The 57,318-nt window shown below is 53.0% G+C and carries 57 protein-coding genes, 2 tRNA genes and 1 other annotated feature (1 of these 60 only partly in view); of the genes, 38 read left to right on the forward strand and 21 right to left on the reverse strand.

Annotated features, from left to right (window positions below):
* Together KQJ18_RS02120 and KQJ18_RS02125 are read right to left on the reverse strand one after the other, a co-directional pair.
* On the reverse strand, positions 1-458 hold a 458-nt coding region (locus tag KQJ18_RS02120), incomplete at its 3' end, for a threonine/serine exporter (RefSeq protein WP_216421333.1).
* Positions 449-1,225: a threonine/serine exporter ThrE family protein gene (locus tag KQJ18_RS02125; RefSeq protein ID WP_085048363.1), complete on the reverse strand. Its 777-nt coding sequence runs from the start codon at positions 1,223-1,225 to the stop codon at positions 449-451. The genes KQJ18_RS02120 and KQJ18_RS02125, both read right to left, overlap by 10 nt.
* Positions 1,226-1,677: 452 nt before the next feature.
* Here KQJ18_RS02125 and KQJ18_RS02130 point away from each other — a divergent pair, with 452 nt between their 5' ends.
* Together KQJ18_RS02130 and bglJ are read left to right on the forward strand one after the other, a co-directional pair.
* Positions 1,678-2,403 carry a response regulator transcription factor gene (locus KQJ18_RS02130; RefSeq protein WP_150344626.1) on the forward strand — a complete coding sequence of 242 codons (726 nt, stop codon included), beginning with the start codon at positions 1,678-1,680 and terminating at the stop codon, positions 2,401-2,403.
* On the forward strand, positions 2,364-3,041 hold the full coding sequence (gene bglJ, locus KQJ18_RS02135; protein WP_051594501.1) for a DNA-binding transcriptional activator BglJ: 678 nt from the start codon (positions 2,364-2,366) through the stop codon (positions 3,039-3,041). The genes KQJ18_RS02130 and bglJ overlap by 40 nt, the downstream gene beginning before the upstream one ends.
* A gap of 57 nt (positions 3,042-3,098) precedes the next feature.
* On the opposite strand, the gene KQJ18_RS02140 is transcribed toward bglJ, so the two are convergent.
* Positions 3,099-3,557, reverse strand: coding sequence for a YbaK/EbsC family protein (locus KQJ18_RS02140; protein ID WP_038636987.1), 459 nt, complete (start codon positions 3,555-3,557; stop codon positions 3,099-3,101).
* A gap of 234 nt (positions 3,558-3,791) precedes the next feature.
* On the opposite strand from KQJ18_RS02140, the gene KQJ18_RS02145 reads away from it, so the two are divergent.
* Together KQJ18_RS02145 and KQJ18_RS02150 are read left to right on the forward strand one after the other, a co-directional pair.
* On the forward strand, positions 3,792-3,932 hold the full coding sequence (locus tag KQJ18_RS02145) for a hypothetical protein (RefSeq protein ID WP_170973693.1): 141 nt from the start codon (positions 3,792-3,794) through the stop codon (positions 3,930-3,932).
* On the forward strand, positions 3,922-5,265 hold the full coding sequence (locus KQJ18_RS02150; RefSeq protein ID WP_150344627.1) for a PTS sugar transporter subunit IIC: 1,344 nt from the start codon (positions 3,922-3,924) through the stop codon (positions 5,263-5,265). Before KQJ18_RS02145 ends, KQJ18_RS02150 begins: the two co-directional genes overlap by 11 nt.
* A 29-nt stretch (positions 5,266-5,294) precedes the next feature.
* Here the strand turns inward: KQJ18_RS02150 and fhuF are convergent, their stop codons facing one another.
* On the reverse strand, positions 5,295-6,083 hold the full coding sequence (gene fhuF / locus KQJ18_RS02155) for a siderophore-iron reductase FhuF (protein WP_038636988.1): 789 nt from the start codon (positions 6,081-6,083) through the stop codon (positions 5,295-5,297).
* Between the two features lie 108 nt (positions 6,084-6,191).
* On the reverse strand, positions 6,192-7,268 hold the full coding sequence (locus KQJ18_RS02160) for a GGDEF domain-containing protein (protein WP_038636989.1): 1,077 nt from the start codon (positions 7,266-7,268) through the stop codon (positions 6,192-6,194).
* A gap of 251 nt (positions 7,269-7,519) precedes the next feature.
* Between KQJ18_RS02160 and KQJ18_RS02165 the strand changes: the two genes are divergently transcribed.
* On the forward strand, positions 7,520-7,756 hold the full coding sequence (locus tag KQJ18_RS02165; RefSeq protein ID WP_074458506.1) for a DUF1435 domain-containing protein: 237 nt from the start codon (positions 7,520-7,522) through the stop codon (positions 7,754-7,756).
* A 36-nt stretch (positions 7,757-7,792) separates the two neighbouring features.
* Here the strand turns inward: KQJ18_RS02165 and KQJ18_RS02170 are convergent.
* The 3 genes from KQJ18_RS02170 to rsmC form a co-directional block, all read right to left on the reverse strand.
* Positions 7,793-7,878 (reverse strand) — tRNA-Leu (locus tag KQJ18_RS02170).
* Positions 7,879-7,910: 32 nt separating this feature from the next.
* Positions 7,911-7,997 (reverse strand) — tRNA-Leu (locus KQJ18_RS02175).
* A gap of 222 nt (positions 7,998-8,219) precedes the next feature.
* On the reverse strand, positions 8,220-9,251 hold the full coding sequence (gene rsmC, locus KQJ18_RS02180; RefSeq protein ID WP_038636991.1) for a 16S rRNA (guanine(1207)-N(2))-methyltransferase RsmC: 1,032 nt from the start codon (positions 9,249-9,251) through the stop codon (positions 8,220-8,222).
* Between the two features lie 103 nt (positions 9,252-9,354).
* Here rsmC and holD point away from each other — a divergent pair, with 103 nt between their 5' ends.
* The 8 genes from holD (at position 9,355) to KQJ18_RS02220 (ending at position 15,741) form a co-directional block, all read left to right on the forward strand.
* Positions 9,355-9,768 (forward strand): DNA polymerase III subunit psi, encoded by a 414-nt coding sequence (holD, locus tag KQJ18_RS02185; protein WP_038636992.1) that lies wholly within the window; start codon positions 9,355-9,357, stop codon positions 9,766-9,768.
* Entirely contained in the window at positions 9,737-10,183 is a 447-nt protein-coding gene (rimI, locus tag KQJ18_RS02190) for a ribosomal protein S18-alanine N-acetyltransferase (protein ID WP_150344628.1), read from the forward strand. The genes holD and rimI overlap by 32 nt, the downstream gene beginning before the upstream one ends.
* A 14-nt stretch (positions 10,184-10,197) precedes the next feature.
* Positions 10,198-10,878, forward strand: a complete 681-nt coding sequence (yjjG, locus tag KQJ18_RS02195; protein ID WP_008786125.1) for a pyrimidine 5'-nucleotidase — start codon at positions 10,198-10,200, stop codon at positions 10,876-10,878.
* Between the two features lie 92 nt (positions 10,879-10,970).
* Positions 10,971-12,560 (forward strand): peptide chain release factor 3, encoded by a 1,590-nt coding sequence (gene prfC, locus KQJ18_RS02200; RefSeq protein ID WP_006686587.1) that lies wholly within the window; start codon positions 10,971-10,973, stop codon positions 12,558-12,560.
* A gap of 306 nt (positions 12,561-12,866) precedes the next feature.
* A complete protein-coding gene (osmY, locus tag KQJ18_RS02205) occupies positions 12,867-13,484 on the forward strand; it encodes a molecular chaperone OsmY (protein WP_038636996.1) in 618 nt (205 codons plus the stop codon).
* A gap of 127 nt (positions 13,485-13,611) precedes the next feature.
* Entirely contained in the window at positions 13,612-13,773 is a 162-nt protein-coding gene (locus KQJ18_RS02210; RefSeq protein WP_003019081.1) for a DUF1328 family protein, read from the forward strand.
* A 121-nt stretch (positions 13,774-13,894) separates the two neighbouring features.
* Positions 13,895-14,968 carry a patatin family protein gene (locus KQJ18_RS02215; protein WP_085048357.1) on the forward strand — a complete coding sequence of 358 codons (1,074 nt, stop codon included), beginning with the start codon at positions 13,895-13,897 and terminating at the stop codon, positions 14,966-14,968.
* Positions 14,965-15,741 (forward strand): metal-dependent hydrolase, encoded by a 777-nt coding sequence (locus tag KQJ18_RS02220; RefSeq protein WP_216421335.1) that lies wholly within the window; start codon positions 14,965-14,967, stop codon positions 15,739-15,741. The genes KQJ18_RS02215 and KQJ18_RS02220 overlap by 4 nt, the downstream gene beginning before the upstream one ends.
* A 65-nt stretch (positions 15,742-15,806) precedes the next feature.
* Here the strand turns inward: KQJ18_RS02220 and KQJ18_RS02225 are convergent, their stop codons facing one another.
* Both KQJ18_RS02225 and KQJ18_RS02230 read right to left on the reverse strand, forming a co-directional pair.
* A complete protein-coding gene (locus KQJ18_RS02225) occupies positions 15,807-16,670 on the reverse strand; it encodes a YjjW family glycine radical enzyme activase (protein WP_204578887.1) in 864 nt (287 codons plus the stop codon).
* Positions 16,642-18,192: a YjjI family glycine radical enzyme gene (locus tag KQJ18_RS02230; protein ID WP_150344632.1), complete on the reverse strand. Its 1,551-nt coding sequence runs from the start codon at positions 18,190-18,192 to the stop codon at positions 16,642-16,644. Before KQJ18_RS02230 ends, KQJ18_RS02225 begins: the two co-directional genes overlap by 29 nt.
* 261 nt (positions 18,193-18,453) lie before the next feature.
* On the opposite strand from KQJ18_RS02230, the gene deoC reads away from it, so the two are divergent.
* The 4 genes from deoC (at position 18,454) to deoD (ending at position 22,768) form a co-directional block, all read left to right on the forward strand.
* Complete coding sequence (gene deoC / locus KQJ18_RS02235; protein WP_165406788.1) at positions 18,454-19,233, forward strand: deoxyribose-phosphate aldolase; 780 nt, start codon at positions 18,454-18,456, stop codon at positions 19,231-19,233.
* A 107-nt stretch (positions 19,234-19,340) separates the two neighbouring features.
* On the forward strand, positions 19,341-20,663 hold the full coding sequence (gene deoA, locus KQJ18_RS02240) for a thymidine phosphorylase (RefSeq protein ID WP_150344633.1): 1,323 nt from the start codon (positions 19,341-19,343) through the stop codon (positions 20,661-20,663).
* A 51-nt stretch (positions 20,664-20,714) separates the two neighbouring features.
* Entirely contained in the window at positions 20,715-21,938 is a 1,224-nt protein-coding gene (deoB, locus tag KQJ18_RS02245; RefSeq protein WP_042312511.1) for a phosphopentomutase, read from the forward strand.
* Positions 21,939-22,048: 110 nt separating this feature from the next.
* Entirely contained in the window at positions 22,049-22,768 is a 720-nt protein-coding gene (gene deoD / locus KQJ18_RS02250) for a purine-nucleoside phosphorylase (RefSeq protein ID WP_000224864.1), read from the forward strand.
* A gap of 86 nt (positions 22,769-22,854) precedes the next feature.
* Here deoD and lplA read toward each other — a convergent pair whose 3' ends face one another.
* Entirely contained in the window at positions 22,855-23,871 is a 1,017-nt protein-coding gene (gene lplA / locus KQJ18_RS02255; protein ID WP_148043756.1) for a lipoate--protein ligase LplA, read from the reverse strand.
* A 15-nt stretch (positions 23,872-23,886) separates the two neighbouring features.
* Complete coding sequence (locus KQJ18_RS02260) at positions 23,887-24,522, reverse strand: YtjB family periplasmic protein (RefSeq protein WP_038637011.1); 636 nt, start codon at positions 24,520-24,522, stop codon at positions 23,887-23,889.
* A gap of 116 nt (positions 24,523-24,638) precedes the next feature.
* On the opposite strand from KQJ18_RS02260, the gene serB reads away from it, so the two are divergent.
* The 3 genes from serB to nadR all read left to right on the forward strand — a co-directional run bounded on the left by serB (position 24,639) and on the right by nadR (position 28,423).
* Positions 24,639-25,607 (forward strand): phosphoserine phosphatase, encoded by a 969-nt coding sequence (gene serB / locus KQJ18_RS02265; protein ID WP_038637014.1) that lies wholly within the window; start codon positions 24,639-24,641, stop codon positions 25,605-25,607.
* Between the two features lie 60 nt (positions 25,608-25,667).
* On the forward strand, positions 25,668-27,050 hold the full coding sequence (gene radA, locus KQJ18_RS02270) for a DNA repair protein RadA (protein ID WP_003829944.1): 1,383 nt from the start codon (positions 25,668-25,670) through the stop codon (positions 27,048-27,050).
* A gap of 140 nt (positions 27,051-27,190) precedes the next feature.
* Positions 27,191-28,423: a multifunctional transcriptional regulator/nicotinamide-nucleotide adenylyltransferase/ribosylnicotinamide kinase NadR gene (gene nadR, locus KQJ18_RS02275; RefSeq protein ID WP_038637017.1), complete on the forward strand. Its 1,233-nt coding sequence runs from the start codon at positions 27,191-27,193 to the stop codon at positions 28,421-28,423.
* Positions 28,424-28,504: 81 nt separating this feature from the next.
* Here the strand turns inward: nadR and ettA are convergent, their stop codons facing one another.
* Positions 28,505-30,172, reverse strand: a complete 1,668-nt coding sequence (gene ettA, locus KQJ18_RS02280; protein WP_038637020.1) for an energy-dependent translational throttle protein EttA — start codon at positions 30,170-30,172, stop codon at positions 28,505-28,507.
* 207 nt (positions 30,173-30,379) lie between these two features.
* Here ettA and sltY point away from each other — a divergent pair, with 207 nt between their 5' ends.
* Positions 30,380-32,317, forward strand: a complete 1,938-nt coding sequence (sltY, locus tag KQJ18_RS02285; RefSeq protein ID WP_216421336.1) for a murein transglycosylase — start codon at positions 30,380-30,382, stop codon at positions 32,315-32,317.
* An 89-nt stretch (positions 32,318-32,406) separates the two neighbouring features.
* A complete protein-coding gene (trpR, locus tag KQJ18_RS02290; RefSeq protein WP_003837292.1) occupies positions 32,407-32,733 on the forward strand; it encodes a trp operon repressor in 327 nt (108 codons plus the stop codon).
* Positions 32,734-32,788: 55 nt separating this feature from the next.
* Here trpR and yjjX read toward each other — a convergent pair whose 3' ends face one another.
* Positions 32,789-33,304, reverse strand: a complete 516-nt coding sequence (gene yjjX / locus KQJ18_RS02295; protein ID WP_137346815.1) for an inosine/xanthosine triphosphatase — start codon at positions 33,302-33,304, stop codon at positions 32,789-32,791.
* Positions 33,305-33,356: 52 nt separating this feature from the next.
* Here yjjX and gpmB point away from each other — a divergent pair, with 52 nt between their 5' ends.
* On the forward strand, positions 33,357-34,004 hold the full coding sequence (gene gpmB, locus KQJ18_RS02300) for a 2,3-diphosphoglycerate-dependent phosphoglycerate mutase GpmB (RefSeq protein ID WP_069324097.1): 648 nt from the start codon (positions 33,357-33,359) through the stop codon (positions 34,002-34,004).
* Here the strand turns inward: gpmB and robA are convergent.
* Positions 34,001-34,870 carry an MDR efflux pump AcrAB transcriptional activator RobA gene (gene robA, locus KQJ18_RS02305; RefSeq protein WP_061382877.1) on the reverse strand — a complete coding sequence of 290 codons (870 nt, stop codon included), beginning with the start codon at positions 34,868-34,870 and terminating at the stop codon, positions 34,001-34,003. The two genes, gpmB and robA, sit on opposite strands and share 4 nt — an antisense overlap.
* A 211-nt stretch (positions 34,871-35,081) precedes the next feature.
* On the opposite strand from robA, the gene creA reads away from it, so the two are divergent.
* Genes creA through creD form a run of 4 tightly spaced genes read left to right on the forward strand, consistent with a single transcriptional unit; the run spans position 35,082 to position 39,100 of the window.
* Positions 35,082-35,555 (forward strand): protein CreA, encoded by a 474-nt coding sequence (creA, locus tag KQJ18_RS02310; RefSeq protein ID WP_038637033.1) that lies wholly within the window; start codon positions 35,082-35,084, stop codon positions 35,553-35,555.
* Between the two features lie 12 nt (positions 35,556-35,567).
* Positions 35,568-36,257, forward strand: a complete 690-nt coding sequence (gene creB, locus KQJ18_RS02315; RefSeq protein WP_085048350.1) for a two-component system response regulator CreB — start codon at positions 35,568-35,570, stop codon at positions 36,255-36,257.
* Positions 36,257-37,681, forward strand: a complete 1,425-nt coding sequence (creC, locus tag KQJ18_RS02320; RefSeq protein ID WP_216421337.1) for a two-component system sensor histidine kinase CreC — start codon at positions 36,257-36,259, stop codon at positions 37,679-37,681. The genes creB and creC overlap by 1 nt, the downstream gene beginning before the upstream one ends.
* Before the next feature lie 57 nt (positions 37,682-37,738).
* Entirely contained in the window at positions 37,739-39,100 is a 1,362-nt protein-coding gene (gene creD, locus KQJ18_RS02325) for a cell envelope integrity protein CreD (RefSeq protein WP_216421338.1), read from the forward strand.
* A gap of 60 nt (positions 39,101-39,160) precedes the next feature.
* Here the strand turns inward: creD and arcA are convergent, their stop codons facing one another.
* Positions 39,161-39,877 (reverse strand): two-component system response regulator ArcA, encoded by a 717-nt coding sequence (gene arcA, locus KQJ18_RS02330; RefSeq protein ID WP_001194359.1) that lies wholly within the window; start codon positions 39,875-39,877, stop codon positions 39,161-39,163.
* Between the two features lie 95 nt (positions 39,878-39,972).
* Here arcA and yjjY point away from each other — a divergent pair, with 95 nt between their 5' ends.
* From yjjY to thrC, 6 genes are all read left to right on the forward strand, one after another.
* On the forward strand, positions 39,973-40,113 hold the full coding sequence (yjjY, locus tag KQJ18_RS02335) for a protein YjjY (protein ID WP_042998021.1): 141 nt from the start codon (positions 39,973-39,975) through the stop codon (positions 40,111-40,113).
* A 398-nt stretch (positions 40,114-40,511) separates the two neighbouring features.
* Positions 40,512-41,198: a tRNA/rRNA methyltransferase gene (locus tag KQJ18_RS02340; protein ID WP_137351363.1), complete on the forward strand. Its 687-nt coding sequence runs from the start codon at positions 40,512-40,514 to the stop codon at positions 41,196-41,198.
* A 206-nt stretch (positions 41,199-41,404) separates the two neighbouring features.
* Positions 41,405-41,531, forward strand: a sequence feature (Thr leader region).
* Positions 41,410-41,475 (forward strand): thr operon leader peptide, encoded by a 66-nt coding sequence (gene thrL / locus KQJ18_RS02345; RefSeq protein WP_032337689.1) that lies wholly within the window; start codon positions 41,410-41,412, stop codon positions 41,473-41,475. Its footprint overlaps the feature before it by 66 nt.
* Before the next feature lie 23 nt (positions 41,532-41,554).
* On the forward strand, positions 41,555-44,017 hold the full coding sequence (thrA, locus tag KQJ18_RS02350; protein ID WP_216421339.1) for a bifunctional aspartate kinase/homoserine dehydrogenase I: 2,463 nt from the start codon (positions 41,555-41,557) through the stop codon (positions 44,015-44,017).
* A 1-nt stretch (position 44,018) separates the two neighbouring features.
* On the forward strand, positions 44,019-44,948 hold the full coding sequence (gene thrB / locus KQJ18_RS02355) for a homoserine kinase (RefSeq protein ID WP_038637046.1): 930 nt from the start codon (positions 44,019-44,021) through the stop codon (positions 44,946-44,948).
* A 3-nt stretch (positions 44,949-44,951) separates the two neighbouring features.
* Positions 44,952-46,238, forward strand: a complete 1,287-nt coding sequence (gene thrC / locus KQJ18_RS02360) for a threonine synthase (protein ID WP_038637048.1) — start codon at positions 44,952-44,954, stop codon at positions 46,236-46,238.
* An 84-nt stretch (positions 46,239-46,322) separates the two neighbouring features.
* Here the strand turns inward: thrC and yaaA are convergent, their stop codons facing one another.
* The gene (gene yaaA / locus KQJ18_RS02365) at positions 46,323-47,096 is read right to left on the reverse strand and encodes a peroxide stress protein YaaA (RefSeq protein ID WP_042312480.1); all 774 of its coding nucleotides are present in this window, start codon (positions 47,094-47,096) and stop codon (positions 46,323-46,325) included.
* A gap of 77 nt (positions 47,097-47,173) precedes the next feature.
* The gene (locus KQJ18_RS02370) at positions 47,174-48,604 is read right to left on the reverse strand and encodes a sodium:alanine symporter family protein (protein WP_085048344.1); all 1,431 of its coding nucleotides are present in this window, start codon (positions 48,602-48,604) and stop codon (positions 47,174-47,176) included.
* A 274-nt stretch (positions 48,605-48,878) separates the two neighbouring features.
* On the opposite strand from KQJ18_RS02370, the gene tal reads away from it, so the two are divergent.
* From tal to KQJ18_RS02385, 3 genes are all read left to right on the forward strand, one after another.
* On the forward strand, positions 48,879-49,832 hold the full coding sequence (gene tal, locus KQJ18_RS02375) for a transaldolase (RefSeq protein ID WP_005124064.1): 954 nt from the start codon (positions 48,879-48,881) through the stop codon (positions 49,830-49,832).
* A 110-nt stretch (positions 49,833-49,942) separates the two neighbouring features.
* Positions 49,943-50,530, forward strand: a complete 588-nt coding sequence (gene mog, locus KQJ18_RS02380; protein ID WP_216421342.1) for a molybdopterin adenylyltransferase — start codon at positions 49,943-49,945, stop codon at positions 50,528-50,530.
* Positions 50,531-50,654: 124 nt separating this feature from the next.
* Positions 50,655-51,962: an MFS transporter gene (locus tag KQJ18_RS02385; RefSeq protein WP_087857633.1), complete on the forward strand. Its 1,308-nt coding sequence runs from the start codon at positions 50,655-50,657 to the stop codon at positions 51,960-51,962.
* A gap of 34 nt (positions 51,963-51,996) precedes the next feature.
* Here the strand turns inward: KQJ18_RS02385 and satP are convergent, their stop codons facing one another.
* The 3 genes from satP to KQJ18_RS02400 form a co-directional block, all read right to left on the reverse strand.
* Complete coding sequence (gene satP, locus KQJ18_RS02390; protein ID WP_006686623.1) at positions 51,997-52,563, reverse strand: acetate uptake transporter; 567 nt, start codon at positions 52,561-52,563, stop codon at positions 51,997-51,999.
* Between the two features lie 148 nt (positions 52,564-52,711).
* A complete protein-coding gene (msyB, locus tag KQJ18_RS02395) occupies positions 52,712-53,425 on the reverse strand; it encodes an acidic protein MsyB (protein ID WP_038637060.1) in 714 nt (237 codons plus the stop codon).
* 32 nt (positions 53,426-53,457) lie between these two features.
* Complete coding sequence (locus KQJ18_RS02400) at positions 53,458-53,862, reverse strand: DUF2541 family protein (RefSeq protein WP_085048343.1); 405 nt, start codon at positions 53,860-53,862, stop codon at positions 53,458-53,460.
* Between the two features lie 384 nt (positions 53,863-54,246).
* Here KQJ18_RS02400 and dnaK point away from each other — a divergent pair, with 384 nt between their 5' ends.
* Both dnaK and dnaJ read left to right on the forward strand, forming a co-directional pair.
* Positions 54,247-56,169: a molecular chaperone DnaK gene (gene dnaK / locus KQJ18_RS02405; protein ID WP_038637064.1), complete on the forward strand. Its 1,923-nt coding sequence runs from the start codon at positions 54,247-54,249 to the stop codon at positions 56,167-56,169.
* Between the two features lie 87 nt (positions 56,170-56,256).
* Positions 56,257-57,318: the 5' portion of a molecular chaperone DnaJ gene (gene dnaJ / locus KQJ18_RS02410; protein WP_032940353.1), read on the forward strand. 72 nt of this gene lie beyond the right edge of the window; the window shows 1,062 of its 1,134 coding nt (coding positions 1-1,062); it begins with the start codon at positions 56,257-56,259; its stop codon lies beyond the right edge, outside the window.

Here is a 57,318-nt window from a genome sequence, read left to right on the forward strand (position 1 = left end):
TTGCGATACAGCCATAAGCCTGGTACGGATAAGCCGATAGAGAGCGCGCCGACAATCGATGAAGCTTTCAGGAAATTGGTCAATAGGGTGATCATCAGCGCTTCGCTATAGCCGAAATGGCCAATTTTTACCGCGGAGATCATGGCGGTGTAGGCGGAGATCCCAGGAAACATCGGGATCACAGCCGCAACGGTGAAGACCTTAGGATGCGCCAGATACCAGCGCGACCACTGGATCCCAATGCAGCCAATCAGCAGCGACGCCATGAAGGTTGACCATTCAATATTAAACCCTGCGCTCATCATCACCATTCGTGAACCGTGGCCCAGCGCGCCGAGTAACGCACACCAGGGAAGCGCGCGGTGCGGGACGTTAAACACCATGGCAAAGCCCAGAGCCGGGATCGCCGACAGGATCATGTCCTGTATCAGCGCCAGAATGAAATCGATCACGCCCATCCGCGCAGCCCCCATAAGGTCATCGACATAACCACCCCAATGCAGGTTGCCAACGTCAGGAGACTGGCAATGGCCCAGCGAGCCAGCCCGGTATTAATGTGCCCCTTAAACATATCCGCGACAGAGTTGATCAACGGAAAACCCGGAACCAGCAGCAGCACGCTGGCAGCCATGGCGATGGTTGGGGTGTGATTAAAGGTCGGCAGCGTCAGCAACAGGCCGGATATTGTGGTCGCCACAAAGGCGGTGATACAAAAGTTGATTTGCGGGTGCAAATGCCGTGACGCCAGAATCTGGCGGATATACATCGCCACCATGCTGGCGAAAAAGGTGATCACCGCGCCGTCCCATCCGCCGTTATTGAGTTTGCAAAAGCAGGCGCAGGACAAACCGACCATCAATGCGACCAGCCATCTTGGATAGCGTAGCGGCTTAATCTGGCTGAAGCGCTTCTCAACGCCTTTTATATCCAGTAGTTTGTGTTCCGCTAAAATAACGATGTGCTGCACTTCCGTCACGACGTGCATGTTAATGCCGCGATCATGATTTTTTCGGGTCGACGTCAGGCATTGTCCATCTTTAATGGTAGTCAGGACAATCGCATTGGAGGAGATGGCGCTTTCTACGCTATCCATGCCAAGCGCCAGGCCGAGGCGAGTGGATAGCTCGTCAACCAGCGCGCTTTCTGCACCATGCTGGAGTAAAAAAAGCCCACATTGTATACATAACCGTGTAACCGTTCGCTGTGACGACTGCTCTGTTTGCATGGTTCGCTCTGACTGAAAAGGATCTCATTGAATAGTGAATGTCTTCTTTTTATCATGAAGCATGAGCCAGTTGGCTCTGGCAAGATCAATCTTTGTGTTGAAAAAAGACGCAGGTCGTACTCGCTTACATGCCTTACCTGCTAATCAATAAAAACAGTATCACATGATAAGATAGTTTTATTTATCAGGATGGCAAATACGTAAGCAATTCTAACGTTCTATTTTAGTTCTTTTAATTGTACATAGAATGTATTTATGCGTAATTTTGTAATAACGGTTCAATAGTTTGACGCTATTGGGATTATAGCGCCATTATTTTAATGTTTGAATGAAATCCAAGGATAAACAATTCACCTCGTCTATTGTTTAGGGTTTTCCTGTTAATTAATACGTTTAATTTATCAGGGATCTTCTAATAAATGCGAATACGGACTGGTGAATGTGGAGGGGATATGTTGCCAGGACGCTGCAAAAACGCAATTATTATTAGCAAATTACCGATCGTACAAACTGGGCTTAAAGGTGTAATGCAAGAACAGTTTGCTGATTACGAATTGACTTACTGTCGTTCTGTTGAAGAACTAACATTGTTGCAGTTGCGGTGCGCTGATTTGGTGATTGCTGATTTATCAGCAGACTGCAATCATCCTCGCTCAGTTTGCGAACAATTTTATTCTTTATTATCTCAATACCGTGATATTCATTGGGTGTTTCTTGTATCTCGTGTTTTTTACCCTCTCGCCATCGAACTGCTGATGTGCCCGATCAGTTCGCTGTTATCTGATGCTGAGCCGATTGAAAGTTTAGTGAATGTAATTCACGCGGGAAATACCCGAGCTGAGAGGATAAGTAAATCTCTGATTTCCCCTCCCGTAATACCAGAGTTGGCTGACAATAGCGCCCGCTCAATTGCACTTACTCTCTCGGAGAGGAAAGTGCTGAGACTCCTGGGAAAAGGTTGGGGAATTAACCAGATTGCATCGTTACTTAAGAAAAGTAATAAAACAATCAGCGCCCAAAAGAACAGCGCCATGCGTCGCTTATCAATACATAGCAATGCAGAAATGTACGCATGGATAAATAGTTCTCAAGGATCGCGAGAACTGAATTTACCTTCAGTATATGGGGAGACCACGGAATGGAAAGCAGAAGCATTAAAAGAAACGTCGCACTTGTAGAAAAATGTGCGATGAGTCGCGTGGGTATTGAGAGTTTATTTAATACCATGCCGGATGACCAATACGCACTTCATCTCTTTTCGAACCAGCCTGCCTTTAGTCAGGCGATGTTAAAAATGTCATTTTCGGCAGTAATTTTTTCTCTTTCTGCTATCAGAACCGATCGCAGAGCAGGACTCGCCTATCTGACGGAGATGGCGATAAATTTCCCTCGCATCAGGCGTGTGGTGATTGCCGATGACGATGCTGAGGCACGTTTAATTGGCTCTCTGTCACCATTGCCGCTGGATGGGGTCGTTAGCAAAGCCTCTTCGTTAACTGTGCTGCAGGAAGCTTTGTTTACGTCGTTGAATTGCCCTACCCGGACAACCGAAAGCGCGAAAAACCATTGGTTTATCAATCAAAGCCGTGTGCTTAGCCCCACAGAACGAGAAATACTGCGTTTTATGTCAAATGGCTATTCGATGCCGCAGATTGCCGTTCAGCTTGAACGGAATATTAAAACCATTCGGGCGCATAAATTTAACGTAATGTCCAAGCTGGGCGTGAGCTCAGATGCGGGTTTACTGGATGCTGCCGATATCCTGCTGTATCTGCGTGCAGGCGAACCGACACCCATTCTTCAAGCGGCGTCGTGACGGTCAACGTAGACGTATTTTGTGTCGGGTTCAGTCACCGACCCGGGGCGTGAAACATCATTGGCACACATCAACCCAGGTGGCTGACGTTAGCTCAGCCATCCTTTCCGGCGTGATGCGAACCGCGCTGTGAATGGCTCCTGCCGCAGGCAGCACTTCAGCATAGTGCTTCAGAGAGACATCGCAATAAACCGATATCGGTGTTTCCAGCCCGAAAGGACAAACGCCGCCAACGGGGTGACCCGTCGCATTCACGACCTCATCACTACTCAACATACGGGCTTTGGCGCCGAATGTGCTCTTTAGCTTTTTATTATCCAGCCGGGCATCGCCTTTGGCGACGACCAGAATGATGTCGTTCTTCACTTTTAGCGAAAGTGTTTTCGCGATCTGACCAGGTTCGACGTTATGAGCTTTTGCTGCCAGCTCGACGGTTGCCGTGCTCTGATCTAATTCGATGATCTCAATATCTGGGGCGTGTTGCGCCAAAAATTGGCGTACTGATTGCAAACTCATTCTTCTCTCCAAATCGCCTACGGGCAGCTCATACAGCAGAAAACCGCATGGCGTAATTTGTCATAGGGGCAAGCTCGCTGTAAATATTTTATTGTAACAACATGGCAACATTGGCAGTTTTTCGATCATCTTCACAATCAAAGAAACCGGTTACAGTAACCGGTTGCAGAATGTTGAAATGACGATTAATACTGAAGTTGTCACTTCCTCTGTATCACATAATAAGAGCCATCTATGAAACTTAACTCAAAATGCAGTAGCGCTGGTGTTCTTCCCGGCACGGTTGCGAAAAAGTGTAATGAGCTTTGCGTGGTGGTGTTGATGCCTGCATGGCCGCAAGGTTTTGCGCAACGGGAGAGCGGCTATGTTTACTAATCATGCTGTGTTTAATGTGATTTTCCGCTTTGTTGAAAACTACGTCAGCCCTGTCGCCGGACGAATCTCTTCACAACGTCATGTGATGGCAATCCGTGATGGGTTTATTTCGGCTATGCCCTTTATGATCGTCGGTTCATTTCTGCTGGTTTTCGCCTACCCGCCATTTTCTCCTGATACCACATGGGGATTTGCCCGTGCATGGCTGGATATGGCAAAACAGTTTGAAGGCCAGATCCTCACACCGTTTGATATGACGATGGGGATCATGTCGGTCTACATCTGTGCGGCTATCGCTTATAACCTGGGTAAGCACTATGTGAAGTCGCATCAGTTAGATCCGTTTATGTGCGCAATGCTGTCCATCATGGCTTTTTTGCTGATTGCCGCGCCGAAAACCAAAGGCGCGATGCCCGTCGATAGCCTGGGTGGGACGGGGATTTTCACTGCTATCCTCGTGGCGATTTACTGTGTGGAAATGATGCGTTTCCTGAAGGCGTACAACATCGGCATCCGTTTACCCGATCAGGTGCCGCCAATGATCAAAAACTCCTTCGATCTGCTGATCCCGGTGCTGGTGGTGGTGCTAACGCTGTACCCTCTGAGCCTGGTGATACAGTCGCAGTTTGACATGCTAATTCCGCAGGCCATTATGGCCATCTTTAAACCACTGGTATCCGCTGCTGATTCTCTCCCGGCGATACTACTGGCCGTGCTGATTGGTCATCTACTGTGGTTTGCTGGGATCCATGGTGCGGCGATTGTGTCGGGGATGCTGCAAATGTTCTGGCTAACCAATCTCGGAATGAATCAGTCGGCGCTGGCACAGGGCGCGCCTTTGCCACATATCTTTATGGAAGCATTCTGGACGTTTTTCATCGTGGTTGGTGGGTCCGGCGCGACGATGGGGTTAGTGATTTGCTATCTGCGCAGCCGTTCGGCTCATTTACGCTCGATTGGGCGTTTGAGTGTGGTCCCCAGCATTTTTAATATTAACGAACCGGTGATTTTCGGTACGCCGATTGTCATGAATCCGGTGTTCTTTATCCCGTTTCTGCTGGCCCCGATGGTGAATGCGGTGCTGGCCTGGGCGGCGATGAAGCTGGATTTAATTGGACGGGTGATTTCCGTCGTTCCCTGGACGGCCCCGGCACCGGTTGGCGCGGCATGGGCGTTAGGCTGGGATTATCGCGCGGCCATCCTGGTCGTCCTGCTGGCGTTGGTGTCGGCGATCATCTATTTCCCATTCTTTAAGGTCTATGAAAAGCAGCTATTGGCGCAGGAAAAAGAAGAAGCACAGCGTATAGAAGAGGAAAACCAGCAGGTTGCATAAATTGTTGACGAGGGGCTACGGCTCCTCGCTTACTTCAGCGTACAGTCACCGCATTGCTGAACGTCGGGCAGGCGGTAACGCTGGCAGCAGGTTCTGCGCACCAGTAATCCTTCGCGTGGAACAACGGTACGCCACAACGGATTATCCTGACCGCAGGAGAGTTGTTTCTCAAAAAAGCAGGTTTGCCGCAGTGAGTTCAGCAGCTCTTCACCTAACAATGGCTTCATTTCCGTTAAATACCAGTGAATTAAATATCCGGTATTGCTCCAGATAAGCCTGGCGTTGATCTCGCCTGTTGCTTCCAGCGCCTGCACAACCGGCGTTAGTGCCGAGAGAATCAGCGTTTCCATGCGTTGTTGAGGCGACAGGGCTGTAGTCTGGTGATCCTGGTGGACGTCAATCCAGAAGCAGGCTGCACGGCCCGTTTCGTGAAACTCAACGCGCATGTGTTCAGGTGAGACGTCAATGGCCTCTTTTTGCGTTAGCAGGGCTACCATGAGTGGGGGCATCATCAGCCCGATATACCATTGCGCCCAGAGAGAAATCAGCGGCTTATTTTCGCGTGTCAGCGTGGGCTGGTTTCGATAGATATGGTCTGAATAAACGGCCAACAGCGAACTGAGCGTCGCTGGTTGCGTCCATTCATGTAGCGTCATCGCGCCCGGTACGGGGATTTCGTCAAGACGAATAAAGTCCAGCAGGTGCTCACGAGTTTGGGCTATCGTTTCGCGTACAGCAGCAGCCAGCGAGGGCATCTTTGCTGGAAGGTGGCTACGCCAGATGACATCTTCAACGATCGGTGCGGAACGATAAGCCATGGCAATATAAGGATGTTAATCGAAATGATAATGATTGCTAATCCTATAGTTGACGATGAACGATGGCAAGATCTTTGTCGCGATGACGGATGCCACCGCACAGATAGCTCAGAGTGAAGGGCGGTTTACCCTCAGCTCATCGCTGACCAGCGTGTTGTTACGCCCAAGATTTTTCGCCTCGTACAGGGCTTTATCCGCTCTGGCGATAGCGGCCTCAATATCCTGCTCTACCAGCGGCGCAATGCCGATACTGACGGTCACGTTGGTTGCCACGTTTTCGTTAAACATGTGGGGGATTTTAAGGTCGTACACTTTCTGACGAATACGCTCGGCGGCGGCCTGTGCCTGCTGCGGATCGATCGCGGTCAGCAAAACCATGAATTCTTCGCCGCCGAATCGCGCCACCACATCCCGGGATCGTACGGAATCACGAATGGCGGCTGAGACGCGGATCAGCGCCTGGTCGCCCATCATATGCCCGTAATGATCGTTATAGGCTTTGAAGTGGTCGATATCCAATAACAGCACGTAGTGTTTCGAGTTGCTCAGCGCCAACAGCGTATCGAGTCTGTGTTGCAGTCCCCGGCGGTTATACAAACCGGTAAGCGGGTCAAGCATGCTGAGTCCGTTGAGCGTTTCCCGTTCCTCAAGCAGTTTGTACATCAACTGCTGGGCGAAACCATCGTAGCGCTTTTGTATCACATGTTGGATGGCGATCCCGGCCATCGGTAACGCCATAAAATAGAAAATTCGTAAACTATGCTCGTTGCCGCTAAGCCATAAACAGACGGCGACGGAGGGGAGAGAATGAAGCGTAAACGCGATGATATTATTGGCGAAAGCAATAGATCCAATAAACAGCACGCTGAGCAGTGCGATTAACAGAAAATAATAGTCATTATGACCGAGTGTGGAATATTTCTGAAAAATATGGAATGCCCATAACAAGCCAAAGATTATTGAAATAAAAGGGAGATTAATTTTTTTATCCGTGTATTTCCCATGCCATATAAGCAGCAGCGTACTGGTGATCAGTATCAGCAGAGCCGGTACAGATAAGGCTTTGACGGCAAAAAGTGGGAAAAAAAGCGTAAACAGCGCGGAGACTGCGTTGAGAAGCAGAAACAAACGCAAAGAGAGTTGATATTTTTTAGTGCGCAGAGTTCGCCAGGATTGTACTGTCATAGTAAATATTGTTAGTTATCTGTAATATACGAAGATGTGTTGGTAAATAAAACAAATAACGAACGGGGTATCATTCGCTGAGGTCTTTATTTTTAGTTGAAGCGTTAACCGGCGAGCAATTTATCACCTTAGATTATTCATGTCATCAATCGTTAAGTAAAACTCATATAATTGATAGTGCCTCCCAGCTGACAAATGAGAAAATATATCATATGATATTGGTTATCATTATCAATGTCGTAGGTGGAACCATGTTGCAACGTACGCTGGGAAGTGGATGGGGAGTTCTGCTGCCGGGGATACTCATTGCCGGGATGGCATTTACCGACCTGTCGGTCAATGTATGGAAGGTAATGATTGTATTAGGATTACTATTGACTTCGCTCATGCTATACCACAAGCGCTTACGGCATTTTATTCTGTTACCTTCATGTGCAGCGCTGATTGGCGGCATTGTGCTGGTAATGATGAACTGGAATCAGGGATAAGCAAAACAGGGGAAAAAGAGAAGGAAATAAGATAATTGGTGCGAGGGGGGGGACTCGAACCCCCACATCCTAAGGACACTAACACCTGAAGCTAGCGCGTCTACCAATTCCGCCACCTTCGCACAGTCATCTTATTTTTTTGATATCGCCTCGTTGGTGCGAGGGGGGGGACTTGAACCCCCACGTCCGAAAGGACACTAACACCTGAAGCTAGCGCGTCTACCAATTCCGCCACCTTCGCATACCATCGACACTCAAAAAGTATCGTTACCACGGAGGCGAATTCTAGAGATTTTATGCAGGGCGTCAACAGTTAATTATCGAACTTAACGTGATTGCCGAAAAAAAAGGCGTTTCTACGGTTTTTGGCGTTTTATCCAGGCCGGATAAGCGATAGCGCTATCCGGCGTTGCTCAGTGTCACGTCTGGTGGCAGCGTAAATGCCTGATCCAGCCTTGATCAGTTAGGCTTTTTTCGCCTGACGCGTCATGATGGTGCGATAGACCTTGAAGCGTCCGGTCTGTGCGATAACTTCATGGAATCCGAATACCTCATCCAGCACCTTCGGATAGGGCAGGAAGGCGTTCGCCACGATACGCAGTTCACCGCCGCTGTTGAGATGACGCACCGCGCCGCGAATCAGCGTTTGCGCGGCATCGAGGCTGGTCTGCATCCCATCATGGAACGGTGGGTTGGAGATGATCATATCAAAGCGGCCCGTCACGTCAGAAAAAACGTTGCTGGCGATCACATCACCTTCAATACCGTTGGCGGCAAGCGTGGCGCGGCTGGCTTCAACAGCGGCCGCACTTACATCACACAGGGTTAAGCGGACTTTGGGCGAATGGCTGGCTAAAGCGACGGAGAGTACGCCCGCGCCACAACCGACATCCAGAACTTTACCTTTGGTATGCGGCGTCAGTGTGGAGAGCAGCAATTGGCTGCCAACATCCAGGCCGTCACGGCTGAATACGCCCGGCAGCGTTTTGATGGTCAGATTATCAACCTGATATTCATCCCAGTATTTTTCTGCATCAAAGACCGGCTGTTTTTCCAGACGACCGTGGTACAGGCCACAGCGACGCGCGCTGTCGACTTTATTCAGCGGTGCGTATTCGGCCAGCATCTGCTCTGCGCTACGTACGCCGCTGCGGTTCTCACCCACAACAAAAACATCGCTGCCCACCGGTAACAGCGACAAAATGTTCATCAGCTGGAACTGCGCTTCCGGCTTATTCTTCGGCCAGTAGTAGATTAGCGTATCGCTATCGGCAACGTCATCGGCCTTAGCGACGAGGCTGAAACGGACGTTGTCACCCATCTGGCGGTTCAGCACCTGCCAGTGGTGAAGTTGTTGAGTGTGCGCACGGCTGGCGGCGCTTTCGAAGTGGGCAGGCAGATCATCCTGCAAATCACCGGCAAACAGAATACGGCTTTGTTCGAAATCATCACTGTGGCGCAGCAAGACTTCACTTGCCGGGGTAAAAGCAGACATGGAGTGCTCCTTAAATTGTACAGCCGGGGATTATAGTTGTTTGATGGCACGGATTCGACAAATTTGCTATATTTGCGCCCCTGATAGACAGGAGTGTTTCGCTATGACATCCCGACGAGACTGGCAGTTACAGCAACTGGGCATTACGCAGTGGTCGCTGCGTCGTCCTGGCGCACTGCAGGGCGAAATCGCGATCTCCATTCCTGCGCATATCCGTTTAGTGATGGTTGCTGCACAGCTACCCGCGCTAACCGAACCGTTAATGAGCGATATTTTACGCGCAATAACCGTCAGCCCGGATCAGGTTTTACAATTGACGCCTGACCGTGTCGCCATGCTGCCGCAGGGCAGTCGCTGTAATAGTTGGCGGCTGGGAACCGAAGAGCCACTACTGCTGGAAGGCGCTCAGGTCGAGAGTCCTGCGTTTAATGAATTACGGGAAAACCCAGCGGCCCGCGCCGCGTTATGGCAACAAATCTGCGCATATGAACACGATTTCTTCCCTCGAACCGACTGATTTACCTGCAGCATTTCAGATTGAAAAACGCGCCCACGCTTTTCCGTGGAGTGAAAAAACATTTGCCAGCAACCTGGGCGATCGCTACCTCAATTTTCAGTTGAGGGTTGACGACGTGATGGCCGCCTTTGCGATTACGCAGGTGGTGCTGGATGAAGCTACGCTGTTCAATATCGCCGTCGATCCTGACTTTCAGCGCCAGGGCCTGGGGCGCGAGCTACTAGAGCACCTGATCGATGAGCTGGAAAAGCGCGGCATTTTGACGCTGTGGCTGGAAGTGCGCGCCTCAAATGCTGCCGCTATCGCGCTGTATGAAAGCCTGGGCTTTAACGAGGCGACGATCAGGCGCAATTATTATCCGACGGCCGATGGTCATGAAGACGCCATTATCATGGCATTGCCAATCAGCATGTAAGACAAGGTGTAATGATGAAAAAGTGGGACTGGATTTTCTTTGATGCCGACGAAACGCTGTTTACGTTTGACTCGTTTACCGGCTTACAGCGGATGTTTCTCGACTATAGCATTACCTTTACCGCTGAAGATTTTCAGGACTACCAGGCCGTGAATAAACCGCTATGGGTGGATTATCAAAACGGCGCGATTACGTCATTACAATTGCAGCATGCCCGTTTCCAGAGCTGGGCTGAACGCCTGAAGGTCGAACCAGGCCAGCTTAATGACGCATTTATCAATGCGATGGCTGAGATCTGCTCGCCGTTGCCAGGGGCGGTCTCTCTGCTCAATGCGATTCGTGATAAAACGAAAATTGGCATCATTACTAACGGCTTTACGGCGTTGCAGCAAATCCGCCTTGAGCGGACGGGGCTGCGCGACTATTTCGATCTGCTGGTGATTTCTGAGCAGGTTGGGGTGGCAAAACCCGATCCCCGTATTTTTGACCATGCGCTGGAGCAGGCGGGCAATCCTGACCGTTCCCGCGTGCTGATGGTGGGCGATACCGCAGAGTCCGATATTCTTGGCGGCATTAACGCCGGGCTATCCACCTGCTGGCTAAATACGCACCATCGCGAGCAGCCAGCAGGCATTCAGCCGACCTGGACGGTCGCGTCATTAAGCGAACTGGAGCAGCTCCTGTGTAAACACTGATTGCCTCCCCCCCATTGATGGGTAAAATAGCCGCAATTTTTCGTATTCAACTTGCACGGCCCGTTGCCGTGCTTACCTAAGAAGATTTGACTATGACGTTGTCTCCTTATTTGCAAGAGGTGGCCAAACGCCGCACTTTTGCCATTATTTCTCACCCGGATGCCGGTAAAACGACCATTACTGAAAAGGTGCTGTTATTCGGACAGGCGATTCAGACCGCCGGTACGGTAAAAGGCCGTGGCTCCAGCCAGCATGCGAAATCTGACTGGATGGAGATGGAAAAGCAGCGTGGTATCTCCATTACCACCTCTGTGATGCAATTTCCGTATCACGACTGCCTGGTGAATCTGCTGGACACCCCGGGGCACGAAGACTTCTCCGAAGATACTTACCGTACCCTGACGGCGGTGGACTGCTGTCTGATGGTTATCGACGCCGCGAAAGGCGTTGAGGATCGTACCCGCAAGCTGATGGAAGTTACCCGTCTGCGCGATACGCCGATCCTGACCTTTATGAACAAACTCGACCGTGATATCCGTGACCCGATGGAGCTGCTGGATGAAGTCGAGAACGAGCTGAAAATCGGCTGTGCGCCGATCACCTGGCCGATTGGCTGCGGGAAGCTGTTCAAGGGCGTTTATCACCTTTATAAAGACGAAACTTACCTGTACCAGACGGGTAAAGGCCACACCATTCAGGAAGTGCGCATTGTTAAGGGGCTGAATAACCCGGAACTCGATGCCGCCGTGGGCGAAGATCTGGCGCAGCAGTTGCGCGACGAGCTGGAGCTGGTGCAGGGCGCGTCTAACGAGTTCGACCATGATCTGTTCCTCGCGGGCGAAATCACCCCGGTCTTCTTCGGTACCGCGCTGGGTAACTTCGGCGTTGACCATATGCTGGACGGCTTAGTGGAGTGGGCGCCTGCGCCGATGCCGCGTAAAACTGATACCCGCACCGTGGAAGCCTCAGAAGAGAAGTTCACTGGCTTTGTGTTTAAAATCCAGGCCAACATGGATCCGAAACACCGTGACCGCGTGGCGTTCATGCGCGTGGTTTCCGGTAAGTACGAGAAAGGCATGAAAATGCGTCAGGTGCGCATTGGTAAAGACGTGGTGATCTCCGATGCGCTGACCTTCATGGCGGGTGACCGTTCTCATGTGGAAGAAGCGTATCCGGGCGATATTCTCGGTTTGCACAACCATGGCACTATTCAGATCGGCGATACCTTCACCCAGGGTGAAATGATGAAGTTCACTGGTATTCCGAACTTCGCGCCGGAGCTGTTCCGTCGTATTCGCCTGAAAGATCCTTTGAAGCAGAAACAGCTGCTGAAAGGGCTGGTTCAGCTGTCGGAAGAGGGGGCGGTGCAGGTCTTCCGTCCAATTGCTAATAACGATCTGATCGTGGGCGCTGTTGGTGTGCTGCAGTTCGACGTGGTGGTTTCGCGTCTGAAGAGCGAGTACAACGTTGAAGCGATTTATGAGTCGGTCAACGTGGCGACCGCGCGCTGGGTAGAATGTTCTGACGTGAAAAAATTCGAAGAATTTAAGCGTAAAAACGAAGTTCAGTTGGCGCTGGATGGCGGCGATAACCTCACCTATATCGCACCGACCATGGTTAACCTGAATCTCACCCAGGAACGTTACCCTGACGTTCAGTTCCGCAAAACGCGCGAACACTAATCGCCTTCCAGGGCACGGTATTCGCCGTGCCCTGCAACTTTCCCTGTCTTTTAAATCCCTTGCGGAATGTTCTTAAAACCTCTCGTTTTTCTGTTGTTTGCCTGTTTTTTAGTCAATCCGGACTGCGATCACGAAATCCTGAACTATATTTAACAATGTGATGACATAAATATCGGCGTTAAATGCTTTTTAGGCTGCCTGTTGCAGCTTCTATTGCTGATATTTATTCCACTTACAAGATTAGTTGCTGGTTAACGCCGTTTACGGCAGACCATCGCTTTTAGCAAAACATACAGGAATACATCGATGACAATGACAGGACTTAAGATTTCTAAAACGCTGCTGGCCGTGATGCTGACCTCCGCTGTTGCAACGGGTTCTGCTTTTGCAGAAAACGCCACGACGGATAAAGCGCAATCTGGTGTCGAAAGTGCGGGGCAGAAAGTCGATAGCTCTATGAACAAAGTCGGTAATTTCATGGATGACAGCACTATCACAGCAAAAGTAAAAGCTGCGCTGGTGGATCACGAAAGCATCAAGAGCACCGATATTTCTGTGAAAACAGACCAGAAAGTGGTGACGTTAAGCGGGTTTGTTGAAAGCCAGGCACAGGCTGAAGAAGCCGTGAAAGTGGCCAAAGGCGTTGAGGGCGTAACCTCAGTGAGCGACAAACTACACGTACGCGACAGCAAAAGCACATCCGTAAAAGGCTATGCGGGCGACACGGCAACCACCAGCGAAGTTAAAGCAAAACTGCTGGCTGATGACATTGTCCCTTCCCGTAAAGTGAAAGTAGAGACCACTGATGGAGTGGTTCAACTTTCCGGCACCGTTGACTCAAAAGCACAAAGCGATCGTGCTGAGAGCATCGCCAAAGCCGTTGATGGCGTGAAAAGCGTCAAAAACGACCTTAAAACTCAGTAATTCGACTTAATTCGTCCTCCTGACGTTTGTCGGGAGGCGTGTTGTGCACCACACTAAAAATATCGCCGATGAGCAGCCTGAGCGCTCATAACAAGCGGTGACATTAACTATGGTAAAGGAGAAGCGCATGTTTCGATGGGGCATCATATTTCTGGTTATCGCGTTAATTGCCGCCGCACTGGGTTTTGGTGGACTGGCTGGTACCGCTGCAGGCGCCGCGAAAATTGTTTTCGTGGTGGGGATCATTCTGTTTCTGGTCAGCCTGTTTACAGGGCGTAAACGACCCTAGTCAGTAAACCGTAAAGATAACTTGCTACCAAGCCAGTCCAGTGGACTGGCTTTTACGGTTTTAGCGTCAGGCAATTTGCGTTACTTTGTTGTTCCAGTACAAAAAAAACAGGAAGGCAGAGGTGGGGCAGAGAATACCCGTCACGCTCGGTAATATTGCGCCGTTATCGTTACGTCCGTTTCAACCAGGCAGTATGGCGCTGGTGTGTGAGGGTGGGGGACAAAGAGGAATCTTTACCGCTGGCGTACTGGATGAGTTCATGCGTGCGCAGTTCAATCCCTTTGACCTTTACTACGGGACGTCCGCCGGGGCGCAAAACCTTTCAGCCTATCTGTGTAACCAGCCCGGTTACGGTCGTAAAGTCATTATGCGTTACACCACCCGCCGTGAGTTTTTTGACCCAGTGCGCTTTGTGCGCGGGGGAAACTTAATCGATCTCGACTGGCTGGTGGATTCGACCTCATCCCAGATGCCGCTGGCGATGGATAACGCCGAGCGCCTGTTTGCCTCAGGGAAAGCGTTTTATATGTGCGCCTGCCGGGGTGATGATTATACGCCTGGTTATTTTTCGCCAAACCGGCAAAACTGGCTCGATCTCATTCGCGCCTCCAGCGCTATTCCGGGATTCTACCGCACTGGCGTTGCGTTGGACGGTGTGAACTATCTGGACGGGGGAGTCAGCGATGCCATACCCGTACAGGAAGCGGCGAAGCATGGCGCAAAAACGCTGGTGGTGATCCGCACTGTGCCTTCGCAAATGTACTACACCCCGCAGTGGTTCAAACGTATGGAGCGCTGGCTGGGCGAAAGCAGTCTGCAACCGTTGCTGAATTTGGTCCAGCACCATGAAGCCAGCTATCGCGCGATCCAGAATTTTATTGAAAAGCCGCCGGGTAAGCTGCGAATCTTTGAGATCTATCCGCCTAAACCGCTCCACAGCATGGCGCTGGGCAGCCGTATTCCGGCGCTGCGAGAAGACTATAAGACCGGGCGTTTGTGTGGTCGTTACTTCCTGGCCACCGTCGGCAAGTTGTTGGCGAAAAACGCGCCATTGCCTCGTCAGACGCCGAAGATTGTCGTGCCGGGACCGGTGGTGGTTCCTCCCGCACCGGTGGCCAACGATGCCCACGCGCCCGTGGTGACCAATGCGCCTCAGGCTAACGATACAACGTTTGATAGCGAGGATCTGGCGTGAGTTTTCGTTTCATTGATACACATTGTCACTTTGATTTCCCGCCGTTTACCGATGATGAGCCCGCCAGCATTCAACGTGCCGCGGCGGTCGGTGTGAATTGCATCATTGTTCCGGCGACGCAGGCGGCAAACTTTTCCCGCGTACTGGCGTTAGCGGAAAAGTATCCGCCGTTGTTTGCTGCTTTGGGTCTGCATCCCATTGTTATTGAACAACATGGCGATGACAGTCTGGACCAACTGCAGCAGGCGCTGGATACGCGCCCGCAAAAGCTGGTAGCCGTAGGCGAGATTGGACTGGACCTTTATCGGGATGATCCGCAATTTGATAAACAAGAACGGGTGCTGGACGCGCAGCTTAACCTGGCGAAGCGTTACGAACTGCCGGTGATCCTGCATTCGCGACGGACTCATGACAAGCTGGCGATGCATCTGAAACGCCATGCTCTGCCACGAACCGGCGTGGTGCATGGTTTTTCCGGGAGTTTGCAGCAGGCGCAACGCTTTGTGCAACTGGGGTACAAAATTGGCGTTGGCGGCACCATTACCTATCCACGCGCCAGTAAAACCCGTGAGGTGATGGCGCAACTGCCGCTGCAATCACTCCTGCTGGAAACCGATGCGCCGGACATGCCGCTCAATGGTTTTCAGGGACAGCCCAACCGCCCCGAGCAGGCCCTCAGAGTGTTTGAGACATTATGCGAACTGCGTCAAGAGCCTGCGGACGTGATAGCAGATGCGCTGTATCGCAATACTACCGCGTTGTTTAATGTGTGATTGTTGGGCGCCGGATGGCGGCTGTGCCTTATCCGGCCTACCTATGATGTCGTCGCATCCGGTAATCACAGATACAGCGCCGGGAAAATCAGGTTATCCACCCCACGCTCGCGCAATCCTGCCGCCAGTTGCTCCACATCCTCTGGCGTTGCGCTCGGCCAGTCTTTTGCTTCGCCATACACCCCATGCGCATGAAAGGCATTCAGCCGCACCGGTACCTCGCCTGACTGCTTAATGAACGCCGCCAGCGCATCAATATGCTGCAAATAATCCACCTGACCGGGGATCACCAACAGGCGTAGCTCAGCAAGCTTTCCCTGCCTTGACAGAAAGATAATGCTTTGTTTAATCAGCGTATTATCTCGACCGGTAAGCTGGCGATGGCACAGGCTATCCCAGGCTTTTAAATCGAGCATTACCCCGTCGCACACCGGCAATAGTTTTTGCCAGCCGGTTTCGCTCAGCATGCCGTTGCTGTCGACCATGCAGGTCAGATGTTGCAGCAGAGGATCGCTTTTGAGCGCGGTAAACAGCGCCACAATAAACGGCAACTGGGTAGTAGCTTCACCACCGCTGACCGTAATTCCCTCAATAAACAGGGCTGCCTTGCGAATATGCTGCAGCACCTGATCAACGCTCATGGTTTGCGCCATCGGCGTCGCCTGCTGCGGGCACAGGCGCAGGCAGGTGTCGCACTGCTGACACACATCGGACTGCCACCATACTTTTCCTGCACTCAGGCTTAGCGCTTCATGCGGGCAATGCAGCACACATTCTCCGCAGTCGTTGCAGCGCCCCATCGTCCATGGATTGTGGCAGTTCTTACAGCGCAGATTACACCCTTGCAGGAACAGAGCCAGGCGGCTGCCCGGCCCGTCGACGCAGGAGAAAGGGATCAGTTTACTTACTGAAGCGCATCTGCTGTTCATGGCTTATCACACGAGGTTGTCGTTCCAGAATGCGCGTATTGCGTGCGGCCTCTTCACCAAGCCAGGTGGTGTTAATGCGAGATCCTTCGGCACGATATTTTTCCAGATCCGACAGGCGCACCATATAGCCCGTGACGCGGACCAGATCGTTGCCGCTCACGTTGGCGGTGAATTCACGCATTCCGGCTTTAAACGCGCCGAGGCACAGTTGCACCAGCGCCTGTGGATTACGCTTGATGGTTTCATCCAGCGTCAGGATATCGCTGATCCCGGCGTGATAATATGCGTGATGCGGCGCGACGGTTTGCAGATGGGTGATGGGGTCAGGTTCATCACCATAAGGCAGACGCGCGCCGGGCGTGGTGCCGATGTCAGAACTGATCCCCGACTGTGCATGCAGCATCGCGCGCTGCTGCCAGCCATACTTCACCGGCGTGCGTTCGACAAACTCCGCCAGTTGGGCGCTAATGCGATACCCGAGCTGATTGGCGAACGCATCTTTCCCGTAGCGGGCGCTTTGTCCTGCCTTTTCGCACAGCAGGTTTACCGCTTCCGCCAGACCATACATCCCGAACATCGGCACAAAACGTTCGGGATCAATCAACCCTTCCTGCACGAGGAAGCTATTCTCAAAGAAATGTGATTTCGTGTAGAGGAATTCACATCGTGAATCAATGATGGCGATTTGCTGCTGGCAGTAGTGCGGTAGGGTGCGTGTAAAGAAGTCATCGACAGAGGTGCTGCGCTCTGCGATGGCTTTCAGATTGAGCCTGACCAGCGTGCTGCCGCCCCCGGCGAGCGGTAAAGAGTTGTAACAACTCACGACGCCATACTGACCTTTTGTGAAAATTTTATCATTTACGGGGCCGTTGGATATGTGCGGCTTACTGCACTCGCAGATATTTTGCGCCACGTTGAGCAGCAGATCATCAGGGGTAATTTGCGGATCATAAATGAATGTCAGATTCGGTGAAACCTGCTTTAACTCTGCATCTGCACGTAAAATTGCGCGGGTGACTGGCGTATCGGCAGGGCCGATATTGGCATGCATAAACGCGTCTGGCAGGGTTCTGTCGAGATAACGCCAGAAACGTTTTATTCGAATATCGATCTCTTCTTGTGTTAGAATTCTAACATACGGTTGCAACAGAGCGTCGAGCTGACCGAGGTAGACCGGCATCGAGGTCACTGACGGAACGTGGTGGTACAGGATGGTGAGCAAGGACAGCGCATCATCAAGGTCGCTGGCGCCTTCAAGCTCCAGCCATGAGGAACCGTTGGCCAAAAAACGCGCGTAATCAGGCAGCACATAGCGCGGTTTGAACGGGGCATGACCTTCGTACATATCGCAGATCACCCCGTCATCCAGCGCCTGGCGGGCCTCAGCGGACAGTGGCGGATAAGGCAGCGCGTTTTCAGCCTCCAGCGCCAAAAAGTGGCGTTTCTGCTCAGGGCTGAGCGTCGGGCTGGTCACGATTTGTTGGCACCGCTGTTGCAGCGCGAATTCGCTTGAAGTGGGCATCGTTGGTTCCTTTATGTGCCGAAGGTATAGCGCCATTGTAGAAAGCTATGCCGCCGCAACCTTTGATCCGGATGCGTCTGATGCCACCGCACCTGCTGTGTAAAGGTGAATTATTTGAAGCAGATCTCATTAGAGTAATGCAAATCTGTATGTGGTTTTCATTAACTGTGATGTATATCGAAGTGTAATCGCGAGCGGATGTTAGAATACTAACAAACTCGCAAGGTGAAATTTTATACGGCGATGCCGTTGGAGAATGTTATGACCGATTTAACAGCAAGCAGCCTGCGTGCACTGAAACTGATGGATCTGACCACCCTGAATGACGACGACACCAATGAAAAAGTGATCGCGCTGTGTCATCAGGCGAAGACCCCGGTTGGCAACACGGCAGCAATTTGCATCTATCCACGTTTCATTCCTGTTGCGCGTAAGACCCTGAAAGAGCAGGGCACACCGGATATCCGTATTGCCACCGTCACCAACTTCCCGCACGGCAATGACGACATTGAGATCGCGCTGGCTGAAACCCGCGCGGCGATTGCCTACGGTGCTGACGAAGTTGATGTGGTGTTCCCGTATCGTGCGCTGATCGCGGGTAATGAGCAGATTGGTTTTGATCTGGTTAAAGCCTGTAAAGATGCATGTGCGGCAGCAAATGTGCTGCTGAAAGTGATCATCGAAACTGGTGAGCTGAAAGAAGAAGCCCTGATTCGCAAAGCGTCTGAAATTTCTATCAAAGCGGGTGCTGATTTCATCAAAACGTCTACCGGTAAAGTACCGGTCAATGCGACGCCGGAAAGCGCACGCATCATGATGGAAGTGATCCGTGATATGGGCGTTTCTAAAACCGTTGGATTCAAACCCGCTGGCGGCGTACGTACTGCAGAAGATGCACAGCAGTTCCTGGCGATTGCCGACGAACTGTTTGGCGCTGACTGGGCAGATTCCCGCCATTACCGTTTTGGCGCATCCAGCCTGCTGGCGAGCCTGCTCAAAGCGCTGGGTCACGGCGACGGTAAGAGCGCAAGCAGCTACTAAGTTTGAATTGCCCATCGTAGGCCGGATAAGGCGTAAGCCGCCATCCGGCATCAATACGACTAGCCGGGGAGCGCACTGCTTACCCGGCCCATAATCGGGAGGTTACCGTGTTTCTCGCACAAGAAATTATTCGTAAAAAACGTGATGGTCATGCGCTGAGCGATGAAGAAATTCGTTTCTTTATCAATGGGATTCGCGACAACACCATCTCTGAGGGGCAAATCGCCGCCCTGGCGATGACCATTTTCTTCCACGATATGACAATGCCTGAGCGAGTTTCGCTGACCATGGCAATGCGTGATTCAGGAACCGTGCTGGACTGGAAAAGCCTGCAACTGAACGGCCCGATTGTGGATAAACACTCTACCGGCGGCGTGGGCGACGTAACGTCGCTGATGTTAGGCCCGATGGTGGCTGCCTGTGGCGGCTATATTCCGATGATTTCCGGGCGCGGCCTGGGTCATACCGGCGGTACGCTCGATAAACTGGAAGCGATTCCTGGATTTGATATCTTCCCGGACGACGCGCGTTTCCGTGAAATTATTAAAGACGTGGGTGTGGCGATTATTGGGCAAACCAGCTCGCTCGCACCGGCGGATAAACGTTTTTATGCCACCCGCGATATTACCGCGACGGTGGATTCCATCCCGCTGATTACCGGCTCTATCCTGGCGAAAAAGCTGGCGGAAGGGCTGGATGCGTTGGTGATGGATGTGAAAGTAGGCAGCGGCGCGTTTATGCCGACCTATGAACTTTCTGAAGCCCTTGCCGAAGCAATTGTCGGCGTGGCGAACGGGGCGGGGGTACGTACCACCGCGCTGTTAACTGATATGAACCAGGTGCTGGCTTCCAGCGCAGGTAACGCGGTAGAAGTCCGCGAGGCTGTCCAGTTCCTGACAGGTGAATACCGTAATCCACGTCTGTTAGATGTCACCATGGCGCTGTGCGTGGAAATGCTGATCTCCGGCAATCTGGCGAAAGATGACGCCGAAGCCCGCGCGAAATTGCAGGCGGTGCTGGACAACGGTAAAGCGGCGGAAATTTTTGGCCGTATGGTTGCGGCGCAGAAAGGCCCGACCGACTTCGTCGAAAACTATGCGAAGTATCTGCCGACGGCAATGCTCAGCAAAGCGGTATATGCTGATACTGAGGGCTTTGTCAGCGCGATGGATACCCGCGCGTTGGGTATGGCAGTCGTTTCCATGGGCGGTGGACGCCGTCAGGCATCGGATACCATCGATTACAGCGTCGGCTTTAGCGACATGGTCCGTTTGGGCGACAGCGTAGACGGACAGCGTCCGCTGGCAGTGATCCACGCGAAAGATGAAGCCAGTTGGCAGGAAGCGGCGAAAGCGGTCAAAGCGGCAATCAGCCTTGACAATAAAGCGCCAGAAATTACACCGACAGTCTATCGTCGTATAACCGAATAACTGTATACTGATCTGATCGCTTTTTTGCGGCGCAGATGTATGGAGAACAAGATGAAACGTGCATTTATTATGGTGCTGGACTCCTTTGGTATTGGTGCGACTGAAGATGCGGATCGCTTTGGCGACGTAGGCTCAGACACTATGGGACACATTGCAGAAGCCTGTGCGAAAGGTGAGGCTGACAATGGTCGCAAAGGCCCACTGAATCTGCCTAACCTGACCCGTCTGGGCCTGGTGAAAGCTCACGAAGGTTCTACCGGTAAAATTGCTGCTGGTATGGACGGTAATGCGGAAGTCATCGGCGCATACGCATGGGCGCATGAACTCTCTTCCGGGAAAGATACGCCGTCCGGCCACTGGGAAATCGCCGGAGTGCCGGTTCTGTTTGACTGGGGTTACTTCAGCGACCACGAAAACAGCTTCCCGCAGGAACTGCTGGATAAGCTGGTAAAACGTGCCAACCTGCCGGGTTACCTCGGTAACTGCCACTCTTCCGGTACCGTGATTCTGGATCAACTGGGCGAAGAACATATGAAAACCGGGAAGCCGATTTTCTATACCTCCGCTGACTCCGTGTTCCAGATTGCCTGTCATGAAGAGACCTTTGGCCTGGATAAACTCTACGAGCTGTGCGAAATCGCGCGTGAAGAGCTGACCGAGGGCGGTTACAACATCGGTCGTGTTATCGCGCGTCCGTTTATCGGTGATAAAGCCGGTAACTTCCAGCGTACCGGTAACCGTCATGACCTGGCCGTTGAGCCGCCAGCGCCGACCGTGCTGCAGAAACTGGTTGACGAGAAAAAAGGTCATGTTGTGTCTGTCGGTAAGATCGCGGATATTTACGCCAACTGCGGTATCACCAAAAAAGTGAAAGCGACCGGCCTGGATGCGCTGTTCGACGCCACGATTAAAGAGATGAAAGAAGCGGGTGACGAGACCATTGTCTTCACTAACTTCGTGGACTTCGACTCTTCCTGGGGTCACCGCCGCGACATCGCGGGCTATGCCGCTGGTCTGGAACTGTTTGACCGCCGTCTGCCGGAGCTGATGGAGCTGGTGGGTGAAGATGACATTCTGATCCTCACCGCCGACCACGGCTGCGACCCGAGCTGGACCGGTACCGACCATACCCGTGAGCACATTCCGGTGCTGATCTACGGTCCGAAAGTGAAACCGGGCTCTTTAGGTCACCGTGAAACCTTCGCGGATATCGGACAGACGCTGGCGAGCTACTTCGGTACGTCGCCAATGGACTACGGTAAAAACATGCTGTAATGCCCGTTGCCGGATGGCGCTACGCTTATCCGGCCTACCAGGAATCGTTTGTAGGCCGGATAAGGCGCAGCCGCCATCCGGCAAAAACAACAATGTAAAAGGAACTGAAGATGGCAACTCCACATATTAATGCAGAAATGGGTGATTTCGCTGACGTCGTATTGATGCCGGGCGACCCGCTGCGTGCGAAGCACATTGCTGAAACTTTCCTCGAAGATGTTCGTGAAGTGAACAACGTTCGCGGCATGTTAGGTTTCACCGGTACTTACAAAGGCCGTAAGATTTCTGTTATGGGCCACGGTATGGGTATCCCATCCTGCTCCATCTACACCAAAGAGCTGATCACCGATTTCGGCGTGAAGAAAATCATTCGCGTCGGCTCCTGCGGCGCTGTGCGTATGGACGTCAAACTGCGCGACGTGGTGATCGGTATGGGCGCCTGCACCGACTCCAAAGTGAACCGTATCCGTTTTAAAGATCATGACTTTGCGGCTATCGCTGACTTTGACATGGTACGTAACGCGGTTGATGCGGCAAAAGCGCTGGGCGTTGACGCGCGCGTAGGCAACCTGTTCTCCGCTGACCTGTTCTACTCTCCGGACGGCGAAATGTTCGACGTGATGGAAAAATACGGCGTACTGGGCGTGGAAATGGAAGCGGCGGGCATCTACGGCGTTGCTGCTGAGTTTGGTGCGAAAGCGCTGACCATCTGCACCGTGTCCGACCATATTCGTACCCACGAGCAGACCACGGCCGCTGAGCGTCAGACGACCTTCAACGACATGATCAAAATCGCGCTGGAATCTGTTTTGCTGGGCGATAAAGAGTAAGACTGTGTGATGCCCGGTGGCGCTGCGCTTACCGGGCCTCGCGATCGTAGGCCGGATAAGGCGTAGCCGCCATCCGGCTTTTTTTATTAACGCACCGCTCCGGCAATCCACGCCGACAGTTCTCGTAGTTCTTTTTCTTGCTCCGGGAAATCAACCAGTAGCGCCTCGCACTCCTGTTGCAGCATATCCGCGCGATACAAACACCCTTGCAACCGCCCCGCCAGCGCTTCCAGTGGCGCGGGATTGAGGCTGTCGGTAAAGACCTGTGCACGGGTGATATGACCTTTTTCGACGTCGAAGTGTAGCTCGACGCCGCCCCAGGTGAAACGCTCGTCCAGCAGATGGCTGAACGCTGGCGCCTGGCCGAAATTCCACTCCCAACTACTCTGGCGTGCAAAGGTTTCGGCAAAATTCGGCAGATCCGGCGTTTTATCCGGGGATATTCCTTCTGCTTCGACGCGCTCGCCGTAATGGGCGAAAAAGGCGTCCGTGACCGCCTGGCAGACCTGTTCATGGGTGATGCCCGGTAATAGCTCGGTAAGATTGGCCACGCGGGAGCGAACGGAGGTAATCCCTTTCGCCGCGAGTTTCTTTTTATCCGGATTCAGATAGTTCGCCAGGCGGCTGAGGTCTGCATTCAGCAGCAGCGTACCGTGATGGAAGCCGCGATCTTTGGTTTCGCGATAGGCTGAACCAGAGACTTTGCGATCGCCGTCCGGCGTTTTCACCACCAGATCGTTGCGTCCCGAAGCATCGGCCATAACGCCCAATGAATTCAATGCATTGAGTACGATAGCGGTAGAGATAGTTTTGTCGTATTCCGGTTTGCCGGCCATAAAGGTAAAGCAGGTATTGCCTAAATCATGGAACACCGCGCCGCCGCCGCTGCTGCGACGGGCGAGCCGCACGTTATCCTCTTCCATACGACGGGTATTACACTCTTTCCATGGGTTTTGCGCCCGGCCAATCACCACCGTATCGGCGTTACGCCATAAGAACAGAACGCGTTGCGTAGCGGGCATCTGGCGAAATATGCACTCTTCAACCGCCAGGTTAAACCACGGATCGTAAGAGTCTGAGATAAGCAGGCGCAGGGTAGTCATAGCGATTTCCTTTTCTTAATCATCTTTATCTTCTTCCTGCACCGGTTTGTTGGCGGTAAGCAGGAACGGCGATTGTTGCCAGCGGGTGCGCTTACCTTGCAGTAAGGTGCGGGTCAGCACCACGCCAATCGCCAGTGACAGGAGCAGCATAAGGCGTAGAATGTTGGTGGTGTTATCCACCTGTTTGGCCTCGGTGGCGAGCGTGTGGGTATCCAGCGTCAGGCGCAGATAGCCCAGTGGACCATTTTTGCCTTGAATGGGTTCGACAATCTGCTGGTTAAAATAGCCCCCGGCTTTTTTACCGTCCAGCGCCAGTCGATCACGAACGTTAACGCTCTCACCGGTACGAGTAATCAGGTCTCCCTGTTCATCGTATACGCCCGCATCCAGAATACGGCTGCTTTCCGTCAGTTGCGTGAGCACTGCTTTAATGCGCTTTTCATCCGGCGTTTCGGTATGCATCAGCGGCGCGACGTTTAATGCGACCTGACGTGCCAACGTACGGGCCAGCTCTTCCAGTTGCGGATTACGTTGTTGCTGGTGGCTTTGACTAAACCAGGATGCGCCCTGCATCAGGGCGACGAGCAGCGCCAGGCAGGACAATACAATCACTGCACGATGTAGTCGGAATTTCAGTTTTGTGCGAGCCATATTCCACCTGCTGAAAATTTGAGACTTAATGTTGCCAGAAGCGCTGGTTACAGGGTAGCCTCATGCGTTATTTTCCCCTGGATGATTCCGACCCGAACGATTTTACAGGAGCTTTAATGCCTAACATTACCTGGTGCGATCTACCTGAAGATGTCTCTCTGTGGCCAGGTCTGCCCCTCTCTTTAAGTGGCGATGAAGTCATGCCGCTGGATTACCACGCGGGCCGTAGTGGCTGGCTGCTGTATGGTCGCGGGCTGGATAAACAACGTCTCACGCAATACCAGAGCAAACTGGGCGCGGCGATGGTGATCGTGGCCGCCTGGTGCGTTGAGGATTATCAGGTGATTCGCCTGGCGGGTTCGTTAACGCCGCGTGCGGCAAAACTGGCGCATGATGCCAAACTGGATGTTGCGCCACTCGGCAAGATTCCACATCTGCGTACGCCGGGTTTGCTGGTGATGGATATGGATTCAACGGCGATCCAGATCGAGTGCATTGATGAAATCGCGAAGCTGGCCGGCACCGGCGAGATGGTTGCCGAAGTCACTGAACGTGCGATGCGCGGTGAACTGGACTTTACCGCCAGCCTGCGCAGCCGTGTGGCAACGCTGAAAGGCGCGGATGCCAATATTTTGCATCAGGTACGCGAAAATTTACCGCTGATGCCTGGTCTGACTCAACTGGTGTTGAAGCTGGAAACGCTGGGTTGGAAAGTGGCTATCGCCTCCGGCGGGTTTACCTTCTTTGCGGATTATCTGCGTAATAAGTTACGTCTGACGGCGGCTGTAGCAAACGAGCTGGAGATCATGGACGGGAAATTTACCGGCAATGTGATTGGCGATATCGTCGATGCGCAGTACAAAGCCAATACGCTGACCCGTCTGGCGCAAGAGTATGAGATCCCGATGGCGCAGACGGTGGCGATCGGCGACGGCGCGAACGATCTGCCGATGATCAAAACCGCAGGGTTGGGCATTGCGTATCATGCCAAACCAAAAGTGAATGAAAAGACAGAGATTACTATCCGTCACGCCGATCTGATGGGGGTATTCTGCATTCTCTCCGGCAGTATGAACCAGAAATAGTGTTGATGCCGGATAAGCGTCAGCGCCATCCGGCAAAAGCGTTAACGAAAGAGGTAAAACGTGGCAAAAGCTCCAAAACGCGCCTTTGTTTGTAATGAATGCGGGGCCGATTACCCGCGCTGGCAGGGGCAATGCAGCGCCTGCCAGGCCTGGAACACCATTACCGAGGTGCGCCTTGCCGCGTCGCCGACGGTGGCGCGTAACGAGCGGCTCAGCGGCTATGCCGGGAATGCGGGTGTCGCAAAAGTGCAGAAGCTGTCTGACATCAGCCTTGAGGAATTGCCGCGTTTTTCCACCGGATTTAAAGAGTTTGACCGCGTGCTGGGCGGTGGGGTGGTACCTGGCAGCGCTATTCTGATTGGCGGTAACCCTGGCGCGGGCAAATCGACGTTGCTGCTGCAAACGCTGTGCAAGCTCGCCGAGCAGATGAAAACGCTGTACGTCACCGGCGAAGAGTCGCTACAGCAGGTGGCGATGCGCGCGCATCGGCTTGGCCTGCCGACGGCGAATCTGAACATGCTGTCGGAAACCAGCATCGAACAAATTTGCCTGATTGCCGAAGAAGAACAGCCGAAGCTGATGGTGATCGACTCCATTCAGGTGATGCACATGGCGGATATTCAGTCTTCGCCGGGCAGCGTGGCGCAGGTGCGCGAAACGGCCGCTTACCTGACGCGCTTTGCCAAAACGCGCGGCGTGGCGATTGTGATGGTAGGTCATGTGACGAAAGACGGATCGCTGGCCGGGCCAAAAGTGCTGGAGCACTGTATCGACTGCTCGGTGCTGCTCGACGGCGATGCCGACTCCCGTTTCCGTACCCTGCGTAGCCATAAAAACCGCTTTGGCGCGGTGAATGAGCTGGGCGTCTTTGCCATGACCGAGCAGGGCCTGCGTGAAGTCAGCAACCCTTCCGCTATCTTCTTAAGCCGTGGCGATGAGGTCACTTCCGGTAGTTCGGTGATGGTGGTCTGGGAAGGTACGCGTCCGCTGCTGGTAGAGATTCAGGCGCTGGTCGATCACTCAATGATGGCGAACCCGCGTCGCGTGGCGGTCGGTCTGGAACAGAACCGTCTGGCGATTCTGCTGGCGGTGCTGCATCGTCACGGCGGCTTGCAGATGGCGGATCAGGATGTGTTCGTCAACGTGGTCGGTGGTGTCAAAGTCACCGAAACCAGCGCCGATCTGGCGCTGCTGCTGGCAATGGTCTCCAGCCTGCGTGACAGACCGCTACCGCAGGATTTAGTGGTCTTTGGCGAAGTGGGACTGGCGGGCGAGATTCGCCCGGTGCCGAGCGGCCAGGAACGTATTTCTGAAGCGGCGAAGCATGGCTTCCGTCGGGCGATTGTGCCTGCCGCCAACGTCCCGAAAAAAGTGCCGGAAGGGATGCAGGTTTTTGGCGTTAAAAAGCTTGCAGATGCGTTAAGCGTGTTTGACGACTTATAATCCTCTGTATGCAGTGATGTTGTATAATTTGCCGGATGGCGACGCAATGCGTCTTATCCGGCCTACGGATTGATGTTGTAGGCCTGATAAGCGAAGCGCCATCAGGCAGTGTTACGCGATTTTTCCAGCAGGAGGCTCTTGTGTCATCGTTCGACTATCTCAAAACCGCCATAAAGCAAAAGGGCTGTACCCTGCAACAGGTGGCGGATGCCAGTGGCATGACCAAGGGATATTTAAGCCAACTGCTGAATGCCAAAATCAAAAGCCCCAGCGCGCAAAAGCTGGAGGCGCTGCACCGTTTTCTCGGGCTGGAGTTTCCGCGCCAGCAGAAAAATATCGGTGTGGTATTCGGTAAGTTTTATCCGCTGCACACCGGCCACATCTATCTTATCCAGCGTGCCTGTAGTCAGGTCGATGAGCTGCATATCATCATGGGTTATGACGATACGCGCGATCGCAGCCTGTTTGAAGACAGCGCCATGTCGCAACAGCCGACGGTGCCCGATCGTTTACGTTGGCTGCTGCAAACATTTAAATATCAGAAAAATATCCGAATTCATGCCTTCAACGAAGAGGGCATGGAGCCGTATCCGCACGGTTGGGATGTGTGGAGCAACGGCATCAAAACGTTTATGCAGGAGAAGGGGATCCAGCCAAACTGGATCTACACCTCTGAAGAGTCAGATGCCCCGCAGTATCTGAAACATCTGGGGATCGAAACGGTGCTGGTGGATCCGAAACGGACGTTTATGAGCATCAGTGGCGGGCAAATCCGCGAAAACCCGTTTCGCTATTGGGAGTATATTCCCACCGAAGTGAAGCCGTTTTTCGTGCGCACCGTGGCGATCCTTGGCGGGGAGTCGAGCGGAAAATCCACGCTGGTGAACAAGCTCGCCAATATCTTTAACACCACCAGTGCGTGGGAATACGGGCGTGATTACGTCTTCTCCCATTTGGGCGGCGACGAGATGGCGTTGCAATATTCCGACTACGATAAGATTGCCCTCGGACAAGCGCAATACATTGATTTTGCTGTCAAGTATGCCAATAAAGTGGCGTTTATCGATACCGATTTCGTGACCACTCAGGCATTCTGTAAAAAGTACGAAGGGCGTGAACACCCGTTTGTGCAGGCGCTGATTGATGAGTACCGTTTTGACCTGGTGATCCTGCTGGAAAACAACACCCCATGGGTGGCGGATGGTTTGCGTAGCCTTGGCAGCTCGGTTGACCGAAAAGCGTTTCAGTCGCTGCTGGTCGAGATGCTGCAGGAAAACAATATCGATTTCGTGCACGTTCAGGAACCTGACTACGATGGTCGATTCCTGCGCTGCGTGGAGCTGGTGAAAGAGTTGATGGGCGAGCAGAGATAGGTTAAATGCCGGATAGCGCCGCGCTTATCCGGCCTGGAAGTTGCATTAACCTCGTAGACCGGATACGGCGCTTAACGGTAATTACTTAGAAATACGCTTGTACTTGATACGCTTCGGCTCCAGAGCATCGGCGCCCAGCGTGCGTTTCTTATACTCTTCGTATTCGGTAAAGTTACCTTCGAAGAACTCAACCTTACCTTCATCCTGGTAGTCCAGAATGTGGGTGGCGATACGGTCGAGGAACCAACGGTCGTGCGAGATAACCATCGCGCAGCCCGGGAACTCCAGCAGGGCGTTTTCCAGCGCGCGCAGGGTTTCGATATCCAGGTCGTTGGTCGGTTCATCGAGCAGCAGCATGTTGCCGCCAACCTGCAGTAGCTTCGCCAGGTGCAGACGACCGCGCTCACCGCCGGACAGTTCGCCCACGCGTTTACCCTGATCCACGCCTTTGAAGTTAAAGCGGCCTACGTAGGCGCGGCTTGGCATTTCGGTGTTGCCGATCTTCATGATATCCAGCCCGCCGGAAACTTCTTCCCACACGGTTTTGCTGTTATCCATTGCGTCACGGAACTGGTCAACGGAGGCCAGCTTCACGGTTTCGCCCAGCGTGATGGTGCCGCTGTCAGGCTGTTCCTGGCCGGACATCATGCGGAACAGCGTCGATTTACCCGCGCCGTTCGGACCAATGATGCCGACGATAGCGCCTTTCGGTACCGAGAAGCTCAGGTCGTCGATCAGCACGCGATCGCCGTAGGATTTACGCAGATTGCTGACCTCAACGACTTTATCGCCCAGACGAGGTCCAGGTGGAATAAACAGTTCGTTGGTTTCGTTACGCTTCTGGTATTCGGTGTTATTCAGCTCTTCAAAGCGCGCCAGACGGGCTTTGCCCTTAGACTGGCGGCCTTTCGCACCCTGACGCACCCACTCCAGCTCTTTCTCGATAGATTTACGACGAGCGGCTTCCTGAGAAGCTTCCTGCGCCAGACGCTGATCTTTCTGCTCCAGCCAGGAGGAGTAGTTGCCTTCCCATGGAATACCTTCGCCGCGGTCCAGCTCCAGAATCCAACCCGCAACATTGTCGAGGAAGTAACGGTCGTGGGTAATCGCCACGACGGTACCCTCGAAGTCGTGCAGGAAGCGTTCCAGCCAGGCAACGGATTCGGCATCCAGGTGGTTGGTTGGTTCGTCGAGCAGCAGCATGTCTGGTTTTTCCAGCAGCAGGCGGCACAGCGCGACGCGGCGGCGTTCACCACCGGAAAGGTTCTCGATTTTGGCATCCCAGTCCGGCAGACGCAGGGCGTCAGCGGCACGCTCGAGCTGCACGTTCAGGTTATGGCCGTCGTGCGCCTGAATAATCTCTTCAAACTTGCCCTGCTGCGCGGCCAGTTTATCGAAGTCGGCGTCCGGTTCTGCGTACTTGGCATACACTTCATCCAGGCCTTTCAGGGCGTTAACGACTTCGGCCACAGCTTCTTCAACAGACTCACGGACGGTGTGTTCCGGGTTCAGTTTTGGTTCCTGCGGCAGGTAACCGATTTTAATGCCCGGCTGTGGGCGAGCTTCGCCTTCGATTTCGGTATCAATGCCGGCCATGATGCGCAGCAGGGTAGATTTACCCGCGCCGTTCAGACCGAGTACACCGATTTTGGCGCCAGGGAAGAAGCTCAGTGAGATGTTTTTAAGAATATGACGTTTCGGCGGAACGACTTTGCCGACACGATGCATGGTATAAACGAATTGAGCCACGTGGACTTCGCCTCTTTTATAGTGATGAATAGAGTTATCAAAAGCGAAGTGTAGCCTTTTTCATTGCCCAATCCCAGCCAGCAGATCTCACTCGCAACAAAAGTAAAAAAGTGTCCGTGACGTGGCGCATTCTGCAATGTCTGGTTAGCATGAATGAATTAAGCGGCATGATGCTGCACAGACGTAACATGACAAGAGGAAGAGCTTGTGGACAAAGCCAAACAATTTACCTGGCGCCTGCTGGCGGCCAGCGTATGTCTGCTGACGGTCAGTCAAGTGGCGCGAGCCGATTCCCTGGATGAGCAGCGCAATCGCTATGCGCAAATTAAGCAGTCCTGGGACAACCGACAGATGGATGTCGTAGAGCAGATGATGCCCGGCCTGAAGAACTATCCTCTGTATCCCTATCTGGAATATCGTCAGATTACTGACGATCTGATGAATCAGCCGACCATTACCGTCACCAATTTTGTGCGCGCCAACCCGACGCTGCCCCCGGCGCGTACTCTGCAATCGCGTTTTGTGAATGAACTGGCGCGACGGGAAGACTGGCGTGGACTGCTGGCGTTTAGCCCGGAAAAACCGGGCACCACGGAAGCGCAATGTAACTATTACTTCGCGAAATGGAGTACCGGACAAACCGAAGAGGCCTGGCGGGGCGCGAAAGAGCTGTGGCTGACCGGGAAAAGTCAGCCGAACGCCTGTGACAAATTATTCGGCGTGTGGCGCGCCTCAGGCACTCAGGATCCGCTGGCTTATCTGGAGCGTATTCGTCTGGCGATGAAAGCGGGCAATACGGGGCTGGTCACCGCGCTGGCCGGGCAAATGCCTGGGGAGTATCAGACGATTGCGTCGGCAATCATCGCGCTGGCTAACGATCCAAACACCGTAATGACCTTTGCGCGTACCACTGGCGCAACGGATTTCACCCGGCAGATGGCGGCGGTGGCTTTTGCCAGCGTGGCGCGTCAGGATGTCGAAAACGCCCGCCTGATGATCCCCTCTTTGGTACAGGCGCAGCAGTTAAATGACGAGCAGACTCAGGAGCTGCGCGACATCGTCGCCTGGCGTCTGATGGGCAATGACGTCACCGACGAGCAGGCGAAATGGCGTGATGATGCGATTATGCGCTCAAATTCCACCTCGCTTGTGGAGCGTCGCGTGCGGATGGCGCTGGGAACAGGCGATCGTCGCGGCCTGAATACCTGGCTGGCGCGTCTGCCGATGGATGCAAAAGAAAAAGACGAGTGGCGCTACTGGCAAGCGGATCTGCTGCTGGAGCGCGGACGCGAGGCAGAAGCGAAAGAGATCCTGCATCAACTCATGCAGCAGCGCGGTTTCTACCCGATGGTGGCGGCGCAACGCCTCGGTGAAGAGTACGAGCTGAAGGTGGATAAAGCCCCAGCGAACGTTGACTCTGCGCTGACTCAGGGACCGGAAATGGCGCGCGTACGCGAGCTGATGTACTGGAATCTGGATAATACCGCGCGCAGTGAATGGGCAAATCTGGTCACCAGCCGCACCAAGTCCGAGCAGGCGCAGCTGGCGCGCTACGCGTTTAACAATCATTGGTGGGATCTGAGCGTACAGGCGACGATCGCCGGTAAACTGTGGGATCATCTGGAAGAGCGCTTCCCGCTGGCCTATAAAGATCTGTTTACCCGCTATACCAGTGGGAAAGATATTCCGCCAAGTTATGCGATGGCGATCGCGCGTCAGGAAAGCGCCTGGAACCCGAAAGTGAAATCGCCGGTTGGCGCCAGTGGGCTGATGCAGATTATGCCGGGCACCGCGACGCACACGGTGAAAATGTTCTCGATTCCGGGTTACAGTAGTCCGAGTCAACTGCTGGATCCTGATACCAACATCAACATTGGCACCAGCTATTTGCAGTATGTTTATCAGCAATTTGGCAATAACCGCATCTTTGCATCGGCGGCCTATAATGCCGGACCGGGGCGCGTGCGCACCTGGCTGGGTAATAGCGCAGGTCGGATCGATGCCGTGGCGTTTGTCGAAAGCATTCCGTTCTCAGAGACGCGTGGTTATGTGAAGAACGTGCTGGCTTACGATGCGTACTATCGTTATTTCCTTGGCGATAAACCGGAGCTGATGAGCGACGCAGAATGGCAACGTCGTTACTGATCGTATCGGTTGTGTTATGCTATTGTACTCGTTAAAGAGTACAAAAGGGGGAGGCAAGCACGCTTCCCCCACAACGATGGCGATATCTTATGACTCAGCAATCACCCTATTCAGCAGAGATGGCAGAACAGCGTCACCAGGAGTGGTTACGTTTTGTCGACTTACTTAAACACGCCTATGAGCAAGATTTACATCTGCCGCTACTCAATTTGATGTTGACGCCGGATGAGCGCGAAGCGTTGGGCACGCGCGTGCGTATCATTGAAGAGCTGTTGCGCGGCGAGATGAGCCAGCGCGAGCTGAAAAATGAGCTTGGGGCGGGCATCGCCACCATTACGCGCGGTTCAAACAGCCTGAAATCCGCGCCGGTGGATCTGCGCCAGTGGCTGGAGCAGGTACTGCTCGGGAAAAATTGATCCGCCGGATGCGGCTTTGCCTTATCCGGCCTACGATTGAACATCCGGCACAATGCTATAAATACACCGCGTTATGAAACGGACTAAGCGCCAGAATGACCGCCTGATGGTAAACGCTTGAGCGCGTCAGCTTACCCGCGGTAAATACGCCAATCGCGCCCTCTTTACGACCAATCTCATCAATGCCTGTGTACTGCGACATCACCGGGCCAAGCGCTTCTCCCTGGCGGACTCTGTCGAGAATAACGGCGGGCAGCGGCAGCGTGGCCGATCGCGCTTCACCGCGCTGAACGCCGTTATCAATCACCACCCAACTGAAGGTGGCGTCATCGTCAATTCCAGCTTCGATGGCTACCCAGAAATCAGCTTGTGGATACAGGCGTCGCGCATTATCCACGCGATTTCGTGCGCCAGTGCGCGTTTCCTGGCTTCCAAAAGGCTGTTCCGGTACGCCGCTCTCGACGGCGACGGGTTCGATATGGCAGGATCCTTCCCCGAAAATCTCTTCAAATGCCCGGAGAATTGCCTGAATTTTGGCAGGATTGGTGGTAGCAGAGATAACCTTGTGCATAATAAAGCTCAGTTTGAAAATTCATCGCATCGCAGTATAACGGAAAAAAAGCATGTTACAGGTATACCTTGTTCGCCATGGTGAAACGCAGTGGAACGCCGAGCGACGTATTCAAGGCCAGTCTGACAGCCCACTGACCGCTAAAGGTGAGCAGCAGGCCATGCAGGTTGGTGAACGCGCCCGCTCGTTGGGTATTACGCATGTCATCAGTAGTGATTTAGGTCGTACACGACGCACAGCAGAAATCATCGCTCAGGCTTGTGGTTGTGATATCACTTATGACTCCCGGCTGCGTGAACTGAATATGGGCGTGCTGGAAAAACGTCATATCGACACGCTGACGGCTGAAGAAGAGGGCTGGCGTCGTCAGTTGGTGAACGGTACGGTTGATGGGCGTATTCCGGAAGGGGAATCGATGCAGGAGCTGAGCGATCGCGTCAACGCGGCGCTGGCAGCCTGCCTGGACCTTCCGCAGGGGAGCCGCCCACTGTTGGTGAGCCACGGGATCGCGCTGGGCTGCCTGGTGAGTACGATTCTGGGATTGCCGGCATGGGCCGAACGTCGCCTGCGTCTGCGCAATTGCTCTATTTCCCGCGTTGATTACCAGGAAAGTTTATGGCTTGCGCCGGGATGGGTGGTTGAAACGGCAGGGGACATCTCACATCTGGACGCCCCTGCGTTGGATGAGCTGCAGCGTTAGCGGCGAATCGGTATCAGGAATTCGCAGCGCAGGTTGATCGGGCGATCTCCCGCTTTGGCATCTTCTGCCGGGTAGTATCGCTCGATATCCTGCCCTTTACGGCGGGTCAGGTTTAGCATCGGCATGCAGGTGCCGTACACCGTCAGGATAAACTCCTGTACGCCGGTCCCCAGCCCTTCATAGGTAAACATTACGTACTCGCCGCCCTGCAGCAGGATAGGCTGCGCCGCCGGTACATAGCCATTGGCTTGTTCCGGCGTCAGTGCCGTGGTGTAAAACACTTCCTGTTCGTCGTCCTTTTCAATGCTCGGACGCGTTTCGTTCAGCCCGTACAGCACCGGCGGGATTGAAGGCGCATGGCCAAGGAAGTCGCGCCAGAACTGAATACGCATTTCATGACGGAAATCTGAAATCTGTTCCAGCGAGCAGGAATAGCTTTGCGTGGTGCCCAGCAGTTGCGTATCTTCCAGCGTCACAAACTCGTGCGCAGGCATGGCAAATTCACCGAGTCGCATTGGCGGGCGAATACCAAAAGCGCTCCATTCCGGCGAGCGGCGATACAGCGCTGGAGTCTGAGAAAACTGTTTCTTGAACGCGCGGGTAAAGGTTTGTTGAGAGTCGAAGCGGTATTGCAGGGCAATATCCAAAATAGGGCGCGCAGTCAGGCGAAGCGCCACTGCGGATTTCGATAAACGACGGGCGCGGATATAGGCGCCAATAGCATGGCCCGTCACGTCCTTAAACATTCTCTGCAGGTGCCACTTGGAATAGCCTGCTTTTGCCGCCACATTGTCAAGCGACAAAGGCTGATCCAGATGACCTTCCAGCCAGATTAATAGGTCGCGAATAATGCCAGCCTGATCCATAAAATATCCTCATCCTTTCAACAACGAGTACCTGACGTCAGGTATGAGGATAATAGCATTTTTTGTTGTTTTAGCATTCAGTGTTTTTTTTGCTCATAAATGCTTTTTTTGGACATTCGAAAGCGTGATTATTGTAATCCTGTGATCTGTATACGTTTTATCTTAGAATGTCGAATAATTACCCAGAGTAACTTTTAAGAATGGTAACAATATGAAATATAAGAGCTTAGCCATTTCCTCAATTTTGCTGATGTTGGCGCAAGTTGCCCATGCGGAGCAGATTGGATCTGTCGATACGGTGTTCAAAATGTTTGGGCCGGACCATAAAATTGTGGTCGAGGCGTTTGACGATCCGGATGTGACCAATGTGACCTGCTACGTGAGTCGTGCCAAGACCGGCGGCATCAAAGGTGGGTTGGGGCTGGCTGAGGATACCTCTGATGCCGCCATCTCCTGCCAGCAGGTAGGACCGGTGGAACTGAGCGACAGAATCAAGAACGGTAAAGCGCAAGGCGAAGTGGTGTTTAAAAAACGGACCTCGCTGGTGTTTAAGTCCTTACAGGTCGTACGTTTTTATGACGCAAAACGTAATGCGCTGGCCTATCTGGCCTATTCAGATAAAGTGGTTGATGGATCCCCCAAAAATGCCATCAGCGCTGTGCCCATTATGCCGTGGCGGCAATAACAAGGAAGCAAAATGCAACAGCCGTTGATCTGGTTGGTTGAGGATGAGCAGGGCATCGCGGATACGCTTATTTACATGCTGCAGCAGGAAGGCTTTCGCGTAGAAGCGTTTGAGCGCGGGCTGCCGGTGCTGGAAAATGCGCGCCAGAGATGCCCCGATGCGATAATTCTGGACGTCGGCCTGCCGGATATCAGTGGTTTTGAGCTGTGTCGACGCCTGCTGGAACGTCATCCGGCGCTGCCGATCCTCTTTCTCACCGCGCGCAGCGATGAAGTGGACCGCCTGCTGGGGCTGGAGATCGGCGCGGATGATTATGTTGCCAAACCCTTCTCGCCGCGTGAGGTGTGCGCCCGCGTACGTACACTGCTGCGGCGGGTGCAAAAATTCGCCTCCCCTTCCACAACGACGCGCTGCGGGGATTTTGAGCTTAATGAGCTGGCCGCGCAGATTACCTGGTTCGGTATACCGTTAACTCTGACGCGCTATGAATTCCTGTTGCTGAAAACACTGCTGATGTCGCCGGGGCGCATTTACTCTCGCCAGCAATTGATGGATTTAGTCTGGGCCGATGCGCAGGACACCTTCGACAGAACGGTCGATACCCACATCAAAACGCTGCGAGCCAAACTACGGGCGATCAACCCTGATATCTCGCCCATTAATACGCATCGCGGTATGGGATACAGCCTGAGGAGCGTCTGATGCGCATTGGTATGCGTTTGCTGCTCGGCTATTTCCTGATTGTCGCCGTTGCCGCCTGGTTCGTGTTGTCGATCTTTGTGCAGGAAATTAAGCCTGGCGTCCGCCGGGCGACTGAAGGCACATTGATTGATACCGCCACGTTGCTGGCTGCGCTGGCGCGTGATGATTTACTCTCTGACGCTCCCGCCAACGGTAAGCTGGCGCAGGCATTTTCCCAACTGCATAACCGCCCATTCCGTGCCAATATCAGCGGCATTAACAAAGTGCGTAATGAATACCATGTCTATATGACGGACGCGCAGGGTAAGGTGCTGTTTGATTCCGCTAACAAAGCGGTCGGCCAGGACTACTCCCGTTGGAATGACGTGTGGTTAACGTTGCGTGGGCAGTATGGCGCCCGCAGTACGTTGCAGAATCCGAACGATCCGGAAAGTTCGGTAATGTACGTTGCCGCGCCGATCGTTGACGGCGGGCGTATTATCGGGGTGCTTAGCGTTGGCAAACCCAATGCGGCGATGGCGCCGGTGATTAAACGCAGTGAACGGCGGATGCTGTGGGCCAGCGCGGTATTGCTGGGGATCGCCTTAGTGATTGGCGCGGGGATGGTATGGTGGATCAACCGTTCTATTGCCCGACTGGCGCGCTATGCCGATTCCGTTACTGAGAATCGCCCCGTCCCACTACCTGATTTAGGCAGCAGCGAGCTACGTAAACTGGCGCAGGCGCTGGAAAGTATGCGTCTGAAGCTGGAGGGCAAGAATTATATTGAGCAGTACGTTTATGCATTAACGCATGAACTCAAAAGTCCTCTGGCGGCCATTCGCGGCGCGGCGGAAATTTTGCGCGAAGGCCCGCCGCCGAACGTGGTGGCGCGTTTTACCGATAATATTCTGGTACAAAATGCGCGCATGCAGGCGCTGGTTGAAACCTTGTTACGCCAGGCGCGCCTGGAGAATCGCCAGGACATTACGTTGACGCCGGTGGCGGTAGATGCGCTGTTTGCCCAGCTTAAAGAGGCCCGGAGCGTGCAACTGGCGGCAAAAAACATCACGCTGACCATTATGCCTTCATCGCTTAGCATTGATGCCGATCCCGCGCTGCTGGAGCAGGCATTGGGGAATTTGCTCGACAACGCCATCGACTTTACGCCACAGGACGGGACGATTGTGCTCAGTGCGCATCAGCACGAGGATCAGGTCACGTTGCAGGTTACCGACAGCGGCAGCGGGATCCCTGACTTTGCGTTGCCGCGTATTTTCGAACGCTTCTACTCGCTGCCCCGTGAAAATGGGCTTAAGAGCAGCGGATTGGGACTGGCGTTTGTCAGTGAGGTTGCGCGACTGCATGCAGGCTCGGTGACCTTACGCAATCGACCGGAAGGTGGGGCACAGGCTTCGTTTACGCTTCACCGTCACTTCACATAACTTCAAATTCCCCGCACATAGCTGTTCTACCTTGCTGGTATTGCAAAGGAGAACGCTATGTTGAAATCACCCCTGTTCTGGAAAATCGTCACCTTAGGCGGCGCTATGCTGCTGTTGTTAATTCCCCTGACAATGGTCAGGCAGATAATCGTTGAGCGATCGGATTATCGCCATGACGTTGAAGATGCAATCCGCCAGAGCACCAGCGGACCGCAAAAGATGGTTGGCCCGTTGATTGCCATTCCGGTGACGGAACTTTATACCGAGCTGGAAGAGGGTAAAGAGGTCCAGCATAAGCGCAGCTATATCCATTTCTGGTTACCGGAATCGTTGGTCGTCGAGGGAAGCCAAAACGTTGAAGCGCGTAAAATTGGTATTTATGAAGGCCAGGTCTGGCATAACGATTTGGCGGTGAAAGCCGAGTTTAACGCTGAACGTTTGAGTGATTTAAACCGTCCTAATGTCAGTATCGGCAAACCGTTCATAGTGGTGGGCGTGGGGGATGCGCGTGGGATCGGCGTGGTGAAATCCCCCATGGTTAACGGCACGTCGCTGGCCGTGGAGCCAGGAACGGGTCTGGCGGGTCGTGCTCAGGGGATCCATATTCCGCTACCCAACGCGAGCTGGGCAGCGCAAAATCTCAGCATGGCGCTGTCGCTTAATTTGAGCGGAACCGGCGACTTCTCCGTCGTTCCGGTTGGCCGTAACAGTGAAATGACCTTAACCAGCAATTGGCCGCATCCCAACTTTCTTGGGGATTTTCTTCCGGCTAAGCGCGAAATCAGTGAGTCTGGATTCAATGCCCAGTGGCAAAGCAGTTGGTTTGCTAATAACCTCGGCGAACGCTTTGATGGCGAAAAGATTGGCTGGGAGGGAATGCCTGCATTTAGCGTCGCTGTCGCCACGCCTGCGGATCAGTATCAATTGACGGACAGGGCGACAAAATATGCCATTTTGCTGATTGTGCTGACCTTTATGTCTTTCTTTGTGCTTGAAAGCATGACCAGCCTTCGACTGCACCCGATGCAGTACCTGCTGGTGGGGTTATCGCTGGTGATGTTTTATCTGTTGCTGCTGGCGTTGTCAGAACACATTGGTTTTACCGCCGCGTGGATTACGGCAAGCCTTGTGGGCGCATTGATGAACGGTGTATATCTGCAGGCGATATTACAGGGTTGGCGCAAGAGTATTTTGTTCACCGTAGCGCTGCTGGGGCTGGATGGCGTGATGTGGGTGTTGCTCCGTTCGCAGGACAGTTCTTTACTGCTTGGCACCAGCGTGCTGTTATTCGCGCTGTGTGGCGTGATGTTCCTGACGCGTCATCTTGACTGGTACTCGCTGGCGCAGCCAAAACCAACGTCGAAAGCGCTTCCTGAGCCGCAACCCGTTGAGAGTGATGAATTACGTATATGGAAATAGCGGAGCGGTGAAATGAAAAACGGCGCATAAAGCGCCGTTTTTGTACGTGTGAGGATCGAATTAATCCTGCAGGTCGCCGCAGAAACGGTAGCCTTCACCGTGGATGGTAGCGATGATTTCTGGCGTATCCGGCGTTGATTCGAAATGTTTACGAATGCGGCGGATAGTCACGTCAACGGTACGGTCATGTGGCTTCAGTTCGCGACCGGTCATTTTTTTCAGCAGTTCTGCGCGAGACTGGATTTTGCCAGGATTCTCACAGAAGTGAAGCATGGCGCGGAATTCGCTGCGTGGCAGTTTATACTGCTCGCCATCAGGACCAATCAGAGAGCGGCTGTTGATGTCCAGCTCCCAGCCATTGAACTTGTAGCTCTCGACGCTACGGCGTTCTTCGCTGACGGTACCCAGGTTCATGGTACGCGACAGCAGGTTACGAGCACGGATAGTCAGTTCGCGCGGGTTAAACGGTTTGGTGATGTAATCGTCGGCGCCGATTTCGAGGCCGAGAATTTTATCGACTTCGTTATCACGGCCCGTCAGGAACATCAGCGCAACGTTAGCTTGTTCGCGGAGTTCGCGCGCTAACAGGAGACCATTTTTCCCAGGCAGATTGATATCCATAATCACAAGGTTGATGTCATATTCAGAGAGAATCTGATGCATTTCCGCGCCATCTGTCGCTTCGAATACATCATAGCCTTCTGCTTCGAAAATGCTTTTCAACGTGTTGCGTGTTACTAACTCGTCTTCAACGATAAGAATGTGCGGGGTCTGCATGTTTGCTACCTAAATTGCCAACTAAATCGAAACAGGAAGTACAAAAGTCCCTGACCTGCCTGATGCATGCCGTAAATTAACATGATCGGCGTAACATGACTAAAGTACGTAATTGCGTTCTTGATGCACTTTCCATCAACGTCAACAACATCATTAGCTTGGTCGTGGGTAGTTTCCCTCTGGACCCGACAGTGTCAAAAACGGCTGTCATCCTAACCATTTTAACAGCAACATAACAGGCTAAGACGTACCGGACACCCAATAAAACTACGCTTCGTTGACATATATCAAGTTCAATTGTAGCACGTTAACAGTTTGATGAAATCAACGCATCCAAATGTTTGCTTTCATCACAAAATTGCAATATTACAACTAGTTGCACGAGCTAATTAATAAATGTAATGAATCCAACCAATGCTATCCATTTTAAATTAAATTATCATGGATAAACAGCAGGATATGCAACTTCTGTTAACATAAAAAGCAATAGTACAGGTTGGAAATAGTTTAGCATTTTTTATTAGATGCGAAATCCTTTTTCAGTGATTTCTGTTAAAAATATGTAAATTCGCGCTGCGTAATATGTTGATGTGCGTCACATTATTACCTGCCGACTGGCCAAAAGAGTATCGAAATGCGTTTAACAATTATTCTGGTTGCCCCTGCCAGAGCGGAAAATATTGGTGCGGCTGCCCGCGCGATGAAGACCATGGGATTCACTCAATTGCGGATCGTGGACAGCGAGGCCCACCTGGAGCCTGCAACGCGATGGGTCGCACATGGATCGGGCGACATTATTGATAATATTAGCGTTTTTCCAACTCTTGCCGAAGCGTTGCACGACGTTGATTTTACCGTTGCGACCACGGCACGTAGTCGGGCGAAGTTTCATTATTACGCCACGCCGGTCGAACTCGTTCCTCTGTTGCAGGAAAAATCCGCGTGGATGGATCACGCCGCGCTGGTGTTTGGGCGCGAAGATTCCGGGCTGACCAACGAAGAATTAGCGCTGGCGGATATCCTTACTGGGGTACCAATGGTGGCTGACTACCCTTCACTCAATCTGGGGCAGGCGGTGATGGTGTATTGCTATCAATTAGCAGGTTTAATACAACAACCGGCCAAAAATAATGAGGTAGCGGATGAACTTCAGTTGCAGGCGTTGCGCGCGCGCGTTTTACGTTTATTAGCCACGCTGAACGTTTCTGACGACATCAAACTCACCGACTGGCTGCAACAGCGAATGGGCTTATTAGGGCAGCGAGACACGGCAATGCTGCACCGTTTTTTACATGATATAGAAAAAAACATAACAAAATAAAATGCTGGTTAATGTCTTATAATTGGAGTTTTGTTTTGGTTTCAAGTGGGTCGGACATACTGTATTGGTTGAAAGTAAAAGGGCAAGCAGTGGCTCATGAACAAGTTTCGGAATGTGATCAATTTAAAAATTTATTGACTTAGGTCAGCAGATACTTTAACCCTAAAAGAATACAAGACAGACAGATAATAATTACAGAGCACACAACATCATGAAACGCATCAGCATCACCATTACCACAACCATCACCATTACCACAGGTAACGGTGCGGGCTGACGCGTACAGGAAACACAAGAAAAAGCCCGCACCTAAACAGTGCGGGCTTTTTTTTCGACCAAAGGCAATGAGGTAAACCATGCGAGTGTTGAAGTTCGGCGGTACATCAGTGGCAAATGCAGAGCGATTTCTGCGGGTTGCCGACATTCTGGAAAGCAATGCCAGACAGGGGCAGGTCGCGACCGTTCTCTCTGCCCCTGCCAAAATTACCAACCATCTGGTGGCGATGATTGAAAAGACCATCGGTGGTCAGGATGCTTTAGCCAACATCAGCGATGCCGAACGCATTTTCTCAGAGCTTTTAGCTGGTCTTGCCGCCGCGCAGGCGGGTTTCCCGCTGGCTCCGCTCAAAGCCTTGGTTGAACAAGAATTTGCTCAGATTAAGCACGTCTTGCACGGTATCAGCCTGTTGGGGCAGTGCCCGGACAGCATCAATGCCGCGCTTATCTGCCGTGGCGAAAAAATGTCGATCGCCATCATGGCTGGCCTGCTGGAAGCGCGCGGGCACAACGTGACGGTCATCGACCCGGTTGAGAAACTGCTGGCGGTTGGCCATTACCTCGAATCTACTGTTGATATCGCCGAGTCTACGCGCCGCATTGCCGCCAGCCGTATTCCAGCGGACCATATGATTCTGATGGCCGGATTTACCGCCGGGAATGAAAAAGGTGAGTTAGTGGTGCTGGGGCGTAATGGCTCTGACTACTCCGCCGCCGTACTGGCCGCCTGTTTGCGTGCGGACTGTTGCGAGATCTGGACCGATGTCGACGGCGTATATACCTGCGATCCGCGTCAGGTACCCGATGCCCGACTGCTGAAGTCGATGTCTTATCAGGAAGCGATGGAGCTTTCTTACTTCGGCGCTAAAGTACTACATCCGCGCACCATTACCCCTATTGCCCAGTTCCAGATCCCGTGCCTGATTAAAAATACCGGCAATCCGCAAGCGCCCGGTACGCTGATCGGTGCCAGCAGTGATGACGATGACTTGCCGGTAAAAGGCATTTCTAACCTCAATAACATGGCGATGTTTAGCGTCTCCGGCCCAGGAATGAAAGGTATGGTGGGCATGGCGGCGCGCGTTTTCGCCGCGATGTCGCGTGCAGGCATCTCGGTGGTGCTGATCACGCAATCCTCTTCAGAATACAGCATCAGCTTCTGTGTCCCGCAGGTCGACTGCGCGCGTGCGCAGCGCGCGATGCAGGATGAATTCTATCTCGAGCTGAAAGAAGGTCTGTTGGAGCCGCTGGCGGTGACTGAGCGTCTGGCTATCATCTCGGTGGTTGGCGACGGTATGCGCACGTTGCGCGGCATCTCGGCGAAATTCTTTGCCGCGCTGGCTCGTGCGAACATCAATATCGTGGCGATCGCCCAGGGGTCTTCTGAGCGTTCTATTTCGGTGGTGGTGAACAACGACGACGCCACCACCGGCGTACGCGTGACCCATCAGATGCTGTTCAATACCGATCAGGTGATCGAAGTGTTTGTGATTGGCGTCGGTGGGGTGGGCGGTGCGCTGCTGGAGCAGCTTAAACGTCAGCAAACCTGGCTGAAAAACAAGCATATCGATTTGCGCGTGTGCGGCGTGGCGAACTCGAAGGCCCTGCTGACCAACGTCCACGGTCTGAATCTGGAAAACTGGCAGTCTGAGCTGGAGTGTGCGAAAGAGCCTTTCAACCTTGGGCGTTTAATTCGTCTGGTGAAAGAATATCATCTGCTCAATCCGGTGATTGTCGACTGTACCTCAAGCCAGGCGGTGGCGGATCAGTATGCCGACTTCCTGCGCGAAGGCTTCCATGTGGTCACCCCGAACAAAAAGGCCAATACGTCGTCGATGGATTACTACCATCAACTGCGTTTTGCTGCGGCGAAATCGCGACGTAAATTCCTGTACGACACCAACGTGGGCGCGGGCTTGCCGGTTATTGAAAACCTGCAAAACCTGCTCAGCGCAGGCGATGAACTGCAACGATTCTCCGGCATCCTTTCCGGTTCGCTGTCGTTTATTTTTGGCAAGCTGGATGAAGGCATGAACTTCTCGCAGGCGACCACTATGGCGCGTGAGCTGGGCTATACCGAGCCCGATCCGCGTGATGATCTTTCCGGTACAGATGTGGCGCGTAAGCTGCTGATCCTGGCCCGTGAAACCGGCCGTGAGCTGGAGCTGTCTGACATTGTCATTGAACCGGTCCTGCCAACAGAATTTGATGATTCCGGTGATGTTCCCGCCTTTATGGCGAAGTTGTCGCAACTGGATGACGCCTTTGCCGCGCGCGTGGCGAAAGCTCGTGATGAGGGGAAAGTATTGCGCTATGTTGGCAATATTGAAGAGGACGGTGTCTGTCGCGTGAAAATTGATGCAGTAGACGGCAACGATCCGCTGTTCAAAGTGAAAAACGGTGAAAACGCGCTGGCGTTCTATAGCCATTACTATCAGCCGTTACCGTTGGTGCTGCGCGGATACGGCGCAGGTAATGACGTAACGGCGGCGGGCGTATTTGCCGACCTGCTACGTACCCTTTCATGGAAGTTAGGAGTCTGACATGGTAAGAGTTTATGCCCCGGCTTCCAGCGCCAATATGAGCGTCGGATTTGATGTGCTCGGGGCGGCGGTAACCCCCGTAGACGGTTCGCTATTGGGTGATGTGGTCTCTGTTGAGCCAGCCGACCAGTTCAGTCTGAATAATCTTGGGCGCTTTGCTGACAAACTGCCTTCTGAGCCGCGAGAAAATATCGTCTATCAGTGCTGGGAGCGATTCTGTCAGGAGCTGGGTAAAACCGTTCCGGTGGCAATGACGCTGGAAAAAAATATGCCGATTGGCTCCGGGTTAGGTTCCAGCGCCTGTTCCGTTGTGGCGGCGTTAGTCGCCATGAACGAGCACTGTGGGAAACCGCTCAACGACACGCGCCTGTTGGCGATCATGGGAGAGCTGGAAGGACGTATCTCCGGCAGTATTCATTACGATAATGTTGCCCCGTGCTTTTTGGGCGGTATGCAGTTAATGATCGAAGAAAACGGCATTATCAGCCAGCAGGTGCCAGGCTTTGATGAGTGGCTGTGGGTACTGGCGTATCCGGGGATTAAAGTGTCGACGGCGGAAGCGCGGGCCATTTTACCTGCGCAGTATCGCCGTCAGGACTGCATCGCCCACGGGCGGCATCTGGCAGGGTTTATCCATGCCTGCTATTCCCGTCAGCCTCTTCTGGCCGCGAAGCTGATGAAAGATGTCATCGCTGAGCCGTATCGTACCCGCTTGCTGCCAGGCTTCAGCCAGGCGCGTCAGGCGGTAGCGGAAATCGGCGCGTTGGCCAGCGGGATCTCCGGGTCAGGGCCGACGCTGTTCGCCTTGTGCGATAAGCCGGATACGGCGCAGCGTGTTGCAGACTGGCTGGCTAAACATTATCTGCAAAATCAGGAAGGCTTTGTTCATATTTGCCGGTTGGACACGGCAGGCGCACGGGTACTGGGATAATCAATGAAACTCTATAATCTGAAAGATCATAACGAACAGGTCAGCTTTGCGCAGGCCGTCACGCAAGGGCTTGGCAAGAATCAGGGGTTGTTTTTTCCGCACGATCTGCCGGAATTCAATCTGACAGAAGTGGATGAGATGCTGAACCAGGACTTCGTTAGCCGCAGCGCTAAGATCCTTTCCGCATTTATTGGCGACGAGATCTCGCAGGAGATCCTGGAAGAGCGCGTACGCGCGGCGTTTGCGTTCCCGGCGCCGGTTGCTCAGGTTGCAGCGGACATTGGCTGTCTGGAGCTGTTCCACGGTCCTACACTGGCATTTAAAGATTTTGGCGGGCGCTTTATGGCGCAGATGCTGACGCACATCAGCGGCGACAAACCGGTAACGATTCTGACGGCGACCTCCGGCGATACCGGTGCTGCCGTGGCGCATGCGTTTTATGGTCTGCCGAACGTTCGCGTGGTGATCCTCTACCCGAGCGGCAAGATCAGCCCATTACAGGAAAAACTGTTCTGTACGCTGGGCGGTAACATTGAAACCGTCGCTATTGATGGTGATTTTGATGCTTGCCAGGCGTTGGTGAAACAGGCGTTTGATGACGAAGAACTGAAGGTGGCGCTGGGGCTGAACTCGGCTAACTCAATCAATATCAGCCGTCTGCTGGCGCAAATCTGTTACTACTTTGAAGCTGTGGCTCAACTGCCGCAAGAAGCGCGCAACCAGCTGGTTATTTCCGTTCCCAGCGGCAACTTTGGCGATCTGACCGCCGGACTGCTGGCGAAATCGCTGGGCTTGCCGGTGAAGCGCTTTATTGCGGCGACCAACGTCAACGATACGGTTCCACGCTTCCTTGCAGAAGGCGAGTGGGCGCCGAAGGCGACGCAGGCGACGTTATCCAACGCGATGGATGTCAGCCAGCCGAACAACTGGCCGCGTGTGGAAGAACTGTTCCGCCGTAAAATCTGGCGTCTGAATGAGCTGGGGTATGCCGCCGTTGACGATGCTACCACTCAGGATACGATGCGCGAGCTGCATGAAATGGGGTACACCTCAGAACCGCATGCGGCGGTGGCTTACCGTGCGCTGCGTGACCAGTTGAATCCTGGCGAGTATGGCTTGTTCCTCGGCACTGCGCATCCGGCGAAGTTTAAGGAAAGCGTTGAAGAGATTCTTGAGCTTACGCTGGCTCTGCCAAAAGAGCTGGCGGAGCGCGCTGATTTGCCGCTGCTCTCTCATCACCTGCCTGCTGATTTTGCTGCGCTACGTAAGCTGATGATGACCCGCGGTTAACGGTGGTGCCCGCTGGCGCTGTGCTTAGCGGGCCTGCAAAACCTGTAGGCCGGATAAGGCGTTAGCCGCCATCCGGCATGTACACTACTGCTCGTGGCGTTTAAACACCAGTTCGCCATTCCCTGACGCTTCTTCATCAAAGAAATAGCCTTCACTGTTAAATGCCGTCAGTTGCTCTGGCTGAGTTAAGCGATTTTCAATGATGTAGCGGCTCATCAGGCCACGCGCTTTTTTGGCATAAAAGCTGATGACTTTGAACTTACCGTTCTTCTCATCGAGGAAGACCGGTTTGATAAGTTCGGCGTTCAGCTTTTTCGGCTTCACAGATTTAAAATATTCATCTGATGCGAGGTTAATCACCACGCTGTCGCCTTGCGCTTCCAGCGCTTCGTTAAGTTTGTCGGTGATGGTATCGCCCCAGAACTGGTAAAGATCTTTCCCCTTTGGATTAGCCAGACGAATGCCCATCTCCAGACGGTAAGGCTGCATCAAATCCAACGGACGCAACACGCCGTACAGCCCGGACAACATGCGTAAATGCTGCTGAGCGAAGTCAAAATCCGCTTCGCTGAAGGTTTCAGCCTGCAGCCCGGTATAAACGTCGCCTTTAAACGCCAGAATAGCCTGACGCGCATTCTCCGGTGTGAAATCGGGCTGCCAGTCATGGAAACGGGTGGCGTTCAGATCCGCCAGCTTGTCGCTAATTCCCATCAGTTTGCCAATCTGCGGCGCGGAGAGTTGTCGCGCCACGTGAATAAGCTGCTGCGAGTGATCCAGCAGTTCGGGCAGCGTGTGGCGTGTGGTTGCCAGCGGACTTTGGTAGTCGAGCGTTTTTGCAGGTGAAATCAGAATCAGCATATCCAGTCCTTGCAGGAAATTTACTGCGACTTTAGCAAAAAAATGGACAGAATTGATCGATGGTTGCGATTGCCGCGTTAATCACGCGGCGTTTCATCCCAGCTTTCGGGCGCAAGCTGCTGCCTGATATCAGGATAACGGCGCGGATCAAATTCCGGGCGCACCCCGAGTTTACGCTGGCGCAGATAGTCGCTGGCGAGGGTATGGACAACCGGTGAGAGCAGTAAAATCGCCGTCAGGTTAGTGATGGCCATACAGGCCATGATGATGTCAGCAAGTTGCCAGAGCAGCGGGAAGCTGAGTAATGTGCCGCCGACAACGGTGCTCACGGTCGCGATACGTAATAGCCAAATTACCCGGATATTGTCCAGCTTCAGGAAAATAAGGTTGTTTTCCGCGTAGATGTAGTTGGCGACGATAGAGCTAAAGGCAAACAGGATCACAATAAAGGCGACGAATCCGGCACCCCATTCACCCGTCAGCGAGACCATCGCTCTCTGCAGCAACTGGATGCCTTCAATGGGGATAGAACTGGTGCCATTACCCGCCAGCAGAACGATCATCGCACTGGCCGTACAAAGAATCAGCGTATCGCCTAAAACACCGATCATTTGCACAATGCCTTGTGCCGCAGGATGCGGAGGCCATGACGCAGCCGAGGCGGCGGCGTTCGGGGTTGAGCCCATTCCGGCCTCATTCGAGAACATACCGCGTTGAAAGCCGCTGGCAATGGCCTGGCTTAGCGTATACCCGGCGGCGCCGGCGGCGGCTTCCTGCCAGCCAAAGGCACTTTTAACGATGGTTATGATAATGTCGGGAAGCTGAGCGAAATGCCAAAGGCAGATGACGAGGCTACAACCGACCCACAACAGAGCCATCACCGGAACAAACCATTGCATCAGACGGGCAACGCCTTTAATACCGCCGACGATGACCAGTAATGATGCGATAGCCAGGGCGATACCGGAGAAGAGGGGAGGGATATCGAAGGCAAAAGCAAGTGCGCGCGAGACCGAGTTTGCCTGCACGCTGTTAAAAATCAGTCCATATGCGATGAGTAAAAAGATGGCAAAAAGCACGCCCATCCAGCGCATACCCAGTCCACGCGCCATATACCACGCAGGACCGCCGCGAAACTGTCCCTTGCTGTCGCGTTCTTTATACAGTTGCGCAAGTGAGCATTCGGCAAACGAGGTTGCCATCCCAATGACTGCCGAGACCCACATCCAGAAAACGGCTCCCGCGCCGCCTGCGGCGATTGCCAACGCCACGCCCGCCAGATTTCCGCTGCCGATCCGCGCGGCAAGACTGGTGCATAAAGCCTGAAAGGAAGTTAAACCGCCCGGTTGCGGGCTGATGCTGTTTTTAAGACTTCTGCCAAACTGGCGAATGTAGCGAAACTGGATGAACCCCGTACGCCAGGTGAACCAACATCCTGCGCCAAGCAGGAGGTAGATCATTACCGAGCCCCAGAGTATTTCATTAATAAATGCGAAAAAATCAGGCATTAACATCCCTCTTGTTGATGCCGGTAAGCGCGAATAATCCCATGTAAGCGCTACCAATTATCGACCAGTATATACCTTCTAAGTAGATTGATTACGGGAGTTTATCATAACAACAGGTATATCCCTTAATTGCGCATCTCAGGCTTTGAGCTGCGTAATCAGGGCTGAGCGGCAGGTCGGACAATACAGGCGGTTGCGCTGAGAGTGCGTCGTGCTATCATCAGGGAAGATCGGTTACATCCCCCTAACAAGCTGTTTAAAGAGAATCACTATCATGACGGACAAATTGACCTCCCTTCGTCAGTTCACCACAGTAGTGGCCGACACCGGAGACATCGCGGCAATGAAGCTGTATCAGCCTCAGGATGCCACAACTAACCCTTCTCTCATTCTTAACGCAGCGCAGATCCCGGAATATCGCAAGCTGATTGATGACGCTGTAGCCTGGGCTAAGCAGCAGAGCAACGACCGCGCGCAGCAGGTCGTCGACGCGACCGACAAACTGGCGGTAAACATTGGTCTGGAGATCCTGAAACTGGTCCCGGGTCGCATTTCCACAGAAGTTGACGCTCGCCTGTCCTACGACACCGACGCATCCATCGCGAAAGCAAAACGTCTGATTAAACTGTACAACGATGCTGGCATCAGCAACGATCGCATTCTGATCAAACTGGCTTCAACCTGGCAGGGCATTCGTGCCGCTGAGCAACTGGAAAAAGAAGGCATCAACTGTAACCTGACTCTGCTGTTCTCTTTCGCGCAGGCGCGCGCTTGTGCAGAAGCTGGCGTATACCTGATTTCTCCGTTCGTTGGTCGTATTCTTGACTGGTACAAAGCCAACACCGACAAGAAAGAGTATGCACCGGCAGAAGATCCGGGCGTGGTTTCCGTAACGGAAATTTACGAGTACTACAAACAGCACGGTTACGAAACCGTAGTTATGGGCGCGAGCTTCCGTAACATCGGTGAAATCATCGAGCTGGCGGGCTGCGATCGTCTGACGATTGCACCGGCGCTGCTGAAAGAGCTGGCGGAAAGCGAAGGCGCTATCGAACGTAAACTGTCCTTCTCTGGCGAAGTGAAAGCGCGTCCTGCACGTATCACTGAAGCTGAGTTCCTGTGGCAGCACAACCAGGATCCAATGGCTGTAGACAAACTGGCGGACGGTATCCGTAAGTTTGCTGTAGACCAGGGCAAACTGGAAAAAATGATCGGCGATCTGCTGTAATCATTTCGGCGTGGCCCTGACAGGGGTCACGCTACCTCTTCTGAAACCTGTCTGTCCTTTCTTTCGCAGTGTATCATTCTGTTTAACGAGACTGTTTAAACGGAATAATCATGAATACTTTACGCATTGGCCTGGTGTCCATTTCTGATCGTGCTTCCAGCGGCGTTTACCAGGATAAAGGTATCCCGGCCCTTGAAGAGTGGCTGGCATCAGCCCTAACAACCCCTTTTGAGCTGCAAACACGGCTGATCCCGGATGAACAGGCGATCATCGAACAAACCTTATGCGAGCTGGTTGATGAAATGAGCTGTCATCTGGTACTGACGACCGGCGGAACGGGGCCGGCACGTCGCGACGTAACACCAGACGCTACGCTGGCCGTAGCCGACCGCCAGATGCCTGGTTTTGGTGAGCAAATGCGCCAGATAAGTCTGCACTTTGTGCCAACCGCAATCCTTTCCCGTCAGGTTGGCGTGATTCGCAAACAGGCGCTGATCCTGAATCTGCCTGGGCAGCCGAAATCGATCAAAGAAACGCTGGAAGGCGTGAAAGATGCCGATGGTAAGGTCATCGTGCCAGGCATTTTTGCAAGTGTACCGTATTGTATACAGCTGTTAGATGGACCTTATGTCGAGACTGCACCGGCAGTAGTAGCATCTTTTCGCCCTAAAAGCGCGATCCGCGATACAAATGTCTGAAAGTAGCCTGGTCGTGATATAAGTAACAATGAAGGTGGAGTATTGAATTGTTTACGATATAGTAATTTTTGATTTACATATATCGACAGACATATTCAATTACTCCACTGACTCATGGTTTGCTATGTCACAACACACTCGACCCCTGAATCGCCAGGATTATAAAACCCTTACGCTTGCTGCCCTCGGCGGGGCGCTTGAGTTTTATGATTTCATTATCTTCGTCTTCTTTGCCGCGGTTGTTGGCGAACTTTTCTTCCCGGCCGATATCCCTGAATGGCTACGACAGGTTCAAACCTTCGGCATTTTTGCCGCCGGATACCTGGCGCGTCCATTGGGCGGCATCATTATGGCGCATTTTGGCGACCTGGTCGGACGCAAGAAAATGTTTACCCTGAGCATTTTGTTGATGGCGATACCGACGCTGGCGATTGGCTTGTTGCCTACCTATGCCTCAATGGGGATCCTCGCGCCGTTACTGTTATTACTGATGCGCATTTTGCAGGGCGCAGCCATTGGGGGCGAAGTGCCGGGGGCGTGGGTGTTCGTGGCGGAACACGTACCGGAGCGTCGCATCGGTATCGCCTGCGGCACGCTGACTGCCGGGCTTACTGTGGGGATTCTGTTGGGGTCGGTTGTTGCAACGCTGGTGAACACCAGCCTGACGCAGCAAGCGGTGCATGACTACGGCTGGCGTATTCCTTTCCTGCTGGGCGGCGTGTTTGGGCTGGTGGCGATGTATCTGCGCCGCTGGCTGCAGGAAACGCCCATCTTCCTCGAAATGCAGCAGCGTAAAGCGTTGGCGCAAGAGCTACCGGTAAAGTCGGTGGTGAGAAAACATAAAAAAGCGGTGGTCATTTCCATGCTGCTGACCTGGCTGTTATCGGCCGGGATCGTGGTGGTGATCCTGATGTCGCCAGTCTGGCTGCAGAAACAGTATGGCTTTGCGCCAGCATTGACATTACAAGCCAACAGCGTCGCGACCATTATGCTGTGCGTCGGTTGTCTGCTGGCCGGGTTTATTGTCGACCGGGTTGGCGCCAGCAAAACCTTTATTGTCGGTAGCCTGCTGCTGGCCTGTTCGAGCTGGCTTTTCTATCATCTGACCGGTAGCCATCCTCAGCATTTGTTCTTGTTGTATGGGCTGGTGGGCTTGTGCGTTGGCGTGGTGGGGGCTGTGCCTTATGTCATGGTACGAGCGTTTCCAGCGGAAGTCCGCTTTACCGGCATCTCGTTTTCTTACAACGTTTCGTACGCCATTTTTGGTGGTCTGACGCCAATCGCTGTGACGATGTTAATGAGCGTGTCGCCAATGGCTCCAGCCTGGTATGTACTGGCGTTATCGCTGGTGGGGTTAGGGCTGGGGATTTGGCTGCGACAGGATATTTATCATCGCGATACCAGCGTGCAGGGAGAGTTACAGCGCTTGTAAGGAATATCCCCCCGTCCGGGGGGATAGCGTCAGATTAGTGCGCTTCACCAATCGGCAGGATGGTACGGCCAAACTGTTCGTTCAGCACTTCGCCCATCGCCAGGTAAATGGCGCTTGCACCACACACTAAGCCAACCCAGCCGGCAACATGGATGATCGCTTCGTTACCTGCAATGTTGCCCACGGCCAGTAGCGCGAACAGCACCGTCAGGCTCAGGAAGACAAACTGCAGCGCACGCGCAGCTTTCAGCGTGCCGAAGAACATGAACAGTGTGAACACGCCCCACAGACCCAGGTATACGCCCAGGAACTGGCCGTTGGTTGCATCCGCCAGGCCCATTTTCGGCATGATCAGGATCGCAACCAGCGTCAGCCAGAACGAGCCGTAGGAGGTAAAGGCGGTTAAACCGAAGGTGTTGCCTTTTTTATATTCCAGCAGCCCGGCAAAAATTTGCGCGATACCGCCGTAGAAAATGCCCATCGCCAGAATAATAACGTCAAAGGCGAAGAAACCCGCGTTATGCAGGTTAAGCAGAATGGTGGTCATGCCAAAGCCCATCAGGCCCAGCGGTGCCGGATTAGCCAACTTAGTGTTGCCCATAATTCCTCAAAATCATCATTGATTGAATGGTGAAATAGTTTCCCCGAATAACGATCACTGTCTTCGGGGCGCGGCATGATAATCAGGGGAGAGCGGACTGTCTATGATCTAACAAAGGGAAAATGAATTATTTTCCCTGTGATGGACATCACGCTTGTGTGTTGTTGATCATTCTGCGCAGACAGGCGATTTGCAGCACCGCCGGAATCGTCACGCGATAGGCGCTGCCGCTCACCGCTTTAACCCCGTTTAAAGCCGCGCCGACCGGGCCGCCAAGCCCTGCGCCGCGTAGCAATCCATGCCCGATGACGCTAACTGCGGCATGGGTACGCAGGATCTGCGTGAGCTGACCGGAGAGCAAATGAGCAACGCCAGTCGCCAGATGGCGATCCTTCATTAATAGCGGCAGTAACTCTTCCAGTTCAGAGACTTTTGCCTCAACGGCCTGCAAAAATTCCTGCTTATGGTCCGCATCCATTTTTTGCCAGGCATTCCGTAGAAAGTGTTCCAGCAAATACTGTTCAATTTCATACGTGGGCATCGCTTTGTCGGCTTTAAGCTTCAGGCGCTTCGAAACATCCAGCAAAATCGCCCGATACAGTTTTCCATGGCCACGAAGTTTATTGGCAATGCTGTCGCCACCATAATGCTGAAGTTCGCCGGCGATCAGTTGCCAGTTGCGGCGGTGCTGTTCCGGGTGTCCTTCCATCGATTTAAATAATTCGTTGTGGCTCAGAACGCTCGACAGACGGGCTTTCCCTTTTTCATTATGCGTTAACAGGCGAGTAATCGTGGCGAGTTGTTCCTCACTGCAATGCTGCAGAAAGTCGAGGTCGTCGTCATGCAAATACGTGACATTCATGTTTTCTATGGCTTCTGAATAAAAGGGCGTAGTTAGTCGTCGCCGATGACTTTAAGCGTCGCCATGTCAGAGGAGTTTACCGACTGGCCTGAAAAAGTGATTTTGGATACGCAGCGTTTATTGTCGTTGTCGCTATTAATATTGATCCAATTAGTGGTTTGTCCCTCTTTAATGGATGACGGGACGTTCAGGCTTTGGCTGGAGGTGCGCGCAGCTTTGAAGTAAACGGATGCGCCGTTAAGGTTAATATCGCCTCGATCGGCGGTGAGTTGAATACGCTTCACCACCCGACAAACGGGAATTTTGAGCGTGAGATCGTTAGTTGCGTTGCGCGGCATAGCAATCATCCCCAGAACTTTATGATCGTTAGCGTGAGCGGCGCTGCTCAACAGCAGGCCCATAAGCAGGGTGGCGGAAAGGGTTAAAACGGATTTCATGAAATTTCTCTTTGACGGCTGCAAAAGTGCGTGGCTTCGCGCTAGTTTACCGCCGACAGAAAAACGATTCATTCACGTAATCTTTTCTTTTTATTACAATTTCTATGTGAATAACAGCGCTTTATTAATTGGCTTTATGAATTAATTTTGATTGGCGATTATTCATTTTTTGTAGTTTTGTGCCTTTTTTCGGCAAATTTATTGCTTCTGCGCTAAAAAAATTTTTCATGCCCCCCTTGATGAAGTGGGTTACGACCCCACTTAGTAGTCAACCGCAGTGGTGAGTCTGAAAAAAAACGATTCAGGGTAGTTGAAACCGCACGTTTCGCCCTTATTACAGATTCACAACCACATGATGACCGAATTTTTAGTGGAGACGTTTAGATGGGTAAAATTATTGGTATCGACCTGGGTACTACCAACTCTTGTGTAGCGATTATGGATGGCACTACTGCACGTGTGCTGGAGAACGCCGAGGGCGATCGCACCACGCCTTCTATCATTGCTTATACCCAGGATGGTGAAACTCTGGTTGGTCAGCCGGCTAAACGTCAGGCAGTGACAAACCCGCAAAACACCCTGTTTGCGATTAAACGCCTGATTGGCCGCCGCTTCCAGGACGAAGAAGTACAGCGTGATGAAGCCATCATGCCGTACAAAATCATCGGTGCTGACAACGGTGATGCCTGGATTGACGTAAAAGGTCAGAAAATGGCACCGCCGCAGATCTCTGCAGAAGTGCTGAAGAAAATGAAGAAAACGGCTGAAGATTACCTGGGTGAACCGGTAACTGAAGCGGTTATCACCGTACCTGCATACTTTAACGATGCTCAGCGTCAGGCAACCAAAGACGCCGGCCGTATCGCAGGTCTGGAAGTAAAACGTATCATCAACGAACCAACCGCAGCTGCACTGGCTTACGGTCTGGATAAAGAAGTCGGCAACCGCACTATCGCGGTATATGACCTCGGTGGTGGTACTTTCGATATCTCTATTATCGAAATCGACGAAGTTGACGGCGAAAAAACCTTCGAAGTTCTGGCAACCAACGGTGATACCCACTTGGGTGGTGAAGACTTCGACAGCCGTATGATCAACTACCTGGTTGACGAGTTTAAGAAAGATCAGGGTATCGACCTGCGTAATGACCCGCTGGCGATGCAGCGTCTGAAAGAAGCCGCTGAGAAAGCGAAGATCGAGCTGTCTTCCGCTCAGCAGACCGACGTGAACCTGCCGTACATCACTGCAGACGCGACTGGTCCGAAACACATGAACATCAAAGTGACCCGTGCGAAACTGGAAAGCCTGGTTGAAGACCTGGTTAACCGTTCTATCGAGCCGCTGAAAGTTGCTCTGCAGGACGCTGGCCTGTCTGTTTCTGATATCAACGACGTTATTCTCGTTGGTGGTCAGACGCGTATGCCGATGGTGCAGAAGAAAGTTGCTGAATTCTTCGGTAAAGAGCCGCGTAAAGACGTTAACCCGGACGAAGCCGTGGCAATCGGTGCTGCCGTTCAGGGTGGTGTATTGACTGGTGATGTGAAAGACGTACTGCTGCTGGACGTTACCCCGCTGTCTCTGGGTATCGAAACCATGGGCGGCGTGATGACGCCACTGATCGCGAAAAACACCACCATCCCGACCAAGCACAGCCAGGTGTTCTCTACCGCTGAAGACAACCAGTCTGCGGTAACCATCCATGTGCTGCAGGGTGAACGTAAACGTGCTGCCGATAACAAAGATCTGGGTCAGTTTAACCTGGATGGTATCAGCCCGGCTCCGCGCGGTATGCCGCAGATCGAAGTTACCTTTGATATCGATGCCGACGGTATCCTGCACGTTTCCGCGAAAGACAAAAACAGCGGTAAAGAGCAGAAGATCACCATCAAGGCTTCTTCTGGTCTGAACGAAGAAGAAATCCAGAAAATGGTTCGCGAAGCAGAAGCGAACGCAGAATCTGACCGTAAGTTCGAAGAGCTGGTTCAGACTCGTAACCAGGGCGACCATCTGCTGCACAGCACTCGTAAGCAGGTTGAAGAAGCAGGCGACAAGCTGCCGGCTGACGACAAAACTGCCATTGAGTCTGCACTGACCGCGCTGGAAACGTCTCTGAAAGGCGAAGACAAAGCGGATATCGAAGCGAAAATGCAGGCGCTGGCTCAGGTTTCCCAGAAACTGATGGAAATCGCTCAGCAGCAGCACGCACAGCAGCAGGCTGGTGCAGCAGGCGCTGATGCTTCTGCAAACAATGCGAAAGATGACGACGTTGTCGACGCTGAGTTTGAAGAAGTGAAAGACAAAAAATAATCGCCCTGATGCAGGGTAGTTAATCGGCACGGGCGTAGAGGTTTCCTCTTCGCCCGTGCTTGTATGTTAAGGGGCTTAAAAAAACCAATGGCAAAGCAAGACTATTACGAGATTTTAGGCGTTTCCAAATCAGCGGAAGAGCGTGAAATCAAAAAGGCCTACAAGCGCCTGGCCATGAAATATCACCCGGATCGCAACCAGGGTGATAAAGAGGCTGAAGCCAAGTTTAAAGAGATCAAAGAAGCGTACGAGATCCTGACCGATGCGCAAAAACGCGCGGCTTACGATCAGTACGGTCATGCCGCGTTTGAGCAAGGCGGCATGGGCGGCGGCGGCGGTTTCGGCGGCGGGGCTGACTTCAGCGATATCTTTGGTGACGTGTTTGGCGATATCTTTGGCGGCGGTCGTGGTCGTCAGCGCGCCTCACGTGGTGCTGATTTACGTTACAACATGGATCTCACTCTGGAAGAAGCCGTGCGTGGCGTCACCAAAGAGATCCGTATTCCGACGCTGGAAGAGTGTGACGTCTGCCATGGCAGCGGCGCGAAGTCAGGTACTCAGCCGCAAACCTGTCCAACCTGTCACGGTTCCGGCCAGGTGCAGATGCGCCAGGGCTTTTTTGCCGTACAGCAGACCTGTCCACATTGTCAGGGTCGCGGTACGCTGATCAAAGATCCGTGCAACAAATGTCACGGTCATGGTCGCGTTGAGAAAAGCAAAACGCTGTCCGTTAAAATCCCGGCAGGCGTTGATACCGGCGACCGTATTCGTTTAGCGGGTGAAGGTGAAGCCGGTGAGCATGGCGCGCCAGCAGGCGATTTATACGTTCAGGTGCAGGTAAAACAGCACCCAATTTTTGAGCGTGAAGGCAATAACCTGTATTGCGAAGTACCGATTAACTTTGCGATGGCAGCGCTGGGCGGCGAGATTGAAGTCCCGACGCTGGACGGTCGCGTGAAGTTGAAGATTCCGGGCGAGACGCAGACCGGCAAATTGTTCCGCATGCGTGGAAAGGGCGTCAAGTCTGTACGCGGTGGCGCTCAGGGCGATCTGCTGTGTCGTGTCGTTGTTGAAACCCCAGTGGGTCTGAACGACAAGCAGAAGCAGTTGCTGAAAGACCTGCAGGACAGTTTTGGCGGCCCGACCGGC

The sequence above is a fragment of the Citrobacter sp. S55_ASV_140 genome (genome assembly GCF_018919505.1).
Classification (GTDB): domain Bacteria; phylum Pseudomonadota; class Gammaproteobacteria; order Enterobacterales; family Enterobacteriaceae; genus Citrobacter; species Citrobacter werkmanii.

Coding starts and splice junctions, on each gene's coding strand:
- dnaK (WP_038637064.1), top strand. CDS start 54,247: ATGGGTAAAATTATTGGTATCGACCTGGGTACTACCAACTCTTGTGTA.
- arcA (WP_001194359.1), bottom strand. CDS start 39,877: ATGCAGACCCCGCACATTCTTATCGTTGAAGACGAGTTAGTAACACGC.
- lplA (WP_148043756.1), bottom strand. CDS start 23,871: ATGACTACCCTGCGCCTGCTTATCTCAGACTCTTACGATCCGTGGTTT.
- creB (WP_085048350.1), top strand. CDS start 35,568: ATGCAACAGCCGTTGATCTGGTTGGTTGAGGATGAGCAGGGCATCGCG.
- thrB (WP_038637046.1), top strand. CDS start 44,019: ATGGTAAGAGTTTATGCCCCGGCTTCCAGCGCCAATATGAGCGTCGGA.
- KQJ18_RS02340 (WP_137351363.1), top strand. CDS start 40,512: ATGCGTTTAACAATTATTCTGGTTGCCCCTGCCAGAGCGGAAAATATT.
- robA (WP_061382877.1), bottom strand. CDS start 34,870: ATGGATCAGGCTGGCATTATTCGCGACCTATTAATCTGGCTGGAAGGT.
- KQJ18_RS02145 (WP_170973693.1), top strand. CDS start 3,792: ATGAAACTTAACTCAAAATGCAGTAGCGCTGGTGTTCTTCCCGGCACG.
- rsmC (WP_038636991.1), bottom strand. CDS start 9,251: ATGTCTGCTTTTACCCCGGCAAGTGAAGTCTTGCTGCGCCACAGTGAT.
- deoC (WP_165406788.1), top strand. CDS start 18,454: ATGACCGATTTAACAGCAAGCAGCCTGCGTGCACTGAAACTGATGGAT.
- KQJ18_RS02150 (WP_150344627.1), top strand. CDS start 3,922: ATGTTTACTAATCATGCTGTGTTTAATGTGATTTTCCGCTTTGTTGAA.
- yjjX (WP_137346815.1), bottom strand. CDS start 33,304: ATGCACAAGGTTATCTCTGCTACCACCAATCCTGCCAAAATTCAGGCA.
- KQJ18_RS02165 (WP_074458506.1), top strand. CDS start 7,520: ATGTTGCAACGTACGCTGGGAAGTGGATGGGGAGTTCTGCTGCCGGGG.
- rimI (WP_150344628.1), top strand. CDS start 9,737: ATGAACACGATTTCTTCCCTCGAACCGACTGATTTACCTGCAGCATTT.
- satP (WP_006686623.1), bottom strand. CDS start 52,563: ATGGGCAACACTAAGTTGGCTAATCCGGCACCGCTGGGCCTGATGGGC.
- KQJ18_RS02130 (WP_150344626.1), top strand. CDS start 1,678: ATGTTGCCAGGACGCTGCAAAAACGCAATTATTATTAGCAAATTACCG.
- KQJ18_RS02400 (WP_085048343.1), bottom strand. CDS start 53,862: ATGAAATCCGTTTTAACCCTTTCCGCCACCCTGCTTATGGGCCTGCTG.
- yaaA (WP_042312480.1), bottom strand. CDS start 47,096: ATGCTGATTCTGATTTCACCTGCAAAAACGCTCGACTACCAAAGTCCG.
- creA (WP_038637033.1), top strand. CDS start 35,082: ATGAAATATAAGAGCTTAGCCATTTCCTCAATTTTGCTGATGTTGGCG.
- holD (WP_038636992.1), top strand. CDS start 9,355: ATGACATCCCGACGAGACTGGCAGTTACAGCAACTGGGCATTACGCAG.
- prfC (WP_006686587.1), top strand. CDS start 10,971: ATGACGTTGTCTCCTTATTTGCAAGAGGTGGCCAAACGCCGCACTTTT.
- fhuF (WP_038636988.1), bottom strand. CDS start 6,083: ATGGCTTATCGTTCCGCACCGATCGTTGAAGATGTCATCTGGCGTAGC.
- KQJ18_RS02140 (WP_038636987.1), bottom strand. CDS start 3,557: ATGAGTTTGCAATCAGTACGCCAATTTTTGGCGCAACACGCCCCAGAT.
- thrA (WP_216421339.1), top strand. CDS start 41,555: ATGCGAGTGTTGAAGTTCGGCGGTACATCAGTGGCAAATGCAGAGCGA.
- msyB (WP_038637060.1), bottom strand. CDS start 53,425: ATGAATGTCACGTATTTGCATGACGACGACCTCGACTTTCTGCAGCAT.
- trpR (WP_003837292.1), top strand. CDS start 32,407: ATGACTCAGCAATCACCCTATTCAGCAGAGATGGCAGAACAGCGTCAC.
- KQJ18_RS02385 (WP_087857633.1), top strand. CDS start 50,655: ATGTCACAACACACTCGACCCCTGAATCGCCAGGATTATAAAACCCTT.
- KQJ18_RS02260 (WP_038637011.1), bottom strand. CDS start 24,522: ATGGCTCGCACAAAACTGAAATTCCGACTACATCGTGCAGTGATTGTA.
- deoB (WP_042312511.1), top strand. CDS start 20,715: ATGAAACGTGCATTTATTATGGTGCTGGACTCCTTTGGTATTGGTGCG.
- deoD (WP_000224864.1), top strand. CDS start 22,049: ATGGCAACTCCACATATTAATGCAGAAATGGGTGATTTCGCTGACGTC.
- serB (WP_038637014.1), top strand. CDS start 24,639: ATGCCTAACATTACCTGGTGCGATCTACCTGAAGATGTCTCTCTGTGG.
- creD (WP_216421338.1), top strand. CDS start 37,739: ATGTTGAAATCACCCCTGTTCTGGAAAATCGTCACCTTAGGCGGCGCT.
- gpmB (WP_069324097.1), top strand. CDS start 33,357: ATGTTACAGGTATACCTTGTTCGCCATGGTGAAACGCAGTGGAACGCC.
- tal (WP_005124064.1), top strand. CDS start 48,879: ATGACGGACAAATTGACCTCCCTTCGTCAGTTCACCACAGTAGTGGCC.
- yjjY (WP_042998021.1), top strand. CDS start 39,973: ATGACTAAAGTACGTAATTGCGTTCTTGATGCACTTTCCATCAACGTC.
- KQJ18_RS02210 (WP_003019081.1), top strand. CDS start 13,612: ATGTTTCGATGGGGCATCATATTTCTGGTTATCGCGTTAATTGCCGCC.
- osmY (WP_038636996.1), top strand. CDS start 12,867: ATGACAATGACAGGACTTAAGATTTCTAAAACGCTGCTGGCCGTGATG.
- KQJ18_RS02160 (WP_038636989.1), bottom strand. CDS start 7,268: ATGACAGTACAATCCTGGCGAACTCTGCGCACTAAAAAATATCAACTC.
- mog (WP_216421342.1), top strand. CDS start 49,943: ATGAATACTTTACGCATTGGCCTGGTGTCCATTTCTGATCGTGCTTCC.
- creC (WP_216421337.1), top strand. CDS start 36,257: ATGCGCATTGGTATGCGTTTGCTGCTCGGCTATTTCCTGATTGTCGCC.
- thrC (WP_038637048.1), top strand. CDS start 44,952: ATGAAACTCTATAATCTGAAAGATCATAACGAACAGGTCAGCTTTGCG.
- yjjG (WP_008786125.1), top strand. CDS start 10,198: ATGAAAAAGTGGGACTGGATTTTCTTTGATGCCGACGAAACGCTGTTT.
- KQJ18_RS02370 (WP_085048344.1), bottom strand. CDS start 48,604: ATGCCTGATTTTTTCGCATTTATTAATGAAATACTCTGGGGCTCGGTA.
- KQJ18_RS02125 (WP_085048363.1), bottom strand. CDS start 1,225: ATGCAAACAGAGCAGTCGTCACAGCGAACGGTTACACGGTTATGTATA.
- KQJ18_RS02230 (WP_150344632.1), bottom strand. CDS start 18,192: ATGCCCACTTCAAGCGAATTCGCGCTGCAACAGCGGTGCCAACAAATC.
- bglJ (WP_051594501.1), top strand. CDS start 2,364: ATGGAAAGCAGAAGCATTAAAAGAAACGTCGCACTTGTAGAAAAATGT.
- KQJ18_RS02225 (WP_204578887.1), bottom strand. CDS start 16,670: ATGAACAGCAGATGCGCTTCAGTAAGTAAACTGATCCCTTTCTCCTGC.